We start from the raw sequence: 57,671 nt of genomic DNA, 5'->3' as shown, positions 1-57,671 counted from the left end.
CGGTGAATCCCCCTCAGCTGTCGATACCGCGGGTATTTCCGTAGTACGTACTCGTTACGCTGCCGTCGCCATTTGTGGGGTGCTAGTGGGGATTGGAGGAGTGTATCTCTCCGTTGCTCAAACGGCTCAGTTCATTCCTAACATGAGTGCCGGAAAAGGCTATATGGCACTAGCGGCGCTCATCTTTGGTAAATGGCGCCCGTTTACGGCAATGGGAGCTTGTTTGTTATTTGGTTTCTTAGATGCGTTAGCCATTCGCATGCAGGGCGTCAAAATCGGTGACTTCCCTATTCCGGTTCAAGCCATCGAAGCGATACCTTACATACTCACCGTGTTCCTGTTAGCAGGGTTTATTGGCAAGGCCGTCGCACCAAAAGCGATTGGCGTGCCTTATACAAAAGAACGCGAATAAGATGACAAAAGCGCGCGAGTAAGAGCGCGCTAGCCTATAGGCATAAAAAACAGACATAAAAAAACCGCTCAATGAGCGGTTTTTTGTATCAACAGAATCTTTAGTGTTCGCGTGTTGCACGGAAGGTCACGTCAGGGAAACGCTCTTGCGCTAAGTTCAAGTTAACCATTGTTGGGGCAACATAACTTAGGTTATCTCCACCATCGAGTGCTAAGTTTTGCTGACTCTTACGCTTAAACTCTTCCAGTTTCTTCGCATCACCACACTCAACCCAACGCGCTGTTGCAACGTTGACACTCTCATAGATAGCTTCAACATTGTACTCAGCTTTCAAGCGTGCCACGACGACATCAAACTGCAACACACCCACCGCACCAACGATCAGATCATTATTTTGCAATGGACGGAATACTTGTACAGCGCCTTCTTCAGAAAGCTGGACTAAGCCTTTTAGCAACTGCTTTTGCTTCAGAGGATCACGTAGGCGAATACGACGGAATAATTCCGGTGCAAAGTTTGGAATACCAGAGAACTTCAAATTCTCACCTTGTGTAAAGGTATCACCAATTTGAATCGTACCGTGGTTATGCAGGCCAATGATATCGCCAGCGTACGCTTTCTCTGCGCGAGAACGATCACCCGCCATAAAGGTTACCGCATCCGAAATACTCACATTTTTGCCAGTACGAACATGGTTCATCTTCATGCCTTGGTTATAAGTACCAGACACAATACGCATGAAGGCGATACGGTCGCGGTGTTTCGGATCCATGTTGGCTTGGATCTTAAACACGAAGCCAGAAAACTTCTCTTCCGTTGCTTCAACATCACGCTCATTAGCTTGACGAGTTTGCGGCCCTGGAGCCCACTCAGTTAGGCCGTCTAGCATATGGTCAACACCAAAGTTGCCCAATGCTGTACCAAAGTAAACTGGCGTTAATTCACCGGCAAGGAATAGGTCTAAATCAAACTCAGGACACGCACCAATAACAAGCTCTAGTTCTTCACGCACGCTTTCCGCTAGATCTTCACCAACTGCAACGTCAAGTTCAGGGTTATCAAGCCCCTTAATGATACGAACTTCTTGAATCTCATGACCATGGCCAGATTCGTATAAGATGGTTTCGTCACGGTGAATGTGATACACACCCTTAAACTCTTTACCGCAACCAATTGGCCATGAGATTGGAGCACAAGCCATACCCAGCTCACTTTCCACTTCATCCAAGACTTCCATCGGATCACGAACGTCACGGTCAAGTTTGTTCATAAATGTGACGATAGGCGTGTCACGTAAACGCGTTACTTCCATCAATTTACGCGTACGGTCTTCGACACCTTTTGCCGCGTCAATCACCATCAAGCAAGAATCGACAGCGGTTAATGTACGGTAGGTATCTTCCGAGAAGTCCTCGTGTCCCGGCGTATCTAGAAGGTTAACAAGGCAGTCGTTATATGGAAACTGCATCACCGATGTCGTTACCGAGATGCCACGTTCTTTTTCCATCTCCATCCAGTCAGACTTAGCGTGCTGGTTAGAGCCGCGACCTTTTACAGTACCCGCTTTTTGAATTGCGTTTCCGAACAAAAGTACTTTTTCGGTAATCGTGGTTTTACCCGCATCCGGGTGAGAAATGATCGCAAAAGTTCTGCGTTTAGAAACTTCTTGCTGAAATTGATTTGACATGAATCTCGATCTTCTAGGTTTGTAGAACAGCCCATCGCAAACCCTGCTGACAGTTCACGGCTATTCGAAGGCGTCGAAAAAATAATGGGCGCTATTTTCACCGATCTGGCAGGGTTTCTCAATGAATACTTTCTCAAAGCCTCTATTTGTAAATAAATCTCGCTGAAAAATACGCTGTAACATACCCAACAAAGTAAAGTAACAGCCAGTTATACACTTCACTCAATATTAATTTCCTCACTAATATTGACGATTAAGCGCCAATTGCAGTCGTGATAATCAAGCCACTTTTGTTCAAGTGGTTTTGCTATCACTACTTTATCATTTGAGGAAATGACTTATGAAAGCCTTTAAACCTTGGTACATCGCTCAGATGTCTAACGGGGTCGTTCAGTGGGTCGGCATTGCACTACTTTTAACACCACTCATTATTGAACGCACAGGCAGTGGCGCCTTAATGGGCAGCGTCATGTCACTGCTCGGCCTCTTTGGGATCTCAGCTCCACTTATTGGCTGGGTTGCGGATAAATATAATATTCACCGCCAAATGCAAAAAGCGGCGCTATTTTCGCACCTACTATCGCTAATTTTGCTTTACTACGCACAAGATAATGCTGTTATTTATTTGCTTGTAGGACTGACTATTGGTATCGGTACTGTGTCCCAACTCGTGCTCAATCCAACGTTTGTGCTGAACTCTCTACCAGTAGAACTGCAAACTCGTGGGTTAAGTCGCCTGTACCAATTTCAATTTTTGGGTGTCGTCATTGCGGGTGCGCTGCTCGGTACCGTAAGTTTATTTGGGTGGACAAGTGAGCAACAATTACTATTAATGATGGCCTTGGTCTGTGTGTCGCTTGTTTCCGTGTTTATTGCACCACCACCAAAGATCACGGTCGATACAGAAACACAAAGTGAACAAACCTCCAAAGATAGCAGTACTAAGAATAAAAGCAGCCGAACCGCTATTGCCTTTATTTTCTTTCTCGCTACCGTTTTTGTGTCGATGTTCACCGCCAGCAACCTTATGGAATCAGGCCCTATCATAATTAAAGAGGTGTTCAATGTTGATCTTGGGCATTCTGCCTTCGGATTAGCAGGCTCTGCTGTAGTCACTATTTTGTTGCTGGAACCTGCGGGTAGATTAGCTGAAAAAAGCAGTCCTTATCTTATCTGGATGATTTCACTCGGCTGCTATGCTGTGACCTCTATCGGTTTGTGGCTTGCGGTTGGTAACGATGTTTCCAGCCTGATACCGATTCTGCTAATAGTGCTATTGATGCAAGCCATATCTTGGTTTGATATGGTGATACCAGCAATTGCCGACGAGCTAAGTCCAAGTACCCCAGCACTAACACAAGGCATACTCATGTTCGCTATGGCGCTAGGGTTTGGTGTGGGTACGTATATCGCTGGCCAGTTGATTGATTCTAATGGTTTTGTTGCGGTGGTGGATTATTGCGCCGCAAGTATTATCGCTACGCTTGTGTTGGCTTTCGGCACGCTGATGTTTAAACGTAAGTGACACTAAAATGGGTTGGACTCAGTCCAACCCATTAACTCGATAGCTACAACTGCCAAGCATGGCCAACGGTAATATAATAAGCCCACTCCTCCGGCCCTTTTGCTACATCCACACCTGCTCGCATATTGAGCTGTCGAGCGACTAAGTAACGAAAACCACCGCCCACAACAGATTGATAATCAGCGTCTGAAAAGTCTTGCCCATCATCGATGGCTTTTCCTGTCCCTGTAAAGCCAATTAACGACCATCTTGGTGTAATGTCATAACGTGCTTCGAGTTCCATTAGCGCCATATCATCACCTTGATAGCGCATTGCTGGGATACCTCGCATATTAATAAACGGTCTTGCGTAATAAGGGGCGTCATCAGTGACCGTTTGATAATCACCACGCAAGCCAATCACGACATCATTTAGGATCGGCGCAAAATAGTTGGCCTGCAGTCTGGATTTACGATACGACACATCACCACCAAATGCTTGATCGTGAAAGTCAGTACTGAGTTTCGCTTTGAGGCCATCATTAGGAGTAAAGATAGAATCTCGACTATCGTAGGTCACCTTAAGTTCAACCGCAGCATCTTTGAGGTCAAAATTTATCGGTGGCAGTTGAATCAGATCATTGCCTAAATCGAACGTACTCTTGGAAGAAAGGAGGGAATATTTTGCACCAATAAACCAATCACTCCCCGCGATTCGATAGTCGATATCTTGCATAAAATACAAGCCATCAATATTGAAATCCAAAGGGGCGTCCAGCACATAGTATTTTAAGTTAAAGGATCCATAGAATAGCCCACCTTGGTATCGCCAAGTATCTTCTTGCCAAGACCCAAAGTGAAATGCCCCAGTTAACCATGAGCCATTCGAGGTACCAGCCGCAGCGACCGCCGTCACACTCGGTGGCAAACCTACGACTTCATCTGGGTTTTCTTTTCTTTGTCGTTCGCGCTCTTCCGATTCATGGAAGAACATTAATGCGGCGCCTCCCCCAGTGCCAACTGCTGGGTCGGTGATGATAATCGGGACAGGCATAAATCCCACCGCGTTATCTAGTACCCAAGCACTCGCATCAAACATGCCGTCCTTAGAATCAATAAACTGATCAAAGGCCAATAATGAAGAACTCATGAAAGCACAGCTGATCGCCGTTAATGCTCGTATTTTCACAGACACCTCCGTGTGAATGCTGATATGAACTCATAATAATAGTAAGGCGTATAAGCTACGCGTAAATAGCTCACTAACATCCAATAAAGTCTGTTGATTACCTTACTATAATCAACCGTCACTTATCCCGACAGCCGCGCACTATTTGCTAATTGTTACCTAAAAATGTCAATATTGACAATGAATTACTCATCATCACTCCCCTTTTACTAACGAAGAATTCGAGACTATCCACCAAACCATTCGATTTTTACATATAAAAATCGTTTCTTTTCGCCAAATGTCGACCGAAGTCAGGCTTAAGCTCTTTAAGGAAGTTTTCTCGATAACTGCTAACATTAGAAATAGATTCATTTGGGTTCAGTATTGCTCTATCCATTAGAATTTTAGTTACATTAAAGAGTGCTTTACCTAACAAAACAGTGAACTCATTACTATTTTTAGCGGTCTTATAGTGGCAAAATAGGCAACTCACAAAAGAAGAGAGTCGATACTGTGTCAGAACAAGCTCCACTAGATATTCGCATTGAAGAAAATCAAACCCGAGTGAAAGATCAGCTTAATCGAATTCTTTCAAGTAAGGCGTTTGATCAAAGCCCAAAAATGAAAGAACTGCTGACCTTTGTCGTGGAGCAGACTTTGGCGGGTAATGGCGATCGCTTAAAACAATTTACTATTGCGACTGAAGTGTTCGATCGTGATGCGGAGTTTGATCATCAAGCCGACCCTATTGTGCGTATACAAGCTGGTCGTGTAAGACGCACACTAGAAACTTATTACCTCACCGAAGGGGTGAATGATCCTCTGTTTCTAGCGATCCCTAAAGGCCGCTACAGCCCAGTATTTACGCCACAAACTCCCCAAGCCGTAAGACAAACGGCAACATTAGCTCAAATGGTACGAGACAACCAACGTGCACTAAGCCCAACTATTACAGTGCTGCCTTTTTTATCGTTGTCTGATGACGCTGAAAAACGTTTTTTTGCTGAAGGCTTTGGGGAAGAACTTGCCACCGAGCTAGCACGCTTTGACATGCTCAAAGTCGTTTCTATGCACGCTCTTGGCGATAAGAGTATCGACCCGAGAACCTCTGCCGATGTGAAAGGTTTAGGTGAAGAATTAGGTGTTTCTTTCATTACATCAGGGACCATGCAGGCTCTGGGCAATAAGATTCGCATCTACGCGAAGCTTTACCGTACCGATAGCGGTGAGCAAGTGTGGGCAGAAAAGTACACTTGCGATCTCACTACTGACGACTTATTTGCCGTTCAGGATGAAATCATTGCGGAAGTCGTGGCAGAGCTAGCCTCAAGCTTTGGTATTATTCACCGCGAAATTTATCAAAGTTGCAATCAGAAAAAAATCGAACACCTCTCCACTTATGAAGCAACACTTCGCTACCGTCACTACTTAATGACGCTATCGGAAGACACCCATCAGCAGGCCACGCAAGCCTTGCTGAGCGCCGTAGAACGCGAGCCTTATATCGCCTTGCTGCACGCTATGCTTGCTGTCCTCTATTTCGATGCCGAGATGCTAGGTATGGGGAAAGTAGAGAATGCCGTGGAAACGGGACTTAGCTACGCCAAGCGCGCTGTAGAGCTCGAACCAACAAACCAAGAATCACAGATCGCTATGCTGATGGCACATCAAGTTAAAGAAGATATCAACGGAATCATCGAAACTGTCGATAAAGTCTTAGCCATTAACCCGAATGCCGCTTACCAAATTGGCTTATGTGGGTGGGCGTTATGTATGGCGGGTGAGTTTGAACGTGGACTTAGACTCATTGCCGATTCAAAGGCGCTTAACCCGTTTAGACCACCATGGTTTTCAATCGCAACGGTTATTCATCAGATCATGCAAGATAACTATGATGATGCGGAAAAGTCCGTGAGCAAGCTTTCACTCAGGCGCCTGTTTTGGGTACCTATGCTTAAAGCGATTATTCACGTACAAAAAGGTGAATTTAAGCAGGCTCAGGCCAGCTATAAAGAAATGCTACAACTTCGCCCCGACTTTGAAGGTAACGAAGCTCGTTATTTAGGCGCCTTTATAGCCAGCCCTGAGATTAAAAATAAGCTATTAACGTCGCTAGCTCGACTGTAGCATCATCGGTTTACACTATGTGCTAACAGCACAGTAGCCAAATAAAAAAGAGAGCAGATGCTCTCTTTTTTATACATGGGATCAACTCACTCATATTGAGAGCTTACATTTAGCGCGCTCACAGAGAGGTGACCGCTATTTAATCGTAAAGTGCATCATCGTAGTCATCATACTCGTCATCCAAATACTCTTCTTCTAGGTATTCTTCCTCGATGATTTCTTCTTCTATGTACTCTTCAGCAATGTATTCTTCCGCAATATACTCTTCCGCTATTATTTCATCTTCAACAATAACGTCTGTCGCCACTTCACAAGCGCCTTCATAGTAAGCGCCATCAACAGCCCCTCCCACCGCGCCCGCACCGCCACCAATAATAGCACCAGCCTTCGCCCCTTGAGAGCCATCAACAATGCCGCCGACAACCGCGCCTGTTATTGCACCATCAACTGCACCTACTATCGCACCCTCGGCAGTTTGATCGCAGTAATACGCAAAACTTGGCGCGCTAAGCAGCGAGACTAATACTGCACACAGCATGATAATATTCAATTTTTCTTTCATTACATCTTATTCCTATTATTGGGCGAGTTGGTTATAGGCTTCAATACTCATTCCAGCACTAAACCCACCATCGACACCTACAGCTTGACCATTAACAAAGCTACTATCTTGTGACGCAAGAAAGTGGACAACAGCTGCCACCTCTTCTGGCTGACCTATACGACCAAGCGGCACGGCTCGTTGCTCCATTCGCAGCTGAGGCTCACCGCCTGCTGCGTGCGCTCTTGGCGTATCCACGGAAGTTGGACACACCGCATTGACACGTATTTGTTTGCTGCCTAATTCCAATGCCGCCGTTTTGGTGATCCCCAAAACAGCCCACTTAGATCCTGCAAGTGCGCCTAAGTAGGGAACACCCGATGTCCCCGCTACTGAGGCAACGTTAATAATGCTGGAATGCAAAGGCATATAGGGCACGGCATGTTTAATGGCCAGTGCGGTACCTAAAGCATTCACTGAATAATTCGCGTCGTATTCGGTCTTTTTAGATTCCATGATCGTGCTATAGCCATTAGTAGAACCAGCACAGTTTACCAACACATCAATGCGCCCAAAGCGCTCAAAGGTAATCGCCATTAATTCACTAAGAGAAACCTCATCAGTGACATCAACATCGATATATAACGCCTCTAGACGTTCAACTTTAGACGCTACCGCATCCAATCCAGCAATGACCAAACGTCCTCCCGCGGCATGCAATCGTTTTGCTGTCGCCTCACCAATGCCAGATGTACCACCGATGATGACAATTATTTTATCTTCCAAGTGAAATGGCATTACCATAGATACTTCCTCTCGTGAGCGTGTAGTCAGTCAAATTAAATAGTACCTAAGTAAATAGCTAAATCGCAGTTACAAACTTGGATCGATCCAGTAACACAGAATAAAATTAGAAAAGCGATGCGGAAGGGAATATAAGGCTTCCATGCCCTATTTAGACGAGAGAACATCCAGCAACGGGGCCGTTACGGAGTACTCATCATTGAGTCATTATTTATCTATCACACTTAAAAGAACCACGTCGCACCGATGCGAACTTCACGGTTACCATCTAAGTGCTTCATGCGAGATTCTCCACCCGCTTTAAAGAAATGTTCAGAATAGGTCAAGTTACCCCAAACACTGCCATCTGATGACAACGGGACACCGCCTTCCATCATCATTTCCAGTGACTGTTCATTTTGACCAAAGGAGTTTTGGTAATTAGCGTACTGAGGGTTAACCGTAATGTACGACCCTTTATCTGTCAGATAAAAAGAGTTAAACCAGTTAGCTTGCCAGCCGTCGCCAGACTTGCCGTTGTCGTACGAGTTACGCATAACCGCTACGTTAGGATAAGAAACCCAAGATTCAAATGGGGTGATGACTTTAGCAACGGCACCCACGGCAACGGTATTGTTGACACCAGCATCTTTCGCTACCCAGTTGCTAGCATAATCGATATAGTCTAGCGAGAAACCAATCTCAGGTAACAACTCAAAACCCGTCGCATGGACTTGGAAATAACGAGCACGGACACGAGACATACCGAAGTCCGAAGACTTGCCATTCTTTTTATCAGCGTCAACGTTGGTTTGAAAATCACCCTCTAACTGCGCAAGAAAACCGATCTCTTCAGTATAAGACCCAGCCATATTTAGCTGCAGGCGAGTTAAACCATCTTTGCCCTTGGCACCAGAATCTACTTTCAAATAGGTTTGCGGGCGAGTCACATCAGCAGGATCGTTGCTTTGCTCTTCTTGGGCATGGGCCGAGAAGGTAAGGGTACTTAATACACTCAGAGAGAGAATTGAAAATCGCTTCATCATTTGTTCCCATTATTGTCAATAACTAATGGGAAGTATGAAGACTAAGTAGAAAAATCGAAGTAACTCAGGGTAATGTAACCTATTGGAACCTTCGGCAATATGGCACTCTATCAATCTAGGATTAACATGGTTGGCACAGCGTCATAAGGGAGGGATAAAATAAACACCGAGCACAGTAACGCCCCTGCTCGGCTTGCAAACTAACACTACATACCAAACATGAAGTAATAGCTCATGATGATACCATCTTCACGGCCCGCTTCTGTTGGGTAATAATCCTTGCGACGATCGACTTCATTAAAGCCTTCATCTAAATACAGTTTTATCGCTGATAGATTGCTTTCTCTGACTTCAAGCCATGCACTTTCCGCTTCGCAACTCTGGCATTGGTCGAGAAAATGCCCTAATAATGCGCGGCCATAGCCTTTACGTTGGTGATTTGGACCGATAGCGATATTCAGTAACGATACTTCACCGACAATATTTTGGGCATAAAAGTAGCCGACGACTTGTCCATCAACCAGCATGACGCTATTTTGCGCGCCTCGCCCGTTTATTTCTTCAATCATGGACACTTTCCATGGATGAGAGTGCGCTTGTAACTCAATAGCGAGTACCGCCGCTACATGCTCTTGAGCAAGCGGAGCAAATTCTAAATTACGCATAAGAACGGATCTGATTCCAAAGGGCTCGTCTCTCTGCATCATTACCATCAATACTCGATAGTAAAGGAGAGACCAATTGATTACATTGAATTGAACGTTGTGCTAGCAATTGCTGATAACATTCTTTTTCGTGCTCTGCACCGGAAAACCATAACCACTTAGGCAACGATGACGTGTCTAAATAGATCAGTTGTTCAGGATATATATGCTGCGTGTTCACTACCTCAAGCTTCATTGCTTTAAGGATTTTCTGGTAAAACAGCGCCGTTTCATTTTTAGGCTGAATGGGAGAAATAAACAGCAACTCACAACCTTCTGGCAAGCTAAGCTTTTGCTCGGGTAAAATCGTGAGCCGTTCCGGGTGAGCAAGTGCCCAACTTTGGATACCCATCAATTGCAGCTTTACGTTATCTCTTAGCATGATGTCATACCATTATCTGACGCCACCGTATACACAACTTAGTCTGTCATCGGGCGATGCAAAAGGAAGGAACGAAGTTTAGCAAAGCTGCTAACAATCACCAAACGTAAATACGCGACTCACCTAACTGTGATGACTCGCGTATTTCACTTAATGGCAACACTCGTCAGATCTAATCTAGATTAACTCAATCCAACATAAAGATAGTAATCTTAACCAGCGGCAAATTATAACTCGTTAAACTCTGAGCAGTATTCCACCAGACCTTTACCAGCTGGGAAAAGATCCTTAAGCGACGCTTCTGTCAATGAACGGGCTTGAAATGCGCCTTCTGGTACTTCCCACTGGCATTCTAAATCGTATACCGCTGCTGATTGAAAACCAAATTTCCCATAGAAATCTGGATCGCCGAGTACCACACAGGCGGGGTAGCCTAGTTCAGGCAACGTTTCAAAAGCTTCTTTTAGCAGCGCTCTTGCAATTCCTTGACCTTGATAACCCTCACTCACTGCTAATGGTGCTAACCCTTGCCAAGCATAGTCTTCACCATCTACCGTGACTGGCGTAAACAAGACATGGCCGACTACTTCACCCTCATCGGTACACGCCACTAATGAAAGCGTTAACTTACTGTTCTCTCTTAGAGACATCACTAAGTTAGCTTCTGCTTCACTTTCAAAGACAGATTTTAGCAACCGATCAATAGTCAAAATATCAGATGGTGCTTCAGTTCGAATAAGCATGGGACACCTCACTACGGTTGGCTGGTGATTGTGTGCCTTTGTAAACAAAATCGGCCAGATGGTTCAATGCGCTTAGCATCGCTTTAGGTAACGCATCAAGATCGACGCTATCCATCAAATTTTTCACTTCAAGCCCTAACTCCGTATCCCCTTCGATACTGAGTCGACGTTGGAAAAATAATGTATCCGGGTCTTCTTTTCTGCCTGCGATAAGAACTAAATCATTTAGGTTGCCACTAAAACTCACATCCTCAGCCTGAGGTTGCTCTGCAACAAGCAACTTTTCATTCTCGTAGGAAATATACCAACTGAGGTTTAGATCACGAATATGAACTTTTAACCACTTTCCTTCAAGAAATTCAAAGTCACCATCTTCAAGTGATTCTTTAAAAACGGTTTTTAGTGCTTCAGACAATGCCATATTTTGAAACTTCGTTGGCAAAAAATGGACTGGAGATCGCAAAATTTGTGCTGCGTTTTTAACTAGTTGACTTCGAATCTTGTCTAACACGCGGTTTTTCCGTTAATTTATGCTTCAATTGCCTCATAATACGATATTCGAACAAAAAAAATCCTGTTATGTGTCAAATATTTCTAGCTTTGGACTCTCCCCTTTTCTAACTGATTAATCACGGTTATAGTGTGGGGGTTACTGATATATAAGCTCTTCGGAGAACTGGTAGTACATTGATGTCATCCAAATCGTTAAAGGAATACTTCGCCAAGCTCACGTCCAATAGCCCTTTCTTTTTTGCTATTTTGGATGACGAACACCAATACTGTATGGTCAATGATCGGTATTGTGATGTTGCAGGACTGACCCATAGTGATCTGGTCGGCATGAACGATCAACAAATTCTAGGGGAGCGGTTTTATTGCCAACTTAAGCCTTATTACGATCGTGCATTATCTGGTGAGTCCATCGAAGCAGAGGTTACCCTCGATGAATCTGATGTAGAGTCGAGTCTGCATTTTAGCGTTTCACCTATTTCTGTCGATGGTGTCATCGAAAATATCGTATTCCACGCCATTGATACCTCAGAAAAACAGATACTCACACGCTCACTAGAAGAATCTGAAAGCAAATTTCTCAAGCTATCGCGACTGATCCCCGATGGACTGTTGCTAGTTGAAGATGATTGCATCTTATCAGCTAACCCTGCAGCGGCGCGCTTGTTTGGCTATTCTTCTCCAACCGATTTATTAAGCGAACCCCTTAGTCGACTCCTGGTCGACGAACACAGCAAAGCACCCGTCAGTTTAAATCTAAATTCGACGATTGATAGTAAGCCACTTCATTTCAGAACGAGCGATTACTGTGGTACGCAACGCCGTTTGGTATTGCATGTGGATGACGCGAATCTCTTTGGTAACTGTGCGCATCTGATCCTCATCCAAGACATGGATGAAAAGCCAAAACCCGTTTCGAAAGATAGCCATGAAGATGTCAATATTGATGCGCTGACCAAGCTCTACAATCGACTTGGTTTTACTCGCTGTCTCGATCACTTTATCGAAAAGAAAACGCCATTGATCATGCTCTATCTTGATCTGGACAACTTTAAGAACATTAACGACTCATTGGGGCATCATATTGGTGACCGAGTGATTCAAGAGGTATCAACAAGGCTAAAGCGCCACCTTCCTCAAAAAACCGTTCTGGCTCACCTTGGCGGCGATGAATTCGGCATAATTTTACCAGAGCCCGAAGGCAGTAGTGCCGCGGATATGCTCGCAGAAAAAATCATTGAACTCATTAACCAACCTTTTGACTTACACCACTTTAGTAAACGGCTAGCCTGCTCCATTGGCAGCGTCACATACCCCAATGATGGGCATGACCCGCGAATCTTGCTGCAAAATGCCGATACCGCCATGTATGAAGCGAAAGCTCGCGGTCGAAATAGATTGATTAAATTCAACGATCAAATGAACAAAGAAGCACGCATGCGACTTTGGCTAGAGATCGAGCTGCAAAAAGCTTTAGCGCAAAACGGGTTAGAAGTCTGGTATCAACCAAAAGTTAATGCCCGTGATTTTAGTATCAATGGTGCCGAGGCGTTGGTTCGCTGGAAGCATCCTGTCGAAGGCTATATTAGCCCCGCCTCTTTTATCCCGGTAGCCGAACAAGCGGGTCTTATTGAGCACCTTGGTCGCGTGGTCATGCGCGATGTTTTCAATACCGTAAAACGCTGGAAGCTACAGGGAATCTTGCCGGGTCGAGTTGCGATTAACTTATCGCCAGAGCAATTTGGCAATCCTAAGCTCATTGACTACATGGAAAGGCTGCTGCATACCACTGGGCTCGATCCAAGCTGCATTACCTTTGAGCTGACAGAAAGCGCCGTAATGAGCAACAGTGAACATACCTTGCAGATGCTTGATGCGATCAAGCGTTTAGGGTTTGCCTTGTCAATTGATGACTTTGGCACGGGCTACTCCTCGCTTTCTTATCTTGCCCACTTCCCTATTGATGAGCTCAAAATAGACCGAGCGTTCATTATGGATATTGATACGCTGCCCAAACAACTTACCGTGATTGAGAACATCATTAACCTCGGTAAGTCATTAAACCTATCCGTTGTGGCGGAAGGGGTAGAAACTCGCCATCAAGCGACGTTGCTCTCTAATCTTAATTGCCACTCTATCCAAGGGTTCCACTTCCACCGACCGCAACCTAAACATGAAGTCGAAGCCCTGTTTGCTCAAAATCGACGTCATCGTAATTAAACCATCATTGTACTAGTGCCAAGTCGGTGAGCACTAGTACTGTCAAACTCAAATGCTGTGGCGAATGCATTGCTCACCTTATTTCGCGGCTTTAATCACCAAGCCTCACCCCATTCTGCTCAATCTATTGTTATTTGCCCTGTGAGTTTACCTCTTTGGTGTTAATTGCATGTTTATTAATGTAAACCTGCCTCACATCAAATTGGCCGTTCATCTTTCTTCATAAAATGCCCGCCTATATAGGATAAACTGGTATTGAGCTTATGGAACTCTTATGCCCAGCAGGTAACCTACCTGCGCTTAAAACGGCAATAGATTGCGGCGCAGACGCGGTGTACATTGGATTTAAAGATGACACGAACGCTCGCCACTTTGCAGGATTAAACTTCACCGGAAAAAAACTAGAACGCGCGGTGCAATATGTTCATGATCGCAATAAAAAAATCCACATCGCATTAAACACGTTTGCCCACCCTGATGGGTTTGAGCGTTGGACTAATGCCGTCGATCAAGCGGCTGAACTTGGCGTCGATGCCCTGATCGTTGCGGATATTGCGGTGCTCGATTACGCCGCTACCAAGTACCCTGATTTAGAGCTGCACCTATCAGTTCAAGCGTCAGCAACCAATACGGCGGCTGTCGACTTTTATCACCAAAACTTCAATGTTAAACGCGTGGTATTGCCACGCGTGCTATCTATCCACCAAGTTAAACAGCTGTCGAGAAACATCACTTCAGATGTAGAGCTTGAAGTGTTCGCATTTGGCAGTTTATGCATCATGGCTGAAGGCCGATGCTACTTATCTTCATACTTAACGGGTGAATCGCCAAATACGGTTGGGGCATGCTCTCCAGCAAAATATGTTCGTTGGCAAGAAACCGAGACGGGCTTAGAGTCTCGCTTAAACGATATACTCATTGATCGCTATGCCGCAGGCGAAAACGCTGGCTACCCAACCTTATGTAAGGGTCGATTTGAGGCCAATATCGATGGTGAGAGAAAGCGTTATCATGCGCTTGAAGAGCCGACCAGCTTAAACACATTATCGATGCTTCCCGATCTCTTTGCTGCCAATGTGTCTTCAGTGAAAATTGAAGGCCGACAACGTAGTCCTGCTTATGTGGAACAAGTCACTCGAACGTGGCGCGAAGCCATCGATCTTTATCAACGCGATCCACAGCAGTACCAAGTCAAACAAGCTTGGGATCAAGCCCTAGCCAATGTCTCAGAAGGGACACAAACCACTCTCGGCGCGTACCATCGCAAGTGGCAATAATCAGAGGTTAATTGATGAAATATGCACTCGGGCCACTACTCTATTTCTGGCCAAAACAAGATGTAGAAAGCTTTTATGAACAAGCAAAATCCAGTTCAGCCGATATCATTTATCTTGGGGAAACCGTCTGTTCAAAACGCCGAGAGATGAAGGCTGCACACTGGCTTGATATGGCTAAGTCACTGTCTCAATCGGGTAAGCAAGTCGTGATATCCACCATGGCACTGTTGGAAGCACCCAGTGAAGTCAACATCATGAAGAAGTACATCGACAACGGTGACTTTGCGATTGAAGCTAATGATGTATCGGCTATTCAGCTTGCCAGCCAAAATAAAGTGCCGTTTGTTGTCGGCCCGGCGGTGAATACCTACAACGCTCGTACCCTCAAGCTTTTTGTAGAGCAAGGTATGACACGCTGGTGCATGCCGGTTGAATTGTCTCGCGAATGGTTGGTGAATACCTTAAATCAGGCCGATGACATTGGTATTCGTAATCAATTTGAAGTCGAAGTATTTAGCCATGGTTATATTCCTTTGGCTTATTCAGCACGCTGTTTTACGGCGAGAGCTGAGAATCGCGCCAAAGATGATTGCGAAACCTGCTGTATAAAATACCCGACGGGGCTACAAGTAGAGAGCCAAGAAGGTCAATCTGTCTTTAACCTTAACGGCATTCAAACGCAATCGGGCTACGAGTACAACCTTATCAACGACCTTCAGTCTATGAAGGGGTTGGTCGACGTAGTTCGTCTTAGTCCCATTGGCTTGGATACGTTTTCAGAAGTTGAACGCTTCCGAGCTAATGAGAATGGCAGTAATCCAGCAAGCCACTTAGATCGTCAATGTAATGGCTACTGGCACCAGATTGCAGGACTTAACGTCCAATAAACCGCATGATGCGCTTGTCCTAATCACAAGCGCATCATATTACCTTAAGCTTGATGCCTACCTAGGCAGAACATATAGCTCACTTTTATGTGTGTTTATACCTAACGTTACGCCATTACTGGGGTTGCATGGTCTTCACGCAACAGCTTTACATCCTGCCACATCATATACACAACGACGATAGCCAGCGCCACATTAGAAATTGGATAAGCAATCCATATACCCGTCACACCCCAAATCTTAGGCAGCACATAAAGAAACGGCAGTTGTACTAACATGTTACCTAAGGTGACAAATAGCGCTTTTTTACTCTTGTTGATAGCCTGATAATACGCGGCAGCGACAACTAAGAAGCCATCTAGAAACATAGAAAACAAATGCAATCGAATCCCTAGAACCGTGTTGTCGACTAACTCTGTATCCCCGGAGTTAAAAATAGAGACGACTTCAAGAGGATACAGATTCAGCAGCGTGACAAACGCCACCCCACCTGCGACAGCACTTATCATCGCCACTTTAAATAATTTACGCATATTGTCTTTACGACCAGCGCCAAAATTGTAGCTAAGTAATGGTTGCATCGCGTTTGCTATACCTTCCACAATTAAGTAGTAAAAGGTAATGATATAGCCAAGAATTGCATACGCTCCTATCAGAACTACCGAGCCATAATCAGCAAATAACTTATTATGTATCGCTATCATAAATGAGCTATATGCGAACATAAAAAAGCTGGCGAGACCAATGGAGAGCATTGGTGGAACAACGCTATATTGAAACTTAAAGTCTTTCAGCGTTAAACGCATATTGGCACGGCTAGAGAAAAAGTAAGCCACGCCTAGAATAGTCACTACTGCCTGAGCAATCGCAGTGGCTAAAGCAGCGCCAGTGAGCTCCCACGCTAGAACCGCAATGAACAAATAGTCTAGAGCAATATTAATCACGGCACCGAGAATCATGAGCAACGTGGCAATGTTTGGACTGTCGTCATTACGTAGTAAGAAAGGAACCGCAATCGATCCCAACGAAAAGACACTACCAATGATTAGTACATCCAAATACTGGATGCCAAGCTCCAACATACGTCCCTGCGCACCTTGAATTTGCAGCGCGTAATCAGAGAAATTCCAAAGTACCACTGCAACCACAGGTCCTAAACCAAGCAATAACATCAAGCCCGTCGCCAATGTTTTCTTAGCCGACTCGATATTTCCTTCACCTTGTTTTATTGATGACAGCGCCCCCGCACCAACACCAATCATCATGCCAATACCTAAGATCACACTGATCACTGGCCACACAACATTAATTCCAGCTAATCCCTCGCTGCCCATGTACTGCCCGATAAAAATACCATCGACTACCTGATAAAGGCCATTGACCAGCATGGCTGCAATCGTTGGGATAGCATAACGCCAAAACTGGCGATAAATAGATTGTTGCATTTTTCACTCTCACTTTAGTTATTCAAGCTAACTAAATAGACAAATTTTAAGATAGCGCTTTGCTTAATAATTGATTTAGTTGATCCGACTCTGAATCATCTAACTTCGTCCTTAGCTTAGTCGCGACTATGGCATAAATATGAGCTTCACTACTTAGTGGTACTCGCGACTTCTCCGTCAGCCGTACTCGCTTCGAGCGAGCATCTTCCAAGCACGCAATCCGTTCAACTAAGCCTTTCCGTTCCAAGCGTTTCACCATATTGGTGGCAGAAGGCTTAGACACATCAAGTTCATTGGCTAAGTCAGTTAAACGAATGGGTTCAGCCGAACTCTGGATTGCTTTCAGGTAGTCATATTCATTGAAACTTAGATGACCTAATGGATCTTCTTTACTATTGGTTCGCCATACTCGTGATGTTAACCGCTCTAGTTTCTCTATACTTGCTTCAATAGACATTCATACGACCCATTAATTAGCCAGGCTAACTAGTTTAAATGAATTGAAATAAAATCTCAAGATACAAAAAAACCAGCCATATAGGCTGGTTTTTAGTATAAAAAGAAAACTACTCGGCACTGTCAGACTGAAGTTTCGCCTCTTCAGCCAGCTTTTGTTTTTCTTTTTCAACCTGTTGCGCTCTAGCAATCTCAAATATTTTCGTTAACTCCAAAAACGCATACTTGTGTTCCGCGTAATCATAAACATTTTGAGCTATCGCCAATTTATACAAAGATACTGCTGCTGGGTAATCTCCATCGATTTGATGACGCTTGGCTAAATAGAAATACACTTCAGTCAATCGTTCAGCAAGTACATTGTTATCTCTGCTGCTTGCTAGTACGGCTTTAAAGGCTTGCTCTTCCGTCACTTTATCTAGCATCAATGCAACAAGGATCCAACCCCACTCGTTATTGGCACTCTGATAGCGCTTTTCTAAGGCAATTCCCGCATCCATCGGCCCTACTTCACGGGAAATGATATACAGCCAAAGCGCACGATAAGGATCAGATGGCGCTTCATTATAATATGACGTCATTCCTTCAATCGCTAAAGGAAAACGGTCTCCATAATATAATGCAATAGAACGGTTACGTAATGCGTAAGAGTTTGCCGCATCTAACTCTAAGCTTGAATCAAAGGCTTCATAGGCGGAGTCGAAATCACCAATTTGAGTAAAGTACTGACCGACTTGGTTAAACACCACTGACTGTGCTGGGTTTAACTGCAGGGATTGATTAAAATCGAGCTGAGCAAGATCGCGTAAACCTAAGCTGTTGTAGTATGAACCTCGCTCAAAGTGCATTTTTGCACGTACATCATTCTCGAGATCACTGCGCTGTAGGAGCTGAGTTAATCGGGCCACTTGCACTTCATACTGAACATTGGCTTGTAAAGGAACGGCCATTGGCGGGTTTAACCACTGTAAGTCATCTTTCGATGAATTAGAGGCACAACCTGTCACGGCAACAACTAAACCTAATCCTAAAATTCGAAACCACTTCACTATAAATATCTCCTTGAACCTGATGCAATAAGACGATCAATTTAAATCATTGATCATTAAGTCTTAGCAGGTATTTTCCTTCGCGCATAAAAAAGAGGGGTCACTGACCCCTCTTTATAACACGCTTTCTCACATAATGTGCGAATTACGCAAATTATTCTGCGCTAGGCGCCGCATTGCCAGCTTCAGGAGCCGCTGGAGTTTCTAGCGCTTCCTTCATGCTTAGACGTACACGGCCTTGGCGGTCGATTTCAAGTACTTTAACTTGAACTTCTTGACCTTCTTTTAGGTAGTCCGTCACTTTCTCAACACGCTCGTTAGCGATTTGAGAGATGTGTACTAGACCATCTTTACCAGGAAGGATTGTCACGAATGCACCGAAGTCAGCAAGACGTGCAACTTTACCAGCGTAGATACGACCCACTTCTACTTCAGCAGTAATTTCTTCGATACGACGAATCGCTTCTTTCGCAGCAGCACCTTCAGTTGCTGCAATTTTGATAGTACCGTCGTCTTCGATTTCGATTGTAGTGCCAGTTTCTTCCGTAAGAGCACGGATAACAGCGCCACCTTTACCGATAACGTCTTTGATCTTCTCAGAGCTGATTTTCATCGTGTGAATACGAGGAGCAAACTCAGAGATATCTTCACGAGCACCAGAAATCGCTTCATCCATAACTGTTAGGATGTGCTTACGTGCACCTTGCGCTTGGTTAAGTGCAATTTGCATGATTTCTTTAGTGATACCTTCGATCTTGATGTCCATTTGAAGTGCAGTGATACCGTCGTTAGTACCTGCTACTTTAAAGTCCATGTCGCCTAGGTGATCTTCGTCGCCAAGAATGTCAGAAAGAACAACAAAGTCGTCGCCTTCTTTCACTAGACCCATTGCGATACCCGCAACAGACGCTTTAATTGGTACACCAGCATCCATAAGTGCTAGAGAAGTACCACATACAGAAGCCATTGAAGAGGAACCGTTAGATTCTGTGATTTCCGATACAACACGCACTGTGTATGGGAATTCTTCTACTGAAGGCATCACTGCTGCAATACCACGCTTCGCCAGTTTACCGTGACCAATTTCACGACGCTTAGGAGAACCAACAAAGCCAGTCTCACCTACACAGTATGGAGGGAAGTTGTAGTGTAGAAGGAAGTTGTCTTTCTTCTCACCCATTAGGCTATCGATGATTTGTGCATCACGCTGTGTACCAAGCGTTGCAGTAACAAGTGCTTGAGTCTCACCACGAGTGAATAGAGAAGAACCGTGAGTACGTGGAAGTACACCAGTACGTACATCAAGTGCACGAACCATGTCTTTTTCACGACCATCAATACGTGGGTTACCTGCAATAATGCGGCTACGTACAACGTTTTTCTCTAGAGAACCTAGCATGCCGCGAATTTCGCGCTCATCAAGTTCTTCGTTTTCAGCAAGAAGCGTTGCAACTACGTCATTCTTAATTGCGCCTACTTGATCGTAACGCGCCATTTTTTCTGTGATTTGGTAAGCATCTGAAAGACGAGTTTCAGCAAGCTCAGCCACTTTTGCTTTTAGCTCAGTGTTTACTTCAGGTGCAGTCCAATCCCAAGAAGGCGTCGCAACTTCAGCAGCAAACTCGTTGATCGCTTTGATAACAACTTGTTGTTGATCGTGACCGTAAACTACAGCAGAAAGCATTTCTTCTTCAGATAGGTTATCTGCTTCAGATTCAACCATTAGTACTGCGCCTTCTGTACCAGACACAACTAGGTCCAGTTTAGAGTTTTCAAGCTCAGCATTTGAAGGGTTAAGTACAAGCTCACCATCAATGTGGCCAACACGTGCCGCACCGATAGGGCCATTGAAAGGAACGCCAGCAATAGCAAGTGCTGCAGAAGTACCAATCATTGTGATCATGTCAGGGTTTACGTCTGGGTTGATAGAAACAACCGTTGCGATAACCTGAACTTCGTTTTTAAACGCACTTGGGAATAGTGGACGGATTGGACGGTCGATAAGACGAGCCGTTAGCGTTTCCGCTTCAGAAGGACGGCCTTCACGCTTAAAGAAACCACCTGGGATTTTACCTGCAGCGTAAGTACGCTCTTGGTAGTTAACTGTAAGTGGGAAGAAGTCTTGACCCGCTACCGCTTCTTTTTTAGCGACAACTGATACGAATACTGATGTGTCATCCATTGTTGCCATTACAGCAGCAGTTGCTTGACGAGCGATAACGCCTGTTTCTAGCGTTACAGTGTGGTTGCCGTATTGAAACGACTTAACAACTGGTTTTTCGAACATTGTATTTCCTTTTATCTAGAACCAACTAGATTGAGTGTTTATTGGCTCAAGGCATCACATATCGCGACTAGTGCAAATCGCCTAAGGGTTTCTCTTCTAGCATGTTTCACCTAGAGGATAACGCCTAAGCTAACTTGGAATAGTCGCGACCTAATGGTCGACTAATTGGACTGCAATGCAATGAGTGGAGCATTAGAACCTGTCAGTCGGCTCTAACGGGACGTAGTATAAACTACTTAATGCGGATTGTGCTAATAACAGCGAAATTTAGGCATCAAAAAAGGGGCATATAGCCCCTTTTATACAAACTGTTCTATGCAGACGCTTATTAGCGACGTAGACCTAGACGTTTGATTAGATCTTGGTAGCGAGCTAGATTTTTACCTTTAAGGTAGTCTAGAAGCTTACGACGGCTAGAAACCATACGTAGTAGACCACGACGGCTATGGTGATCGCCTTTGTGAGCTTTAAAGTGACCTTGAAGGTGGTTGATAGAAGCAGTAAGTAGTGCTACTTGTACTTCTGGTGAACCAGTGTCGCCTTCAGATTGTGCGTATTCTGCAACGATTGCTGCTTTAGTTTCTGCATTCAGAGACATAATGCTCTCCTAATAAGAGTAGGTTTATAGTTGTAGCAGCCAATCTCTGATTCAGCCGCTACGCGAAGCGCGAATTATAGGGAAGTTTATCGAAGGGTGCAATAGCTAACGTAAGTTAAAACTTTATCAATGACAGAGTTAAAAGAATATCGCCGAAGAGATAAAAGTAACAAAGCCAGCGCAAGCGAAAATAACAAAGGCGAGCGGACTCAATCCGACTCGCCTTTACTTTGACGTCTGTATTATCTTACAAACGTCGCCAAACGGTTATTCCGCCTCTTCAGAGAAAACAACCAGGCGCTTCGGTGCCACTTTTCCATTGCTATCAATCGTCGCAACACCAATAAATAACTTCTCGTCACCACTGGTCATGCGTACGGTGCCTTCTAATGGCGCGCCAGCTACTTGAACAGGCATACCGTGTTGAACTAGATCGGTCAGTTCCGCATTCATGTTCACTTCAGGCAAGTCTTCTACTGCTGTATCCATTGGCATCAATAACGGATCAAGTAGCTCTCTTGGGGCAATTTCATCACGCTCAGCTTGTGCCAAGAGCTCATTCAACTGCTCCAATGTTACCATTTTCTCATACGGATACTTTGCGACTCCAGTACGGCGTAGGTAAGTGACATGAGCACCACAACCAAGCATTTCGCCAAGATCATCAGTAATGGTTCGAATGTAAGTCCCCTTTGAACAGTGAACTTCCATTTCGATCTCATCGCCTTCAAAACGCAATAGTTCGATGGAATACACCGTGATTTTGCGAGACTCACGCGGAACCTCAACACCTTCGCGGGCATACTCATAGAGCGGGCGACCTTGATACTTCAATGCTGAGAACATAGAAGGAACCTGATCGGTTTCGCCTTTAAAGCTAGCGACACATCGTTCAAGTTGCTCTTGCGTTACATTCACTTCACGAGTTTCAACGACTTCACCGTCAGAATCGGACGTATTAGTACGCTCACCAAGCTTAGCTTTCACAACATAACGCTTATCCGAATCCAGCAAGAACTGAGAAAACTTCGTTGCTTCACCTAAACAAATTGGCAGCATGCCTGTCGCTAACGGATCAAGAGCGCCCGTATGACCGGCTTTTTGAGCGAAGTAGAGTCGCTTAACTTTTTGCAAAGCATCGTTTGACGAAATCCCGGTTGGTTTATCCAGCAAGATAACCCCATGAACTGGACGACCTTTACGACGACGAGCCATTACTCTTCGTCCTCGCGACCTGCTTCTTTTTGTTTACGCTTATCATCACTCAACACTTCACTCACGAGGTTAGACATGCGCATACCTTCAACCAATGTATTGTCGTAAGTAAAGCGAACCTCAGGCGTTAGACGGTGACGAATACGCTTACCAAGCGCCATACGTACTGGTACTTCATGCTCTTTCAGCGCCGCTAGACACGACTCTGGTGTTTGCTCACCAACACAAAGGAAAGTAACGAAAACTTTGGCATATGCTAGGTCACGTGATACTTCCACATCAGAAATCGTCACCATGCCAATGCGAGAGTCACGAACTTCGCGCTGTAGAATAAGCGCCAGTTCTTTTTGCAATTGCTGCGACACGCGTTGCGTGCGGCTAAATTCTTTTGACATTTCTTTTCTCACTATAGGAAAAATGGGGGGCTTGCGCCCCCCATGGTGTATTTAACAACCATTACTACTAATTAAAAAAGTCAGCAGCTATTTTGTCAATTAATCTAGAGTACGTTTAATCTCAACGATTTCGAATACTTCGATTTGGTCGCCTACGCGAACATCGTTGTAGTTCTTAACGCCGATACCACACTCGTAGCCGTTCTTAACTTCTTGAACGTCGTCTTTGAAGCGGCGTAGAGATTCTAGCTCACCTTCGTAGATTACAACGTTATCGCGAAGAACGCGGATTGGGTTGTTACGCTTAATTGTACCTTCAGTAACCATACAACCTGCAATAGCGCCAAGTTTAGGAGACTTAAATACGTCACGTACTTCAGCAAGACCAATGATTTCTTGCTTGAATTCAGGAGCAAGCATACCGCCCATTGCCTGTTTCACTTCGTCAATCAGTTGGTAAATGATTGAGTAGTAACGAAGATCTAGGTTTTCATTTTCAATCGCACGGCGAGCAGAAGCATCAGCACGTACGTTAAAGCCTAGGATGATCGCATTTGAAGCAGCAGCAAGTGATGCGTCAGTTTCAGTAATACCACCAACACCAGAACCTACGATGTTCACTTTCACTTCGTCAGTAGAAAGTTTCAATAGTGAGTCTGCGATAGCTTCAACAGAACCTTGTACGTCTGCTTTAAGTACTACATTTAGCTCAGCAACGTCACCAGCAGTCATGTTAGAGAACATGTTTTCTAGTTTCGCTTTCTGTTGACGAGCAAGTTTCACGTCACGGAATTTACCTTGACGGTAGTTCGCTACTTCACGAGCTTTACGCTCATCACGAACAACCGTTGCTTCATCACCAGATGACGGCACGCCAGAAAGACCTAAAATCTCAACTGGAATAGATGGACCCGCTTCAAAGACTTCTTTACCAATCTCATCACGCATCGCACGTACACGACCGTATTCTTGACCACAAAGAACGATATCGCCTTTGCGAAGTGTACCAGACTGAACAAGTACAGTTGCAACTGGACCACGACCTTTATCAAGGAAAGATTCAACCACAACACCAGAAGCCATACCATCAGCAACCGCTGTTAGCTCTAGAACTTCAGATTGAAGTAGAATTGCTTCTAGAAGACCGTCGATGTTTGTACCCTGTTTTGCAGAGATATGAACGAAGATGTTCTCACCGCCCCACTCTTCAGGAATAACGTCGTATTGAGCAAGCTCATTCTTAACGTTATCTGGGTTTGCACCCTCTTTATCAATTTTGTTTACCGCGATAATCAAAGGTACGCCAGCCGCTTTCGCGTGTTGGATAGCTTCAACAGTCTGTGGCATTACGCCATCATCTGCAGCAACAACTAGAACAACGATATCCGTCGCTTGAGCACCACGAGCACGCATAGCAGTAAATGCGGCGTGTCCAGGAGTATCAAGGAAGGTAATCATACCGTTTTCAGTTTCTACGTGGTATGCACCGATGTGCTGAGTAATACCACCCGCCTCACCTGACGCTACGTGCGTACGACGAATGTAGTCAAGTGTAGATGTCTTACCGTGGTCAACGTGACCCATGATAGTAACAACTGGAGCACGAGATACGGCTTCAGACGTTGCATCACGGTCAGATAGTACCGCTTCTTCAAGTTCGTTTTCTTTACGAAGAACCACTTTGTGACCCATTTCTTCAGCAACAAGCGCTGCTGTTTCTTGGTCAATAACTTGGTTGATTGTCGCCATTGCACCCATTTTCATCATTACTTTGATGACTTCAGTGCCTTTTACTGACATTTTTTGTGCCAGCTCAGAAACAACAATCGTTTCGCCGATAACAACATCTTGCTTAGCAACTTGTGCAGACTTGTCAAAACCATGCTGCATTGAGCTAGGTTTCGCCAACTTACCTTTACGACCACGTTGGTTACGACCACCACGGCCACCGCGAGAATCATCACGATCTTGCGTTGATTTCTTTTTACGACGACGAGGCGTTTTCTCTTCGCTACGGTCTTGAGCATCTTCTGCTTCACGAGCGTAAGTTGAAGTCGTTACGTGATAGTCACCTTTCTCGCTTTCTTTCGACTTCTTCTCTTGCTCAGACCAGCGCTCAGCATTCTCTTCAGCCAATTTCTTCGCTTCTTCGGCAAGGCGAGCAGCTTCTGCTTCGGCCTTGCGTTGTGCCTCTTGTTCTTGACGGCGCTTCAACTCGTCAGCTTCTTTTTTCGCTTCAGCATTCTTTGCGTTCATTTGTTTCTTGGCCTTTTCCGCTTCGTCGCGCTTTTGATCTGTTGAATCTGCATTGCGTTTTTCATCAGCTTTACGTTTAGCAGTTTCCTCTGCTGCACGTTTTTCTTCAGCTTCTCGCTTTGCTTTCTCTTCAGCTTCGCGCTGTGCTTTCTCTGCAGCGTCACGTTTGGCTAGCTCTTCGGCTTCACGTTGTGCACGCTCTTCCGCCTCACGTGTTGCTGCTTCCTCAGCTTCACGTTTCTCTTGCTCGTCAATAGCGCTGCGCTTTACATAAGTACGCTTTTTACGTACTTCAATTTGTACATCTTTGCTCTTACCACCACCAGAGGCAACAGATAACGTACTACGTGTTTTACGTTGTAGCGTTAGTCGCGTTGGTTCAGATTCACCAGATGTATCACCATGTTCTTTTTTCAGGTGTGTAAGAAGTGTTTGCTTCTCATCATCATTAACCTGATCACTTTCTGATTTTTTAAGACCAGCATCAGCAAGTTGTTCAATTAGGCGTTCAACTGGCGTACCAATTTCTTCGCTAAGTGCTTTAACCGTAAGTTTTGTCATGCAACTACCTCCTTGCTGATTATTATTCTTCGTCGCCGAACCAACAAATGTTACGTGCAGCCATGATAAGTTCACCAGCACGTTCTTCTGTTAATCCTTCGATACCCTCAAGCTCGTCGACACCTTGGTCTGCAAGATCTTCAAGAGTTGCTACACCTTTAGCAGCCAGTTTAAATGCCATTTCACGCTCAAGACCCTCTAATGCTAGTAAGTCTTCAGCTGGCTCAACGCCTTCAAATGATTCTTCTTGTGCAAGAGCCATTGTCGTTAGCGCGTCTTTAGCACGACCACGAAGTTCTTCAATGATTTCTTCGTTTAGGCCATCGATGTCTAGAAGCTCGTTCACTGGCACGTACGCCACTTCTTCTAGAGTCGAGAAACCTTCTTCTACTAACATCTGCGCGAAATCTTCTTCAATATCAAGATACTTCATGAAGTTTTCGATTGAAGCTGACGCTTCTTCTTGGTGTTTCTTCTGCAGGTCAGCGACTGTCATTACATTCAGTTCCCAACCAGTCAGTTGAGAAGCAAGACGAACGTTTTGACCATTACGACCAATCGCTTGCGCTAGGTTATCCGCTTCAACCGCGATATCCATTGCGTGTGCGTCTTCATCAACAATGATTGAAGCAACATCTGCCGGTGCCATCGCATTAATAACGAATTGTGCCGGGTTATCATCCCAAAGCACGATATCAATACGTTCACCACCAAGCTCACCAGAAACAGCTTGTACACGTGCACCACGCATACCAACACACGCACCAACAGGGTCGATACGACGGTCGTTAGTTTTCACAGCGATCTTAGCACGAGAACCTGGATCACGAGCTGCTGCTTTCAATTCAATCAGCTCTTCCGCGATTTCTGGCACTTCAACACGGAATAGTTCAGCTAGCATTTCAGGCTTAGAGCGAGTAATGAATAGTTGGAAACCACGCGCTTCAGGGCGAACAGCGTAAAGCAAACCACGAACTCGGTCACCTGGACGGAAGTTTTCACGTGGCAATTGGTCATCACGTAGGATAACCGCTTCCGCGTTGTTACCTAGGTCAAGAATGATCGTTTCACGAGTCACTTTCTTAACAACACCGGTAACTAGGTCACCTTCGTTATCAATGAATTGTTCAACGATTTGAGCGCGTTCAGCTTCACGAACTTTCTGTACGATAACTTGCTTCGCTGTTTGAGTCGTAATACGGTCAAACGTCACCGATTCAATTTCATCTTCAACGTAGTCGCCAATTTGAACAGATTCGTCTTCAAATTGTGCTGCTTCAATTGAGATTTCTGTTGTTGGCGTTTCTACTTCAGCAACGGCCATCCAACGACGGTAAGTCACAAACTCACCTGTTTTACGATCAATTTCAACGCGAACTTCAATTTCTAGTTCGTGCTTCTTCTTCGTTGATGTTGCTAGCGCTGTTTCTAACGCTTCGAAAATACGTTCACGAGGTACCGCTTTCTCGTTAGAAACCGCCTCAACTACCGCTAAAATTTCTTTACTCATTTATCTAGCCTCTAAGCTTTCTTTTTTAGGGACCTAAAATTTAGGAATCAGGTTAGCTTTAGAAATGTTGCTAAGCACCATTTCTTCTTCGTTACCATCAGCAAGGATTGTGATGTTTTCGCCATCAACAGATTGGATAGTGCCTTTCCACTTACGACGGTTACCCACAGCCATTTTGAGAACGATGTTGACCTCGTGACCAATGAATTGTACGTAGTGTGCTGCTTTAAACAGTGGACGTTCAAGACCTGGTGAAGACACCTCTAGGTTGTAAGCCACCGTAATTGGATCTTCGACATCCATCACTGCACTTGTTTGACGACTCACTTCTGCGCAATCATCAACGGTGATACCATTTTCATGGTCGATATACATACGAAGCGTTGAATGCTCACCAGCACGGATGAACTCTAAACCAACCAATTCGTAACCCAAAGCTTCAACCGGAGCTTCAAGTAATTCTGTAAGTTGTCTTTCTAAACCAGTCATTTAACCACTCCAGAAACAAAAAAAGGGCTTAAAGCCCAATTTAAATCCCAAGCACACATACCTGAACTTTAAAAAGCTCAGATAACAAAAAACCCCGAAAAAGTCGGGGTTTTTTGTTGCTGGACCCTGATGCATTAAGGATACGCAATAAATGGCAAACTTAAAAAGTTATTCATTTATTTCCTTAATGTGCAGTGATTTTTTCACACTGCTAAACTTGCAATCCATCAACACTTAGAAAGTATTGGTTGCGGGGGCCGGATTTGAACCGACGACCTTCGGGTTATGAGCCCGACGAGCTACCAAACTGCTCCACCCCGCGTCCGACTTGCTGTGCATTATACGCTCAACAAACTGTATTACAAGTTTATAAATAATGGTGCCGAGAGAGGGACTCGAACCCTCACACCATAAGGCACTAGCACCTCATGCTAGCGTGTCTACCAATTTCACCATCTCGGCTTAAGCTGTTCGCTTATTGAGGAATTTCGTCGCTTGATTTAGCAGGAATTTCACTCACAGTATTATCAGCTTGCTGTTCAATAACTTGACCTTGTGAAGGGTCAACCCATTGAGACTCGCCTTTGTGGGTATACATGTTACCCAACACTAAGCTAATAACAAAGAATACAATTGCAAAAATTGCAGTCATTCGGGTTAGAAAATTTCCTGAGCCGCTAGCACCAAACACTGTGTTTGACGCGCCAGCACCGAATGAGGCTCCCATGTCTGCGCCTTTACCTTGTTGAATCAACACTAGGCCAATAACACCAAGCGCAGCCAACAGGTAAATCACAAGTAGAACTTGAATCATATGTCCACCTATGTTCCTAATTGTTGAGCCAGCGCTGCTTTCTTCGTAATAGTGAAGTATTCACCATATTTAGAAAACCTGGCTATGACCTCCTAAGAGAAGGCGGTGGCAATACTAACGAATGCCGCACTGACTGACAAGATAAAAATAAGAAAAACCGTAGCTTTAGAGCCTAAACGCTCAAAAAAGGGGCAATTAGGCTCATTTCGACAAAAACTCACGATGATGAATGTCTAGGGTGACCAATAAATCAATGTTGTTCCCCTTAACTATCACAGCCATCGCTTGTGATTAGCAACTCGCTTTAACGGCATCTGCAATATATTGTGCTGATTGATTCACTAGGGCATCATCTTCACCTTCCACCATGACTCTAAGCAATGGCTCCGTACCTGATTTACGTAACAGGACTCGGCCTTTATCCGCTAATTCACTTTCTACCTTCAACACAGCTTGTTTAACCGCTTCTGCTTCAAGTGGGTTTGCGTCGCCGCTAAATCTAACGTTGATAAGCACTTGCGGATAAAGTGTCATGCCGCTTGCGAGTTCATTAAGTGACATTTTCGAGCCGACCACCGATGCCAACACTTGTAAGCCAGCAACAATCGCGTCACCTGTGGTGACTTTATCAAGCAAAATAACATGACCTGAATTTTCTGCGCCAATTTTCCAACCTTTTTCTAGCAGTTGCTCCATGACATAGCGGTCACCTACAGCTGCACGGACAAATGGAATACCCAGCTGCTTTAAACCGTTTTCCATACCAAGATTGGTCATGAGCGTCCCTACAACGCCACCTTTAAGCTCTCCTCGGCGCAGCGCATCACGAGCAATGATGTACGCAATTTGGTCACCATCAACCTTATTGCCTAAGTGATCAACCATAATGATACGGTCACCATCACCATCAAAAGCAAGACCAAGTACTGCCTGCTCTTCCAATACACGAGCTTGCAACGCGGCGACATCAGTGGCACCCACTTTGTCGTTAATATTGGTACCATCGGGTTCTGCGCCCATAACAATCAAGTCTGCACCTAGTTCACTAAAGACTGCTGGTGCAATTTTGTATGTGGCACCGTGTGCACAGTCGATAACAATTTTCACGCCCGATAAATCTAAGTCGTGCGGAAAAGTACTTTTACAAAACTCAATATAACGGCCTGCCGCATCATTCAAGCGACTTGCTTTACCTAATTGCGCAGATTCGACACATTCAATGTCTTTGTCGAGTTCAGCTTCAATCGCAAGCTCAATTGCATCAGGAAGCTTTGTTCCTTCGGAAGAAAAGAATTTAATGCCATTATCATAGTACGGGTTGTGAGAGGCAGAGATAACAATCCCCGCCTCTGCACGGAACGTTTGCGTCAAATACGCCACGGCAGGAGTCGGCAATGGTCCGGTAAAAATGGCTTTTAGCCCCGCAGCCGATAAACCAGCCTCTAATGCTGATTCCAGCATATAACCAGAAATACGGGTGTCTTTACCAATAATGACTTTTTTTGTGCCTTGCTTTGCAAGAACACGTCCAGCAGCCCAGCCAAGCTTTAGTACAAAATCAGGTGTGATCGGATATTGTCCTACCTTACCGCGCACACCATCAGTACCGAAATAACGTCGTTGTGACATGTAATTTCCTTTTTCTATTTTTATATATTGTTCTGCATCATCTCAACAATAGCCATTGCTTCGATGGTTTCTTTTGTATCGTGAACTCGAATAATCTGCGCGCCTTTTTGTGCTGCGAGTATTGCACAAGTGACACTTCCGACCATACAGTCGGCAGGTTTTTTATCGAGTAATTTAAATATCATCGACTTTCTCGACATCCCCGCCAACACGGGCAAACCGAACTGGTGAAATTTATCAAGATGGGCCAGCAAGTGATAATTGTGTTCCAGGGTCTTACCAAAACCAAAGCCTGGATCAAGAATAAGCTGCTCTCTTGCGATACCCACGCTTTCACAAGCTCTAATTCTTTCGTCCAAAAAGTCTTGAATGTCCTTAAGCAGATCATGATACGTCGGTGCCTGCTGCATTGTCCTCGGTTGACCTTGCATATGCATCAAACAAATAGGGACATTAGCCGCGGCTGCCACTTCAAGAGCACCGGGCTCTTGCAGCGCCCGAACATCATTGATGATATCAGCCCCTGCTTCAACCGCCTGTTTCATTACTTCAGCTTTACTAGTATCAATTGAAATCCAAACATCATGATGTTGACGAATAGCCTGGATAACAGGAATAACACGTGACAACTCTTCACTTAGCGCAACGTCGGGCGCGCCCGGTCGTGTGGATTCACCACCCACATCAATAATAGTCACACCGGCTCGGATCATTGCAGCCGCTTGCTCAAGCGCATTATCAATAGAGTTGAACTGGCCACCATCGGAGAAAGAGTCAGGTGTCACGTTGAGGATGCCCATAATTTGCGGGCGATCTAAATGAAGGGTTTTATTATTAGCATTTAATAACATGGCAATAAATCATGGCTGTATAAACGAAAAAAGCCCCGAGAGATCCTCGGGGCTTAATAATTAAAGACTACTCAGAATCTTTTTTTGAGGATGTAGTTGAACTGTTATCTTCAACATCTTCAGCTTTAGTTTCTGCTACTTCAGGCTCCGGCGTTGCCTCTGCTTTCGCAGGCTCGCTCTTAGCTTCTGGTTTTGAAGTGTCTTGAGCGTTGGCTTGGTCACCCCAACCAGCTGGTTCACGAATGGTCTCTTTGCGTTCCATCAAGTCATCAATTTGACCCGCATCGATGGTTTCATATTTCATGAGCGCATCTTTCATTGCGTGCATCAAATCCATGTTGTCTTCAAGGATTTGTTTCGCTCTGTCATAGTTGCGGTCAATTAATACGCGAATTTCTTCATCGATTAATCGAGTCGTTTCGTCAGAAACATGCTTTGCTTGACTCATGCCGCGACCTAGGAAAACTTCACCTTCTTCTTCCGCATAAAGAAGTGGACCAAGTTTTTCAGAGAAGCCCCACTGCGTCACCATCTTACGAGCGATATCTGTTGCACGTTCGATATCGTTTGATGCACCAGTAGAAACATTGTCTTTACCGTAAATAAGCTCTTCCGCTAGTCGACCACCATATAAACTAGAAATCATAGACTCTAGATGCTGACGAGACATGCTAACACGATCTTGTTCTGGCAAGTACATGGTCACACCCAGTGCGCGACCACGTGGAATGATAGACACTTTGTATACAGGATCGTGCTCTGGCACTAAACGTCCAACAATTGCGTGACCCGCTTCGTGATACGCTGTTGACGCTTTCGTCTCTTCCGACATCACCATAGAGCGGCGCTCAGCACCCATCATGATTTTGTCTTTCGCCAGTTCAAACTCAACCATCGAGACATTGCGCTTATTGCCACGAGCGGCAAATAGTGCAGCTTCGTTAACAAGGTTAGCAAGATCAGCACCAGAGAAGCCTGGTGTACCACGAGCAATCAATGATGGCTCGACATCGGATGCTAATGGCACTTTACGCATGTGTACTTTAAGGATCTGTTCACGACCACGTACATCTGGAAGACCAACCACAACCTGACGGTCAAAACGACCAGGACGAAGTAATGCTGGGTCTAGTACGTCTGGACGGTTAGTTGCGGCAATAACAATGATACCTTCATTACCTTCAAAACCATCCATTTCAACAAGCATTTGGTTTAGTGTTTGCTCACGTTCATCATGACCACCACCTACACCTGCGCCACGTTGGCGACCAACGGCATCGATTTCATCGATAAAGATGATACACGGTGCGGCTTTCTTTGCTTGTTCGAACATGTCACGTACACGAGATGCACCCACACCGACAAACATTTCAACAAAGTCAGAACCTGAAATCGTGAAGAACGGTACTTTTGCTTCACCCGCAATGGCTTTTGCAAGTAAGGTTTTACCCGTACCAGGAGGACCGACCAAAAGAATACCCGTTGGGATTTTACCACCGAGTTTTTGGAATCGGCTTGGATCACGTAAGTAATCCACCAGCTCTTTCACGTCTTCTTTTGCTTCGTCACAACCTGCAACGTCAGAAAACATTGTTTTGATCTGCTCTTCACTCATCATACGAGCTTTGGATTTACCAAAGGACATTGCGCCTTTGCCACCGCCGCCTTGCATTTGACGCATGAAGAAAATCCAAACACCAATAAGAAGAATCATTGGGAACCACGAAATAAAGATAGTGCCTAGCAGGCTCTGTTCTTCTGGTGGTGTACCTGAAACTTTTACGTTTTGGTTGATAAGGTCATCAAGAAGTTTTTGATCATAAACCGGCATGTAAGTCACAAAACGACTACCGCCACGGCGAGTAAAGGTTATCTCGCTGTCTTTAAACTGCGCTTCTTGAATCTGGCCATTGCCAACTTCCTGTACGAACGTGGTGTAATCTACCGCTCGACCATTGCTTTCGCCAGGTCCAAAGCTTTGGAATACCGACATCAACACAACGGCGATGACTAACCACAAAATTAAATTCTTTGCCATGTCACTCAAGGTGTCAGTCCTCGATAACTAATTGTAATTAAAGGTAGGGTACTACAGTTTTTCAGCTGTAGCTACAATGTTAATTTTCTCTTTGTAAACTAATGTTCAGCCTTTGTATCCATTAGCTACAATAAATACCTCACGAGAGCGAGCTCTAGATGAGTCCGGTTTGCGAATCTTCACCACTTTGAACATTTCGCGCACTTCTTTTACGTACTGATCAAACCCTTCGCCCTGAAAAACTTTGACGACAAAGCTGCCTCCAGGAGCTAAGGCTTGTCTACACATATCTAATGCTAGTTCAACAAGATACATTGCTCTAGGTTGATCAACAGATAAATTTCCAGCCATGTTTGGTGCCATATCTGACATCACAACATCGACCATATCTGGTTGTATTTTTTCTAGTAGTGCATCAAGTACCGCTTCATCTCTAAAGTCACCCTGTAAAAAACTGACTCCAGCAATTGAATCCATCGGTAATAAGTCACAAGCAATGACCTGTCCTTCGTCACCGACAACTTTAGCGGCATACTGTGACCAACCTCCAGGTGCTGCACCCAAATCGACCACAGTCATTCCAGGTTTCAGTAACTTATCTTTGTTTTGAATCTCTTCAATTTTAAAGATAGCACGAGATCGATACCCTTTTCTTCTGGCTTCATTCGCATATTTATCATCAAAATGCTCCTTCAACCAACGGCCTGAACTGGCCGAGTGTTTTTGCTTACTCATTCAAAATCCAACGTAACAAGGGCAAACCCTTAGAATAAAGTATAGTCTTCGTCATTAGATGGCGTTAAAATACGACTTTTCAACCCTAACACTAAATAAATTTGGCCGCGTTATGAACTTAAGCACGAAACAAAAACAGCACCTAAAAGGCCTAGCACACGCACTGAAACCCGTTGTGCTTCTAGGCGCAAATGGACTAACAGAGGCTGTTCTAGCGGAAATCGAAATCGCTCTTGACCACCACGAACTGATTAAAGTTAAAGTGGCTTCGGAAGACCGTGAAACTAAGCTATTGATTGTTGATGCGATTATCCGTGAGACAAAAGCAGAAAAAGTACAAGTTATCGGTAAAACACTTGTTCTTTATCGCCAATCAGAGCAAAAGAAAATCGAATTACCTCGTAAATAGCGAGCGTTCTATTCGTCACATTGTTGAAACATCTCGTTTCAACTTAAAAAGGTCGCGTAATGCGGCCTTTTTTGACTGTGCTAAACGTTATTACTCGCTAATAGTATGCACAAGTCGTACATACCGACGACACGAAGTACAAAAAAAGCCGCGCTACGCGACTTTTTATTATAATAAGTGAAGATTTAGATGTATGCGACTTTGTCGATATCAAAATCTTTTTGACCACCCGGTGTTGTGATCGTCACTTCATCACCTTCCATCTTACCAATCAAACCACGTGCAATTGGAGAGCTGACTGAAATACGACCCGCTTTGATATCCGCTTCATCATCACCAACGATCTGATAGGTCTTTTCTTCGTCAGTATCAACATCAATCAAGGTAACGGTAGTACCAAAAATGATTTTTCCATTGTTATCCATTTTCGTCACATCAATAACTTGTGCGACAGAAAGCTTGTATTCGATGTCACGAATCTGAGCTTCGCAGATGCCTTGCTCTTCACGCGCGGCGTGGTATTCAGCATTTTCTTTTAAATCACCAAGCTCACGAGCTTCCGCAATTGCTTGAGAAATAAGAGGACGAAGTTTAAGTAGTCGCTCTAGTTCTTCACGTAATTTAAGCTCACCGCGAGCGGTCATTGGAACCTTTTCCATTTTAACAACCTCTTTTCCAAATTTTACTTTGGACAAAAAAACCCTACTCAAACAAAGCTTGAGTACAATTTAAAAATAACTGGATTAAGCCTAGTGTAATCAATCTAAGGATACAAATCATCGAAATTCATAACTTGATACTATGTTGTATCAACATGGAGCTTCAATCTACTGGCTTCATAACTTCAATTTACTGGCTTCATAACAATGAGATCACGTCAACGTGCCTGACTAGGCACATAACAGCCAATCAATATAACGCAGAAATCTCTATTGCTGCAAGTTCAACACCAACAGAAAAGCTCAGGATCGTGCACAGTTTTTTTGTTCGACATACAACAACTCGACCATCCAAGTAAATTTAACCCAAAGTTTCCCAAATAGCGCTTTATCTCCGCAATATTGGTTGCTAGCCTACAACAACATACACTAAGACTGACTCTACGGTTATGACCATCAAGCACACGCTAGTCGCACTTACTTTGTCCATTATTTCACCGTTCATCCATGCCTCTGATGTAAGTACACTATTACCAGCAGGGAGCCGAGCCAGTATTTATCTAGACTCCATTGAGCAGACTTCTTCGCCTTTAGTCAGCCAAAACACACAAGACTACTTTCCTCCGGCTAGTACACTAAAGGTTGTTACAGCTCTTGCGGCAAAGCTCTCTCTTGGCGATGATTTCCATTTCAAAACAACCGTATCTACAGCAGGAAATGATGTCATCATTCGCTACTCTGGAGATCCGTCATTTTCAAGAAAAGATCTTCGCGCCATGCTACGCAAAGTAAAAACATTTACTGGAAATCAGGTTGATACAGTATGGCTCGATAACCGCACATTTGCTGGCTACAACCGAGCGGTTGGCTGGCCTTGGGATATATTAGGCGTCTGCTACAGCGCCCCTGCATCGGCAATCACACTAGACGGAAATTGTGTCCAAGGTGCGCTGTACACCAATAATGATGGCACAACGCGTATCCACATTCCGCCACATCAGCCCATAATCGCGATATCGACCGCCCGCAGTGTGACTAAGCAACAGCAACAAGAACAACATTGCGACCTTGAGCTAAGAACCACAGCAGATAATCGTTATTCACTTGATGGCTGTGTGGTACAGCGTCAATCCCCTCTACCACTAAATTTTGCCATGTCCTCTCCAGCAAAATTTACTCAAGCGGTGATTCGAGATGAAATGGATAAGCTTGGTGTGACCATCTCTGGCGGCATCAACATTGGTGCGCCAGAAAACACTAAGCTCACTGAACGGGTTACTCACCATTCAGCGCCTTTACCTGAACTGCTCGCCACAATGCTGCGTGATTCCAATAACCTCTACGCTGACAATATCCTGAAAACTATTGGAGCAACACACTTCAAGCAACCAGGGTCTTTCAGCAACGGTACCACTGCGGTTAAAGCTATTTTAAAGCAACAAGCCAATATTGATATCGATAGTGCGGTATTAGAAGATGGCTCAGGGCTTTCACGTAATAATCGCGTAACTGCCACGCAAATGGCCGATGTGCTCCATTATATCTATCGTCACGACGCTACTCTCGATCTGATTACTCTGTTACCGGTATCGGGCAATAATGGTACCTTGAAGTACCGCCAAAGCATGAGAAAGGCACCCATTAAAGGGGCGCTATCCGCGAAAAGTGGCTCATTATTTGGAACCTACAATATGATGGGCTACGGGCTGAACTCGAAAGGTAAAGTCGAAACGGTTTTCGTGCAATTTGTCACCGATTACCATCTCGATAAATCACAAGCAGCAAAACCCGTGATATCTCCCTTAACCAATTTTGAGCAAACCTTGTATCGACAAGTCATCGATTACAGCAGCTCACTAGAACGCTCTAACAACAAAGCACAGCCGTAGCTGTGCCTTGAGTGTTACTGAACGGTAAGTGTTACTGAGCGGGAAGTGTTAACTAGGTTGTGAGTTAAGCATACTAAATGGCCTAACTCCCCTCTTACGACAAGCCTAGGAAGTAGTTCACAACCGTGAAATAAATCCACATACCCGATATATCTACAATTGATGCTAAGACCGGGCTCACTAATACCGCAGGATCTAAGCGAAATACTCGAGCAATAATCGGCAGCACACCACCAAGGGTGGTAGAAATCGTCACCTGAATAAAGAGTGCGACGGCGATAGACAGTGCTATGGTATTTAAATCAAAGCCATTTCCGGCATCAGAATGGCTAAATAGTAGAATTCTTGCCACCATAACTAAAGCCACTGCAGACGCTAGGCAAATGGCGACGCGACTCTCTTTCCACAGCACGTCCAACCATTGCCGCTTTCTAAGCTCACCCGTTGCTAACGCGCGTATCACTAAGGTTGCAGCTTGTGTTCCAGTATTTCCACCTGCTGCTGCAATCACTGGCATGTACACCGCTAATAACACTAACTGACTAAGAATGTCTTCATACTGAGCGATAATAAGCCCCGAGACAATCCCCATTAAAGCAAGAGTAATAATCCAGCCAATACGCTGTTTAACGTGCTCTAACACTCCCGTCGTCAAATACCCTTGTGTGGTTTCTGCTTCGGAGTGAATAAAGCCTAGTTGGTGGGCAAAATGTCGTGCCCGTTTATCATGCCCTTGCAAATCTAGCTGTTGAATCAGGTGTTGGACTTGTCCAAACGCGCAGTGTTGCAACACGCCTACAGCCTCATCAATTGGCATTACTGTCAATAAATTGAGTTGCTGATCGTCATCGTACTGTAAGAACGCTTTGGTTGCCGCACTGATCTCTTCTTCTGAGAAGCGAGGGGTATTTTCAATATAAGTGTTGCTCATTACCGTCATGGCGAATCTCCCGATTAGCGTTGGTAACGACCATCAATTGTCACAAATATCCGCCGACCAAAGTCGGTTGGCATTCATTTGCACAATAGTAGAAAAGGAGAAAAATAAGAAAGGAATATAGATAAATAGCCTCCCACCTTGACGGCAGGAACGAAGATCGCAAAATACCGAAAAAGTGTTACTTTTCTCCTTTGATACTAGGAGGATGGTCGGTATTGTTCATAGGTATCTCCGAAAAAGCTATCGACTCGATAGCGGCGCTAGAATACCAAAATCACTCACTGAGTAAAGCCCCTTTTCTCTGTTGAAACTAATTTTTACCTTTCTTAACTATTTAGCGATTTATCATGCGTATTATTTCCTCTCGTGTGCTTGCAATTTCTTTGTTTAGCGTGCTGTTACTAGCTGGGTGTGACTCAAAAAAAACGTCTCCGACTGCACAACCAAAGCCACCAGTTACCGATTGTAAAGTGAACTGGCAAACCGAATTCCAACACCTCAATCGCACATGGCAACGCTCTCGCTATGATCATAATTGCAGTGAAGTGAACACTAACTTCCCCAATATAAAAGCCGATCAAACCGCGAACCAGTCACTGAACTACCAAAACATTTTTGATCGAGAACGAGAGCTCTACGGCTATAACCCACGTTTTATTCCAGGTCGCCCCTACTTTGATGCCAACAATCTTCCTTGGATGATTGTCAATAATATGAATCAATTTAACCGTGGTAACGATCAACCAGGTCATCACCAAGATCCTGTTACCTTAGAGAAAACCGGAAAGCCGCTGCACGCTCTCACTTATGATGATCGTGTCTATTCATCGCTGTACCCTAGCGGCACCGAGTGTACTGATTGCGATTCTTACTTAGTACGACTAACGGCTAATGGTGAGTGGGTTTCCATTTCACTAAGAGGGTTAGAGCAAGAGTTTGGCTTTAGGCAAAATGCCGATGGGCTTGACGGCTATCGCTACCGCTATATTGAACAGGTATATTTCCGAGACAATGGCGATGTCTTTTTTAAGCTCGATCATGGCGTTGTTCGTTACCAAGCCTCAACCAATACATGGCAAGGTTACTCACAGCACTGGATCGCGCAAACCGAAATGGTTGGCAACGGACAGGACGCCCCTTTATTTGTCCGTTCCAAAGACAGCACCTACACCATCTTACGCTTGGTCGAGCAAGGGAATGATGAGCTAGAGTGGCAGCAAGAAACCCTAACGCTACCGCTATCCCTTGGTTTATATCGAGGTAGTCATCCGATTGTATGGGAAGGTAACACGCTTCATATCGCAGCCATGAGCTTTGAAAGCGATGTGAATAACCGCCAGTCGTACAACACTGGGCAATATTATGTCCGCTACCAATTAGGCAGCGAAGCGGCAGATGTGATGTTTATGGGTTGGAGTGGCTCCACGTCACAAGCAACACCCGACTCACATAATCAACCGATAATCCTTATCGATAGTCACAAGCGCCTGCACTATATTTCTGGGGCGCATAACCATCAGATTTGGCACCGCTACTCTCTTCAACCTGTCACCAATACTGATTGGAACAGCGATCATAACCTATGGGGGAATACAGTCGAGGCAAATGATAAATTTTCCGCTGGGCCTAATGACGCATTTGGTCGATACCCAGAAGATAAACCGCTTGCCGATACTGTGAATTATGTAGGGCAACCATACGGTCGCTATACCTATATCCATGCTGTCTTAACAAACAACGATGATATCTACTTAGCGATGAGGAACACGGCACCAAATACGTTGGCACCGCAGGGTTATCGTTTAGAGTGGGTTAAAGGCACGCTAAAGAGCTCAGGGCAGTACCAATGGCAAGACCAAGGTGTTGTGGTCATGCCAAACTGGCAGCAGTATTCAAACTACACCCAGAAGCTGCATCAAGATAAGCGCGGCAATCTATTTTTGCTCTATACCTATGAGATTCAAAACTTCAAAGAAAGCACTTGGTTCAACACACAAGCGCGACGTTCATATAGCAACGCTGAAGAGTGCGCGCTGGCCACATCAAGCAAGGATTGTATCAACACCTATCAAGTACATTATCAACGTTGGCCCAATGAAGAGCTGGCAGGTAACTCAAACCGATATAGTCAAGCTTATCAACACGATCCCGTGTTGCTTGTCAGCTCTGATAACGGACAGACTTGGCAACCAGCCACCACCGCAGGATTTATAGCAAACAAAATACCATAAAATTTCGGCCTAGTTGTTACACTAATCGGTCATCAACTAGGCCATAATCCTGGTAAGTTCCTGGTCTGCTACTGCACTTTGAGAGAATGAGCTTCCATGTCAATGTTAAAGTGCTTTTTCACTTGTTCAGCGTAGCGATCATCGAAGGGGGCATCAATACTCATCACGCTATCACCTTGGGTGATTTTTAGTATGTTATCGAGCAAAGTAATCATTCCATTTTCGATAGGAAGCGCCACTATTGTAGCCGATGTAAATACCGAGTGTTGACTGGTTGACGTATAGTGATTGCCACATTCGATGTCCCCCTGACACACAAAGGAAAGATCAAGGCTATATAAATCGAACCACTCATTATCACGCTTAACTTGTAACATAAAGCCATAGCGCTCTTCTTCAATAAACCGAAACGTTTGATAATCAATATGCTGCTCTTGCCCTACTTCAAGCAACAAAGGCTTCCTGGGCGTCTGAGAGCCAAAGCCAGCATCAACAATCCAGCGTTGGTCGTTCAATGTGATTAAAGAAACCTGATGCGTTCTACCCGACGGCTCACCAGAAAGGTGAACACGTGCGAGCAATGCCCGACCATCAAAACCAACCGCTTGTAATGCATGGAGCAATAAACCGTTCACTTCAAAGCAATAGCCGCCCCTTTCACTTAAAACTAACTTCTCGAAAAGGTTATCTAGACCCAAACGAATCGCACGTCCAGCGGCAACATCAAAGTTCTCAAACGGTATCCTACGATGTTGACACTTGTGCAGCTTACGCAAACCGTCTAGATCGACAGTGATGGGACAAGCAACACCTAGCTTAGAGAGATATTGATTAAGTTGGATTGACGTCATCATTGTTGGCTTCCCTAACCAGTAAAATGCGAATAGCTCATTGGTGATTTATACTACGCGGATACAAAAAAACGCTCAAATATGAAATCACTCTCCCTTGCTAACTCACTTAGCGGTAAGAGTGATTCATACTCAAGCGTTTACGTTCACCGTTCTAAATTCAGATAGGCTAAACGCCCTATTGAACGCGTCGTAGCACCACTTTTAGCGCTTCAAAATCATTATTCAGATCTTCTGATAACAATTCCATCGCAGCGTGTTTTGCAAGCGGTGCTGGAAGCTCGATATCTGTATCTAGAATATCATCGACAACTTCTTTAAATTTCGCCGGATGCGCGGTACACAAGAATAGGCCGGTCTCACCCTCTTGCAGTTGCTCATCTAAGACGCGATACGCGATCGCACCATGTGGCTCACATAGATAACCTAGTGAATTGAGTTCGCGTACCGACTGTGCACTTTGCTCATCAGTAACCGCCCCTTTGCCTAGCGTATCAAGCCCCCAGCCTTTCAGCTGACATAGCTCTTCAATACGTGGCCAGTTATTCGGCTGACTCACATCCATTGCATTAGACGTTGTCGCAACGGTCGGTTTAGGATCCCACTGCCCCGTTTCTAGGTAACGGGGTACGGTATCATTCGCATTTGTTGCCGCAATGAAGCGTTTAATCGGCAACCCAAGTGCTTTAGCAAGCAACCCTGCGGTTAAATTACCGAAGTTACCACTTGGCACTGAGATAACCAGGTTTTCACGCTGTGCTTTGCTTAGCTGTGACGCAGCTTCAAAGTAGTAACAAATCTGCGCCATTAAACGACTAATGTTGATTGAGTTTGCCGAGTTAAGACCAATTTCTTTTCGCAACTCCGCATCATCAAAAGCTTGTTTCACTAACGCCTGACAGGCATCAAAATCGCCATCAATCGCCACGGTGTGGATGTTGTTACCTAGCGTGCAAAATAGCTTCTCTTGCAGTGGGCTGATTTTCCCTTTTGGATACAAAATGACGACATTAATGTCTTCCATACCATAAAAAGCATGAGCAACAGCAGCGCCAGTATCACCAGACGTTGCCGTTAAGATCGTGATTTTTCCACCATCCGATACCGCAGCAAGGGAGTTAGCCATAAAGCGGCCACCAAAATCTTTAAACGCTAGCGTCGGGCCGTGAAAAAGCTCTAACGCATACACGCCCTCTTTCACTTCTTTGATTGGCGCAGAGAATTGGAACGCGGCATCCACCATTTCCGTCACTTTCTCTTTTGGAAGCTCATCACCAATCAGTGCCGAGAGAATTTTTGCGCTGCGAGATACAAAATCTTCCGCTAATAGCGCATCGACATCCTCAAACTTTGGTAGTTCAGAGGGAAAGAATAGCCCTTGGTTACGGCCTAGCCCTTGACGGACGGCCTGACCAAAAGAGACTTGTTCATCGTTTTCTTTGATATTGTAAAGCTTCATTGCTCACTTCCTGTTACTTTCGAGCCTTGCTTGTCCAAACGACAAACATGCACGAATCCTTCGTTATTCTGTACGTAATTTTCTTCTAACCATCGAGCAACGCGCTCTGCCACGTCTTTTTCTTTACAGATACTAAACAGCGTTGGTCCACTACCAGAGATGCCCGTTGCTAACGCACCGGCCGCCTTTGCATACTCTCTTGCTTGACTAAAGCCTGGTAGCAATTTGGCACGATATGGTTCAGCAATCACATCTTTGATCATCTTCGCGGCTAATTCAGGCTGGCCAGAATGGCACGCATGAATGAAGCCAGCAAGATGACGACCGTGTGCGATGATATCTTGTCTGCGATATTGAGAAGGTAAAATCTCTCGCGCTTCTGCCGTCGAGACTTTAATCCCTGGGTACGCCATGACCCAATACCAATCATCAAAGCAAGGGACTTCTTGGCTAATAATACCAAGCTCTTCAAGCATCAGTTGCACGCCACCTAGATAGCAAGGTGCCACATTGTCATAATGGATGCCACCAGAAATTTGTCCTTCCATTTCGCCCATCAAGGCCAACAGCGCCATTTCATCCAGTGGATTACCATGATATTGATTAAGCGCGTCTAATGCTGCCACAATAGAGCAAGCACTCGAACCTAACCCCGAACCAATTGGCATGTTCTTTTCAAGCGTCATGTGAATCGGCTGAAGCGGGATACCTTTTTTATCCAACTCTCTCGCAAACACTTTCCAGCAATCATAAACTATGTTTTCTTGTGGATTGGATGGCAGCTTGTCAACAAAGCGCCCTTTCGTTGTAAGCTCGAAGGCCACATCACTGGCTTTAATTTCAACGCAATCACCCAGCAAGGTGCCATCAATTGGCGATACTGCAGCCCCTAACACATCAAAACCAACGCTTACATTACCGATAGACGCAGGAGCATAAACCACGACATTCTGACTCATTTTATACTCCTAATTTCCATCCAAGTGTACGCATCACATCAGAGAAGACACCAGCAGCGGTCACTTCCGTACCTGCGCCATAGCCACGTAGTACAAGAGGGATTGGTTGATAATAACGGCTGTAGAAAGCCAGAGCATTTTCACCATCTTTGATCTTAAACATAGGATCATTTTCATCAACAGACGCGATGCGAACTCGGCACTTGCCATCAGCAATTTCACCAACATAACGTAGCACTTTACCTTCTTCTGCTGCGTCAGCAACAAGTTTAGAGAAGTGCGCGTCGGCTTCAGGTAAGCGAGCCATAAAGTCTTCAATTGAACCTGAATCATCAAAGCCTGGTGGTAATGCTTGATCCACTTCCACATCTTCAAGCTCCAGTGCCATGCCAGCTTCTCGAGCCAAAATTAACAATTTACGGGCAACATCCATTCCTGATAAATCATCGCGTGGATCTGGTTCAGTAAACCCTTTATCTTTCGCAACATTCGTTGCCTGGCTTAGGGTCAGTCCTTCATCCAACTTACCAAAAATAAATGACAATGAACCCGATAGAATACCGTTGAATTTTTCTAATTCGTCACCAGCAGAAATTAAGTTCTGTAGGTTTTCAATAACCGGAAGACCTGCGCCTACCGTTGTTTCATACATCAGTTTACGGCGAGAGCTACGCGCCACATCACGAAGCTGATGATAATAAGCCATGCTTGAGGTATTCGCCTTTTTGTTCGGGGTAACCACGTGGAAACCGGCGGCTAAAAATTCTGCGTACTGATTAGCGATCGTTTCACTTGATGTACAGTCAACCAATACCGGGTTAATGATGTGATTACGTTGAACTAATGCAGCTAATCCAGCCACACTAAAGCGTTCCGTAACATCATTCATACGGTCTCGCCATTGTTCAAGTGGTAAACCCTTACCGTCGAGTAGTACACCTTTACTATTCGCTAGACCACAAACACGAATGATAATGCCTTTTTCCGCCAACTTAACTTGCTGACGTTGAATTTGATCAACCAGCTCGCCACCGACACCACCGACACCAACCACAAACACATCCAAGAAGTGTTTAGAATTGAATAGGTTTTCATGACAAGCCTTGATGGCTTCTGAGATTTTATCTTCTGGGATCACGGCAGAAATCGCACGCTCTGATGATCCTTGAGCAATAGCAACAATATTGACATTCACTTCAGCCAGCGATGAGAAAAACTGCGATGCCACGCCGCGTGAAGTTCTCATTCCATCACCCACTAGCGTCACGATCGCCACATCATCCATAAACTCTACTGGCTCAAGTAAGCCATTTTTCAATTCTAGATCGAAGGTTTCTTCTAGGATTAGCGACGCTTTCACTCGGTCTTCTTCTTCAATACAGAAACTGATGCTGTATTCCGAAGACGACTGAGTGATTAAAACAATGGAGACCCCGGCAGAAGACATGGCACCAAAGACACGGCTCGCCATACCCACCATGCCCTTCATACCAGGACCGGATACGTTAACCATAATTAAGTTAGATAACGTAGTAATCCCTTTAATTGGTAAGTTATCCTCACCGGTATCTTGGCCTATCAAAGTACCCGCACCCTGAGGGTTAAATGAGTTTTTGATAAGGCATGGGATATGGAATTGAGCAATAGGAGCGATCGTTTTAGGGTGAAGTACTGAAGCGCCGAAATACGATAGCTCCATTGCTTCTTGATAACTAAGTGATTTAAGCAAACGAGCATCATCAACTAAACGCGGGTCGCAGTTGTAAACACCATCTACGTCTGTCCAAATTTCGCAGCAGTCCGCTCGCAAACAGGCGGCGAGTACTGCAGCAGAGTAATCTGAGCCATTACGACCTAATGTGACCAACTCACCTTTTGCATTGCCTGCCGTAAAGCCTGGCATGATATGAACAACGCCTTCCTCTAATGGGCTAGCTTGAAAGTTTTGAGTAGACACACCTACATCAACCATCGCTTCAAGATAGTCGCCATTCGCGTAAAGATACTTTACCGGGTCAATTAATGCCGCAGCTTGGCCTTTGGCTTCAAGTACCGCCTTCATCAATTGAATAGAGATACGCTCACCTTTCGAGATGATGCGAGCATTCACATGATCAGGGCAGGTACCAAGTAAACGGATGCCGTGTACAAATTGATGTAATTGAAACAGGGAAGTTTTCACCTGATTGTCAAAGTCTGTACTTTGAATATTGGGAAGAACCGATTGGATGTTGGCAAACAACGCTTTAAATGACGCCTCCAGCTCCGAAATCTGGAGTTCGACTTCACTATTCTTAAGTGCCGCCTCAATGACCGCGACTAGTTTGTTGGTTGTTTTTCCTGGTGCTGATAGCACCACAGCTAAATTTTCTTGCTGGGCGTTGTTGGCAATGATATCTGCCGCTCGTAAAAAGCGGTCAGCATCGGCTAACGATGAGCCGCCAAATTTTAGTACTCGCATCCTTTCCTCCCGAAATACTCAAAACAGGTAAAAAAAAGGCCCGTATCTTGGTGATACAGGCCTTGTTTTTGAATTTCTTCCGTCTACCAGCCTGCTCCAACATTGGTCATGTCGGTAATAATAATCGTGGTGGTCATTACTACTAGCTGGCTTCTATACATAGGTTTATCTACAAACTTTCTTATGTGCTTACCCATACGTTTACCGCACTTTCCGTAGGCTAGTCAATCAAAATCTGTACTTTTCTTAAATCAAGGGCGTTATTAGGGTCAATCACTAAAAAAAGACATTTATTGCAGATATATGTCATTAGGTTATGAGCAAATCGTTAAATGCTATATAGATTTACAACTTTTTGCTTAGATATTGTGCTTTAATTAGTGGACAAATAAAAAACAATAATAATGAACAAGGAGTGGTGCTATGAAAGCAATAATTGTGTCTGCTTTGTTCGTATTATTGTCATTAAACACCGCACGATCGGCTGATCTACCTTCATTGCCCTCTCAACATGACGCCTCTCCCCATAACTTTTTCCTGCTGTCTGACAGTAAGTCATCTGGCAATAACTTAGATCAATGGAATGTCGACAGTGGATACGCCTACTCAGCCTTCGACTCTGTTGATGTCTATATCGGGGCTCGCCTTAATAATTCTCTAGAATCAAGCGATAGAGGATTCCTCAGTGGTATGAGCTATCAAGTTTCGGAACGAATTTCGGTAAAAAGTATGCTACGCGGCTACCAGTATGAAGAAAATAACGTGAAGCAAGCAGGGATGGCGGCTGAGATATCAAGCCGAATGCGATTAACGGAAAACCTAGACGTACACGCCACCTTTGACTTTGAGAAAGTTCAACAAGGCGTAGAAGTCGGCCTAGGCTTTCGCTTTTAGCGCGTAATTAAAACGACAGTGCTTCCTTGGCAATTAAGATACCATTCCAATCTGAGTAGATGTAATGCCCCGGCTGAACTATCTGGTTATTCATCGTAAGTGTGACATTCACTTCCCCAGCACCACGCTTTTCAGTCTTAAACGGGCACGACCCTAACGCCTTAACGCCTAAATCCATCTCAGACATCGCAGCAACATCTCGAATGGCGCCGTTGACAATAACGCCCTCCCAACCATTCTCTATTGCCATGATTGCAAGCTGGTCACCAAGTAATGCTTTTTGGCAAGAACCATTTCCGTCGACGAAAAGGACCTTTCCTGCGCCATTGGTCGCCAGTATTTCACGTACTTTTGAGTTATCGTGATAGCAACGAATAGTCACTATCTCTCCCCAAAAAGCCGCTCTTTGACCAAAGTTTTGCAGCGGTACGTTCAGCAGCATCACTTTATCTTCGTGTTGGTCGCAAATATCAGGTGTGATATCTCTCATCTTTCCTCCATGAATTCTACTCAATAGGCTTACCTTTAGAGAGCATTAAATTAAAAATCCTTTTCATTTATCCAGCAGTTTGTAGCTAATCAGCCACACGCTCACTCAATAAACCTAAATTTTGGGGTTGGCGCTTGCCATCACACTGAACCAAAAACAGTACACCATTGTCGACAAAATAAATGGCATTTTGATGATATTTTTGTCCTAAGTCACACGCTTCAGCAAGCGTCATTTCAACAGCATAACTTTCTTCATACCAATCAAAAGTTGCATCACCAACCATTACTTTCAATCTTGACTTATGGCCAAAATCAAATGACAACTCATTGTTTTTAATGTAATTACACTCATTAGACAAACGAACGCTTCTCGGGTTCCATGCTGTGATTATCGCATACTGATTAACTAACCATGCTCGTTCAAATCTAAAGCAAGCATTTGCATAAGAAGCCCATAACTGCGCATTAACACACATATTGATTACCGCACCCGATTTACCTATTACTATTAATATTTGTTACAAGTCAGCTATTGATTTAAATCAACAAACTGCAAGGAATTAACATTTGACCATTGTTAGCATGCTGTTAACATATTAGAATTCGCCTCAATGACTAGCGGAATAATAAGAGATTTAAGGGATTTCTCGTTAGCTGGCAGCTTCATGGATGGCGACGCATATCGTAACTGTTTCTCTGATTGTAAGCAGAACATCCAAGAAACATTACCTATATGTTAACTTATTGCCTAGAATTTATTCTACTACAGCCCGATTTATCACAAGTTTAATTTAGGTACAGCCAATGCAAAGCCCGCAAATTCTTATTGTTGAAGATGAGCAAGTAACACGTAACACTCTTAAGAGCATTTTTGAAGCAGAAGGATATGCTGTATTTGAGGCCAGCGATGGTCAAGAAATGCATCAGGTCTTGTCTGACAACTCAGTAAACCTTGTTATCATGGATATCAACCTTCCAGGTAAGAACGGTCTACTTCTCGCTCGTGAACTTAGAGAGCAGGCAAATGTTGCCCTTATGTTCTTGACTGGACGCGACAATGAAGTAGATAAGATTCTTGGTTTAGAGATCGGCGCAGATGATTACATCACTAAGCCATTTAACCCACGTGAACTGACTATTCGTGCACGCAACCTTCTCACTCGCTCTATGAGCAGCAATGTGTCTCAAGAAGAGAAACGTAGTGTTGAGAAATACGAGTTCAATGGTTGGATACTTGATATCAACAGCCGTTCACTCGTTAGCCCTAGCGGTGAAGGTTACAAGCTACCACGCTCTGAGTTCCGTGCCCTGCTTCACTTCTGTGAAAATCCAGGCAAGATTCAAACTCGTGCCGACCTTTTGAAGAAAATGACAGGCCGTGAACTTAAGCCTCACGATCGTACTGTTGATGTGACCATTCGTCGTATCCGTAAGCACTTTGAGTCTGTCTCTGGTACGCCAGAGATCATTGCGACTATTCACGGTGAAGGCTACCGCTTCTGCGGCGACCTAGAAGAATAATCACTACATGATTGTAAAAAAGGGACGCATCAGCGTCCCTATTTATTGCGTATAATTTTTATTGCTTCAGCTCGCTTAGTAGACGGTATCAACCGAAACCTGCTTATTGAGCAACCATGTTTCTTTACCTTGATTCACCAGCAATAGCGCCACATCCATCGGCTGTGAGTTATTGAACTCTAGTTGCCACTGAAAGGCCACTTCCCACTGCTGTTCACTATGGTTACGTAGCTCAAAGTCATCAGCACTTAGCTCCCATACCTCATCACCTTGCTTTAAGACCACTTTCAATGCGTCCATATCCGCCGGTAGCTGACCCTTGCTGCTAAGATTCAGCGCCCCATGGATCGTTTGTTCCTTCATCAATGGCAACGTTTCACCCACCTTTGGCATCATATCGATCCATAAATTTGATGCCAATGAAATTGATTGCTGCTCAACCATAGCGGTATCACTCGCTGCCCACACCTCTGGGTTGCTAGTCGATGATGATACGCACCCACCAAGCGCAATGGCCAACGCCATCGCTGTGATCATTCTTTTCATTATGAACCCTTACTTTCTAACCAAGATTTTAACACTTGGATATCGTTACGATACTCGTTCTCTATTTCTTCAATCCAGTCTTCTATATTTTCCCACCACGCGGGTAAGTCTGGCGACTGTGCTTGTTGTGCCACAGATTGAATTCGCTTCAATCCTATAGACCCTGCAGCGCCTTTAATTTTATGCGCTTCAGAAGTAATTCCCGGCTGATCCCGTGCCGTCATATTGGATTGAAGGATCTCCATATAACCCGGCATCATATCCTCAAACATGGTGATACTATCGAGTACTGGCTTCGTTCCCACGATATCAACGTACGAGTCTAGCATCCCAATATCAAGTAAGCGTTCGTATAAATCACGATTAGCATTCATCAACTCTTCATCCTTTTCATTAGGTATCATGACTGATTTGGGTTCCATCGAAGATGAGAAGTCATTGATCACTTCGGTCAGAGCCTTCACATTTAGTGGCTTGCTGAGCGCGTCATCCATTCCTTGCTCAAGGTAATCTTGCTTGTTCTTAACCACATTAGCCGTCAATGCAACAAGCGGAGGCAGTTGTTCGTAATGGTTTCGATAATATTGGGCGACGTCAAAACCCGTCATATCGGGTAACTGAATATCCAATAATGCTAAATCGTAGTCTTGTGGCTGAAAGACACTTATCGCTTCTTTACCTGTCATTGCCACCGTCACGGTATGCCCTAGGCTCTCCAGTAGACTACGTGCCACGGTAATATTTAATTCAATATCCTCAAGCATGAATATTCGTAGCCCCTGTGGGGAACGTACTGGCTCGACAACCAATTGTCCTTCGTCAGCGCAAGGCACATTGATCGAGATAGTAAAGGTGCTACCGAACCCTTCTTCACTATCAACGGTGATCTCTCCATCCATCATGTGAATTAACTGTTGAGACACCGCTAACCCAATACCAGTACCGACAGCATGCAAATTGTCCGTTTTCGATTTTACCTGGTAATACATGGCAAAAATCTTATCGACCTCAGTTTGTGGGATACCCACACCAGTATCTTCCACCTCAATAACGATGTGAGCAATACCATCGATGACATCAGCACTGACCGTCATCACTACGCCACCTTGCTTAGTAAATTTCATCGCATTACTAACAAGGTTCCATATCACCTGCCGTAATCGCGTCGCATCCACGCAGATCCCTTCAGGCAGTTCCGTTAATCTTTCTAAATCAAAGCGTAAGCCTTTTTGCTCTGCCATTAATGCTGAAATGCTCTCAATTTCAACAATAAAATCATCAAATTTAAGTGGCTCTGGATAGAGCTCCAGTTTACGTCGGTCAAATTTATCCATATCGATAATGTCATTAAAGATATGACCCAGCGTTATTGCACTCACATTGATCGTTTGCATGTGACTACGCTGTTCTTTATCGAGTGGACTCTCAAGTAGCATGCGACTCAAACCCACAATACCATTAAGCGGTGTTCTTAATTCATGGCTAATTGTCGAGATAAACGTTGTTTTGTCTCGACTGGCTTTTTCTAGTGACTCTTGATGGCGTTTTCGTTCGGTGATGTCGCGTCCAAAACCAACGAGGCCGAGATGGCGTCCATCTTTACTATAGAAGGGGACTTTACGCAGCTCGTAGTAACATTTCTTACCGTCGGGGTACTCTAACCATTGTTCATACGTCAGTGCTTGGTTGTTACTCATGACTTTATGGTCGGTTTCAACCACTTGCTCAGCAATTTCTTCCGAGTACACATCCCACGGTGTCAACCCCACCAACTCTTTTTCTTTTTTACCGGTTAGGTCTTCCATTGCTTTATTACAGCCAGAGAAGACGCCTTCTGCGTTTCGGTAATAGATCAAATCCGGAGAAGCATCAATAAACGACCGTAACAGTGCAGTTCGTTCAGCAAGTTCTAGCTGAGTTCGCTCACGCTGATATACCTCATTTTCAAGATCCTTCATTGCCTCTTTACGTGCATCTTCAGCTTTTTCCCGTTCTTCAATTTCTAGGTTCAGCTTACTGATGTTTTGCTGCAGCTTGACGTTCATCTCTTGGTCACGAGAACGCATATCCTTAAGTTTGGAGACCATTTTAGCTAATCGTTGTCGCGACTCTTCCAACTGATCGACGACCACTGACAAGAAATAGACCGCCCAAGGGGTGATGATGAGACCAAAGAATACCGAGCGAACGATATCGATATCATCCACTCGACCATTTAATACTAAGGTAATACCAACCTGCACAACCACGGCTAGAGCCACGAGCGCAAGAGCGAGTAAGATAGAGAAACGAACAATGCCAAGTCTCACTAAGAGATCGACATAATATTGAGCGAGGTTTTTGATGGGTTTCATTCAGCACTCCGTGCATGGTTACTTAGCCAAGTGTATCACTTCGCCTAGTTGCCATGCACGAATGCTCGATTATTTGAGTATAGGTTTGTGATAAACGAAAGGATTATTAAGAAGTGAACCTTGTGGCCCCTCAAGACACAGCTTTCTACCTAATTCCGTCATCGCTAACCAGCGATTTTCACACCATAACGGCGCTAGCAGTGTTGGTCTTCGCGCAGAAGATGCCACACGGTGAAAAACAATGTCTGATGGCGTGCGGCGAATCATTTCACCAGCGACATCGAGATAAAAGTCTAATGTTGGCGCTTCTAACCTACCAGCATGCCATGCCTTAGCCATGGTACTGCCTTCAACAATATGCAAACCGTGCAGTTTTATCCCATCCGTCCCCGTTAGCAATACTTTATCCAACGTATCGAGGTTATCTTGCTTACTTTCTTTCGGCAGCCCAACAATAAGATGAGTACAAACCTTAATACCTAACGCACGTGCGCGCTTGGTAATAGCATCATACACCTCAAAGTCATGACCACGATTAATACGCTTTAGCGTCTGATTGTTTGCTGTTTGCAGACCCAGCTCTAACCATATTTCATAGCCTTGCTTAACATAATCGGCTAATAAATCTAGCACGGCATCAGGGACACAATCTGGACGAGTACCCACACATAGCCCTACGATGTCGGCATATTTTAATGCCTCTTCATACATACTTTTAAGGACTTGAACTTCGGCGTAGGTATTTGTATAGGCTTGGAAGTAAGCGAGATATTTTTTTGCTCGTTTGACTTCGCCAGCTCGATCGGTCAATTGCTCATGGATAGATTGTATTCTGGTATTTTCATTGGCAAACGAGGCAACATTACAAAAAGTGCACCCACCACGCCCAATGGTACCGTCTCTATTTGGGCAGCTAAATCCACCATGTAACGTCAGCTTATGGACTTTTTCGCCATAGCGACGCTGAAGATCTTGACCAATGGTATTAACTAATTCGTGTAACTGCATATCAAACAAACTCGATTAAATAAGAATGACTATCACTCTAATTTTTGAAACTAAATTACATCCCTGCAAAATAAAACCAGGCACAGTAGCAATACCCGCCTACTTTCAACTTAATCAAAATCAATAAATATGCACAAAAACAAGAAAAAAGCGCCGAATGTTAGCGTTATGTTACCAATTGTATTCAATTTCAAATAAAAAAAATGGGTTACAGAAGAAACTTTAGTTGGAATTACCGAGAACAAAATTGTAGGATACTTACACAATTCTTCTAATTCTGCTGTTAGGATTACAGCTCAGATTAGTAGAATAAAGGCGATATTCCTTTCCCACCAAAATAATTCACTAGAAAGTGAGTAGACGTTGCGGAATATCACCACGGATTGTTTTTCTCGCAATACTTTTCCTGCGAGATGCAGAATGGAATCGACACTGCCCCCTCTGGCAGTCAAGAATCAAAATTACAAAGGACAAGGCACAACCACACACTTTTGTTGTGCCTGGATTTAACTGGAAGGAAGTATCTATGGTAGATAGAGAGCAGAATACACAAGGTCTGTATACTCCAGAACTGGAGCATGACGCTTGTGGTATCGGTTTTGTTGCTCACCTTAAAAACCGTAAATCGCATGATGTAGTAACGCAAGCCCTAGATATGCTTGCGCGTATGGAACACCGTGGCGGTCAAGGCTGCGATCCATGCAGTGGCGACGGCGCCGGCATCTTACTGCAAAAGCCCCATGAATTTCTTTTAGAAGAGGCGGTAAAACTTGGTATCAAGTTGCCTTCTTTTGAAAAGTACGGTGTTGGTGTTGTTCTATTCCCTAAGGACGAGCACAAACGCGCACAATGTCGCGATATCTTAGAGCGTAATGCTCAACGCCTTGACCTTGAGGTCATTGGCTACCGCGTATTGCCAACAGATAACTCCATGATTGGTGCAGACCCTCTAAGCACAGAACCGCAATTTGAGCATGTATTTGTATCAGGCGGTCCAGGTTGCACACCTGAAGAATTAGAGCGTAAGCTATATGTACTGCGTAACTACACGGTACGCGTATGTTTAGAAAGTATTTCTAACATCGGTGATGACTTTTACATCAACTCAATGTCATACAAGACATTAGTCTATAAAGGTCAACTGACCACCGAGCAAGTCCCTCAGTACTTCTTAGATCTACAAAACCCAACCATGGTAACTGCGCTTGCACTCGTGCACTCTCGCTTCTCTACCAATACTTTCCCACGCTGGCGTTTAGCACAGCCTTTCCGTTACATCGCCCACAATGGTGAAATCAATACGGTACGAGGCAACCTAAACTGGATGAAAGCACGTGAAGCGATCCTTGAATCGGATCTGTTTACACAAGCTGAAATCGACATGCTGTTGCCTATCTGTCAGGAAGGTAGCTCAGATTCATCAAACTTTGATATGGCGTTAGAGCTGCTGGTTCTGTCTGGTCGCACTTTGCCACATGCATTAATGATGATGATTCCTGAAGCATGGCAAGAAAACAAAAACATGGATCCAACACGTCGCGCATTTTATCAATATCATGCCAACGTCATGGAACCATGGGATGGTCCGGCTTCTGTGTGTTTCACTGATGGCGTTCAAGTAGGTGCGACACTAGACCGTAACGGTCTGCGCCCATCTCGCTACACCGTGACTAAAGATGACTTCCTAGTCATGGCATCTGAATCTGGCGTTGTTGAAATCGCGCCAGAAAACGTAGAGTACCGTGGTCGTCTACAACCTGGTCGTATCTTCGTTGCTGATCTTGAGCAAGGCCGCATCATTTCGGATGAAGAAGTGAAAGATGGTATCGCTAAAGCACAGCCTTACGAAAAGTGGGTTGAAGAAAACCTACTGAGCTTGAAAAAGCTACCCGATGCGAGCAACGAATTTAGCCAACCTTCTCCAGAAAAACTGCTACACAAACAACAATCGTTTGGTGTCAGCTCTGAAGAAGTGAACGAAATCATTCTCCCTCTGGCGAAAACAGGCTACGAGCCACTTTCTGCCATGGGTGCTGACTGGCCGCTAGCGATTCTTTCTCATCAATCGCAGCACCTTTCAAACTACTTCAAGCAACTTTTTGCTCAGGTAACAAACCCGCCAATCGACCCGATTCGTGAACGCATGGTCATGTCTCTGAACACTTACCTAGGTAAAGATCAGAACCTCCTTGCTGAAACCCCTGAACACTGTCAAAAAGTAGAGCTTGAGTCACCGGTTCTTTCTAACTCCGAGCTCGAAAAACTGCGTGCTATTGATAATGAGCACCTGCAAGCGAAGACGCTGGATATCGTATTCCAAGCAAACGAAGAGCCAGGTAAGCTAGAACGTGCACTGAAACGTATTTGCCAGTATGCCGAAGACGCAGTGATTGATGGTTACTCCATTATTCTACTGACAGACCGTGCGGTGAACTCTAACCACGCCGCTATTCCAGCTATGCTGGCTGTTGGTGCTGTTCACCACCACCTAATCCGTAAAGGCTTACGTGCTAAGTGTGACATCGTGGTTGAAACGGGCGATGCTCGTGAAACGCACCACTTTGCGACATTAATTGGCTACGGTGCGAATGCCGTCAACCCATACTTGGTTATTGAAACCATCGTTGAGTTGCAGCGCACTAAAAAGCTAGACCCAAGCCTTCACCCTCGCGAGTTGTTCGACAACTACCGTAAAGGGGTCAATGGCGGTCTACTGAAAATTTTCTCTAAGATGGGCATCTCTACGCTGCAGTCTTACCACGGTGCACAAATCTTTGAAGCACTTGGTATCAGCAAATCAGTGGTTGAGAAATACTTCACTGGTACTGTATCTCGTATCCAAGGTCTAACGATTGACGATATCGCACGTGAAGTTCTAGTTCGTCACCGCGTTGGTTACCCTGCTCGTGAAATCCCAGCTCAAATCCTTGATGTTGGCGGTGTTTACCAGTGGAAACAACGTGGTGAGAAGCACCTCTTCAATCCAGAAACAATTTCTCTACTTCAAGAGTCGACGCGTAACAAAGATTACGGTCAGTTCAAGAAGTACGCTAAAGCCGTTGATGACCAAGGCGACAACGCAGCAACGCTACGTAGTCAACTAGATTTCATTAAAAATCCAGCAGGCTCTATTCCTCTGGAAGAAGTTGAACCGATCGAGAACATCCTTAAGCGTTTTGCCACTGGCGCAATGAGCTTTGGTTCCATCTCGCACGAAGCTCACTCAACACTGGCTGTTGCCATGAACCGCATTGGCGCGAAATCAAACTCGGGTGAAGGTGGTGAAGATCCAGCTCGATTCGAACGCAAAGAAAACGGTGACTGGGAACGCTCGGCTATCAAACAAGTGGCTTCTGGTCGCTTTGGTGTCACGTCTTACTACCTATCTAACGCTGATGAGCTACAAATTAAGATGGCTCAAGGTGCGAAACCTGGTGAAGGTGGTCAATTACCTGGTGATAAGGTCGATGATTGGATTGGCGCAACACGTCACTCAACTCCGGGCGTCGGTCTTATTTCGCCACCGCCACACCACGATATCTACTCAATCGAAGATTTGGCTCAGCTAATCTACGATCTGAAAAACGCCAACCGTAATGGTCGCGTAAACGTGAAGCTCGTTTCGGAAGCAGGCGTCGGTACGATTGCATCAGGTGTAGCGAAAGCGAAAGCTGACGTGGTACTCATCGCAGGTTTTGATGGCGGTACTGGTGCATCTCCGATGTCTTCGATTCGACATACAGGTTTGCCGTGGGAACTCGGTCTAGCAGAAACTCACCAAACACTACTGAAAAACGGCCTACGTAACCGTATCGTTGTTCAGTCTGATGGTCAGATGAAAACACCACGTGACCTTGCGGTAGCAACGCTACTTGGCGCTGAAGAATGGGGCGTAGCAACCGCAGCACTGGTTGTTGAAGGCTGTATCATGATGCGTAAGTGTCACAAGAACACTTGTCCTGTTGGTATCGCAACACAGAACAAAACACTGCGTGAGCGCTTCGATGGCCGCGTAGAAGACGTTGTGACTTTCTTCCAGTACATGGCGGAAGGTCTACGTGAAGTCATGGCTGAACTAGGTTACCGTTCTATTAACGAAATGGTAGGTCAGTCGCACAAACTTAAAGTTCGTGATGACATCGGTCACTGGAAATACAAGAACCTGGATCTCACACCAGTTCTGCATATTGAACAGGCTCGTGCAGAAGACGGTATCTATAACCAGACACAACAAAACCATAATCTAGAAGATGTTCTAGACCGTAAGTTGATTCAAGCCGCTATTCCAGCGCTTGAGAAAGGCGAAGCCGTTAACGCGACCTTCCCTATCATCAACACTGACCGCTCTGCGGGTACCATGCTGTCGAACGAAATCTCGAAGGTTTACAAAGACCAAGGTTTACCACAACCAATGAACGTCAAGTTCCACGGTAGTGCTGGCCAATCTTTCGGTGCGTTCCTTGCGAAAGGCGTTAAATTTGAAGTAGAAGGCGACGCGAACGATTACTGGGGTAAAGGCCTATCTGGCGGTACGCTAGTGCTGTACCCAGATGCTAAATCTTCGATTATTGCTGAAGATAACATCGTGGTTGGTAACGTCTGTTTCTACGGTGCCACCTCAGGCGAATCTTTCATTCGCGGTATGGCTGGCGAACGTTTCTGTGTTCGTAACTCAG

At 44.7% G+C, this 57,671-nt stretch carries 47 protein-coding genes, 2 tRNA genes and 1 other annotated feature (2 of these 50 only partly in view); of the genes, 12 read left to right on the top strand and 37 right to left on the bottom strand.

From position 1 onward, the window contains the following. Window positions 1–412: the 3' portion of an ABC transporter permease gene (locus tag L4D74_RS01900; protein ID WP_265673735.1), read on the top strand. It extends 554 nt beyond the left edge of the window; only the last 412 of its 966 coding nucleotides appear in the window; the start codon falls outside the window, past its left edge; its stop codon occupies window positions 410–412. A gap of 100 nt (window positions 413–512) precedes the next feature. On the opposite strand, the gene prfC is transcribed toward L4D74_RS01900, so the two are convergent. Then, window positions 513–2,099 carry a peptide chain release factor 3 gene (gene prfC / locus L4D74_RS01895; RefSeq protein WP_428750451.1) on the bottom strand — a complete coding sequence of 529 codons (1,587 nt, stop codon included), beginning with the start codon at window positions 2,097–2,099 and terminating at the stop codon, window positions 513–515. Window positions 2,100–2,439: 340 nt separating this feature from the next. Here prfC and L4D74_RS01890 point away from each other — a divergent pair, with 340 nt between their 5' ends. Continuing rightward, window positions 2,440–3,624, top strand: a complete 1,185-nt coding sequence (locus L4D74_RS01890) for an MFS transporter (RefSeq protein WP_428750450.1) — start codon at window positions 2,440–2,442, stop codon at window positions 3,622–3,624. A 43-nt stretch (window positions 3,625–3,667) separates the two neighbouring features. Here the strand turns inward: L4D74_RS01890 and L4D74_RS01885 are convergent, their stop codons facing one another. Next, entirely contained in the window at window positions 3,668–4,792 is a 1,125-nt protein-coding gene (locus L4D74_RS01885) for a BamA/TamA family outer membrane protein (protein WP_428750449.1), read from the bottom strand. A gap of 495 nt (window positions 4,793–5,287) precedes the next feature. On the opposite strand from L4D74_RS01885, the gene L4D74_RS01880 reads away from it, so the two are divergent. Further along, on the top strand, window positions 5,288–6,901 hold the full coding sequence (locus L4D74_RS01880; RefSeq protein WP_428750448.1) for a transmembrane adenylate cyclase: 1,614 nt from the start codon (window positions 5,288–5,290) through the stop codon (window positions 6,899–6,901). A 139-nt stretch (window positions 6,902–7,040) separates the two neighbouring features. Here L4D74_RS01880 and L4D74_RS01875 read toward each other — a convergent pair whose 3' ends face one another. From L4D74_RS01875 to ubiT, 7 genes are all read right to left on the bottom strand, one after another. Beyond that, window positions 7,041–7,463: a YMGG-like glycine zipper-containing protein gene (locus tag L4D74_RS01875; RefSeq protein WP_428750447.1), complete on the bottom strand. Its 423-nt coding sequence runs from the start codon at window positions 7,461–7,463 to the stop codon at window positions 7,041–7,043. Window positions 7,464–7,478: 15 nt separating this feature from the next. Further along, window positions 7,479–8,246 carry an SDR family NAD(P)-dependent oxidoreductase gene (locus tag L4D74_RS01870; protein ID WP_428750446.1) on the bottom strand — a complete coding sequence of 256 codons (768 nt, stop codon included), beginning with the start codon at window positions 8,244–8,246 and terminating at the stop codon, window positions 7,479–7,481. 224 nt (window positions 8,247–8,470) lie between these two features. Beyond that, the gene (locus L4D74_RS01865; protein WP_428750445.1) at window positions 8,471–9,271 is read right to left on the bottom strand and encodes a hypothetical protein; all 801 of its coding nucleotides are present in this window, start codon (window positions 9,269–9,271) and stop codon (window positions 8,471–8,473) included. A 206-nt stretch (window positions 9,272–9,477) separates the two neighbouring features. Further along, on the bottom strand, window positions 9,478–9,936 hold the full coding sequence (gene rimI, locus L4D74_RS01860) for a ribosomal protein S18-alanine N-acetyltransferase (RefSeq protein WP_428750444.1): 459 nt from the start codon (window positions 9,934–9,936) through the stop codon (window positions 9,478–9,480). Beyond that, window positions 9,929–10,357 (bottom strand): DNA polymerase III subunit psi, encoded by a 429-nt coding sequence (locus L4D74_RS01855; RefSeq protein ID WP_428750443.1) that lies wholly within the window; start codon window positions 10,355–10,357, stop codon window positions 9,929–9,931. Before L4D74_RS01855 ends, rimI begins: the two co-directional genes overlap by 8 nt. A 227-nt stretch (window positions 10,358–10,584) precedes the next feature. After that, entirely contained in the window at window positions 10,585–11,100 is a 516-nt protein-coding gene (locus L4D74_RS01850; protein ID WP_428750442.1) for a GNAT family N-acetyltransferase, read from the bottom strand. Beyond that, window positions 11,084–11,611 carry a ubiquinone anaerobic biosynthesis accessory factor UbiT gene (ubiT, locus tag L4D74_RS01845; RefSeq protein ID WP_428750441.1) on the bottom strand — a complete coding sequence of 176 codons (528 nt, stop codon included), beginning with the start codon at window positions 11,609–11,611 and terminating at the stop codon, window positions 11,084–11,086. Before ubiT ends, L4D74_RS01850 begins: the two co-directional genes overlap by 17 nt. A 179-nt stretch (window positions 11,612–11,790) precedes the next feature. Here ubiT and L4D74_RS01840 point away from each other — a divergent pair, with 179 nt between their 5' ends. From L4D74_RS01840 to L4D74_RS01830, 3 genes are all read left to right on the top strand, one after another. After that, window positions 11,791–13,830, top strand: coding sequence for a sensor domain-containing protein (locus tag L4D74_RS01840; protein ID WP_428750440.1), 2,040 nt, complete (start codon window positions 11,791–11,793; stop codon window positions 13,828–13,830). Window positions 13,831–14,093: 263 nt separating this feature from the next. Then, window positions 14,094–15,107 (top strand): ubiquinone anaerobic biosynthesis protein UbiU, encoded by a 1,014-nt coding sequence (gene ubiU, locus L4D74_RS01835; protein WP_428750439.1) that lies wholly within the window; start codon window positions 14,094–14,096, stop codon window positions 15,105–15,107. 14 nt (window positions 15,108–15,121) lie between these two features. Beyond that, window positions 15,122–15,994, top strand: a complete 873-nt coding sequence (locus tag L4D74_RS01830; protein WP_428750438.1) for a U32 family peptidase — start codon at window positions 15,122–15,124, stop codon at window positions 15,992–15,994. 107 nt (window positions 15,995–16,101) lie between these two features. Here L4D74_RS01830 and L4D74_RS01825 read toward each other — a convergent pair whose 3' ends face one another. The 17 genes from L4D74_RS01825 to rlmE all read right to left on the bottom strand — a co-directional run bounded on the left by L4D74_RS01825 (window position 16,102) and on the right by rlmE (window position 34,322). Further along, complete coding sequence (locus L4D74_RS01825) at window positions 16,102–17,439, bottom strand: MATE family efflux transporter (protein ID WP_428750437.1); 1,338 nt, start codon at window positions 17,437–17,439, stop codon at window positions 16,102–16,104. A 46-nt stretch (window positions 17,440–17,485) separates the two neighbouring features. Beyond that, on the bottom strand, window positions 17,486–17,896 hold the full coding sequence (locus tag L4D74_RS01820) for a MarR family winged helix-turn-helix transcriptional regulator (protein ID WP_428750436.1): 411 nt from the start codon (window positions 17,894–17,896) through the stop codon (window positions 17,486–17,488). A gap of 109 nt (window positions 17,897–18,005) precedes the next feature. Continuing rightward, window positions 18,006–18,944: a lipoprotein NlpI gene (gene nlpI / locus L4D74_RS01815; RefSeq protein ID WP_265673719.1), complete on the bottom strand. Its 939-nt coding sequence runs from the start codon at window positions 18,942–18,944 to the stop codon at window positions 18,006–18,008. 154 nt (window positions 18,945–19,098) lie between these two features. Beyond that, on the bottom strand, window positions 19,099–21,231 hold the full coding sequence (gene pnp, locus L4D74_RS01810; RefSeq protein WP_428750435.1) for a polyribonucleotide nucleotidyltransferase: 2,133 nt from the start codon (window positions 21,229–21,231) through the stop codon (window positions 19,099–19,101). 328 nt (window positions 21,232–21,559) lie between these two features. Further along, complete coding sequence (gene rpsO, locus L4D74_RS01805) at window positions 21,560–21,829, bottom strand: 30S ribosomal protein S15 (protein ID WP_005598021.1); 270 nt, start codon at window positions 21,827–21,829, stop codon at window positions 21,560–21,562. 267 nt (window positions 21,830–22,096) lie between these two features. After that, on the bottom strand, window positions 22,097–23,044 hold the full coding sequence (gene truB / locus L4D74_RS01800) for a tRNA pseudouridine(55) synthase TruB (protein ID WP_428750434.1): 948 nt from the start codon (window positions 23,042–23,044) through the stop codon (window positions 22,097–22,099). After that, window positions 23,044–23,439, bottom strand: a complete 396-nt coding sequence (gene rbfA / locus L4D74_RS01795; protein WP_265673716.1) for a 30S ribosome-binding factor RbfA — start codon at window positions 23,437–23,439, stop codon at window positions 23,044–23,046. Before rbfA ends, truB begins: the two co-directional genes overlap by 1 nt. 99 nt (window positions 23,440–23,538) lie before the next feature. Beyond that, window positions 23,539–26,256, bottom strand: coding sequence for a translation initiation factor IF-2 (infB, locus tag L4D74_RS01790; RefSeq protein WP_428750433.1), 2,718 nt, complete (start codon window positions 26,254–26,256; stop codon window positions 23,539–23,541). A gap of 22 nt (window positions 26,257–26,278) precedes the next feature. Beyond that, window positions 26,279–27,766 carry a transcription termination factor NusA gene (gene nusA, locus L4D74_RS01785; RefSeq protein WP_265673714.1) on the bottom strand — a complete coding sequence of 496 codons (1,488 nt, stop codon included), beginning with the start codon at window positions 27,764–27,766 and terminating at the stop codon, window positions 26,279–26,281. A gap of 33 nt (window positions 27,767–27,799) precedes the next feature. Beyond that, window positions 27,800–28,255, bottom strand: coding sequence for a ribosome maturation factor RimP (gene rimP, locus L4D74_RS01780; RefSeq protein WP_250615706.1), 456 nt, complete (start codon window positions 28,253–28,255; stop codon window positions 27,800–27,802). A gap of 245 nt (window positions 28,256–28,500) precedes the next feature. Continuing rightward, window positions 28,501–28,577: transfer RNA gene (locus L4D74_RS01775), tRNA-Met, on the bottom strand. Between the two features lie 55 nt (window positions 28,578–28,632). Further along, a tRNA-Leu gene (locus L4D74_RS01770) sits at window positions 28,633–28,717 on the bottom strand. 13 nt (window positions 28,718–28,730) lie between these two features. Beyond that, the gene (secG, locus tag L4D74_RS01765; RefSeq protein WP_250615707.1) at window positions 28,731–29,069 is read right to left on the bottom strand and encodes a preprotein translocase subunit SecG; all 339 of its coding nucleotides are present in this window, start codon (window positions 29,067–29,069) and stop codon (window positions 28,731–28,733) included. Window positions 29,070–29,360: 291 nt separating this feature from the next. Further along, a complete protein-coding gene (gene glmM / locus L4D74_RS01760) occupies window positions 29,361–30,698 on the bottom strand; it encodes a phosphoglucosamine mutase (RefSeq protein WP_428750432.1) in 1,338 nt (445 codons plus the stop codon). A 20-nt stretch (window positions 30,699–30,718) separates the two neighbouring features. Further along, window positions 30,719–31,549, bottom strand: coding sequence for a dihydropteroate synthase (gene folP / locus L4D74_RS01755; RefSeq protein WP_428750431.1), 831 nt, complete (start codon window positions 31,547–31,549; stop codon window positions 30,719–30,721). Window positions 31,550–31,616: 67 nt separating this feature from the next. Continuing rightward, complete coding sequence (gene ftsH, locus L4D74_RS01750) at window positions 31,617–33,587, bottom strand: ATP-dependent zinc metalloprotease FtsH (protein WP_428750430.1); 1,971 nt, start codon at window positions 33,585–33,587, stop codon at window positions 31,617–31,619. Window positions 33,588–33,692: 105 nt separating this feature from the next. After that, window positions 33,693–34,322, bottom strand: coding sequence for a 23S rRNA (uridine(2552)-2'-O)-methyltransferase RlmE (gene rlmE / locus L4D74_RS01745; protein ID WP_265673710.1), 630 nt, complete (start codon window positions 34,320–34,322; stop codon window positions 33,693–33,695). 112 nt (window positions 34,323–34,434) lie between these two features. Here rlmE and yhbY point away from each other — a divergent pair, with 112 nt between their 5' ends. Further along, window positions 34,435–34,731: a ribosome assembly RNA-binding protein YhbY gene (yhbY, locus tag L4D74_RS01740; protein WP_250615712.1), complete on the top strand. Its 297-nt coding sequence runs from the start codon at window positions 34,435–34,437 to the stop codon at window positions 34,729–34,731. Window positions 34,732–34,916: 185 nt separating this feature from the next. Here the strand turns inward: yhbY and greA are convergent, their stop codons facing one another. Next, window positions 34,917–35,390, bottom strand: a complete 474-nt coding sequence (greA, locus tag L4D74_RS01735) for a transcription elongation factor GreA (protein WP_265673709.1) — start codon at window positions 35,388–35,390, stop codon at window positions 34,917–34,919. A gap of 449 nt (window positions 35,391–35,839) precedes the next feature. Between greA and dacB the strand changes: the two genes are divergently transcribed. Beyond that, a complete protein-coding gene (gene dacB / locus L4D74_RS01730; RefSeq protein WP_428750429.1) occupies window positions 35,840–37,279 on the top strand; it encodes a serine-type D-Ala-D-Ala carboxypeptidase in 1,440 nt (479 codons plus the stop codon). 94 nt (window positions 37,280–37,373) lie between these two features. Here the strand turns inward: dacB and L4D74_RS01725 are convergent, their stop codons facing one another. Next, on the bottom strand, window positions 37,374–38,219 hold the full coding sequence (locus L4D74_RS01725; RefSeq protein WP_428750428.1) for a magnesium transporter: 846 nt from the start codon (window positions 38,217–38,219) through the stop codon (window positions 37,374–37,376). A 347-nt stretch (window positions 38,220–38,566) separates the two neighbouring features. On the opposite strand from L4D74_RS01725, the gene L4D74_RS01720 reads away from it, so the two are divergent. Further along, the gene (locus L4D74_RS01720) at window positions 38,567–40,450 is read left to right on the top strand and encodes a BNR-4 repeat-containing protein (protein WP_428750427.1); all 1,884 of its coding nucleotides are present in this window, start codon (window positions 38,567–38,569) and stop codon (window positions 40,448–40,450) included. Window positions 40,451–40,518: 68 nt separating this feature from the next. Here L4D74_RS01720 and L4D74_RS01715 read toward each other — a convergent pair whose 3' ends face one another. From L4D74_RS01715 to thrA, 4 genes are all read right to left on the bottom strand, one after another. Further along, window positions 40,519–41,304: an arylamine N-acetyltransferase family protein gene (locus L4D74_RS01715; protein WP_428750426.1), complete on the bottom strand. Its 786-nt coding sequence runs from the start codon at window positions 41,302–41,304 to the stop codon at window positions 40,519–40,521. A gap of 175 nt (window positions 41,305–41,479) precedes the next feature. Further along, window positions 41,480–42,760, bottom strand: a complete 1,281-nt coding sequence (thrC, locus tag L4D74_RS01710) for a threonine synthase (protein WP_428750425.1) — start codon at window positions 42,758–42,760, stop codon at window positions 41,480–41,482. Further along, a complete protein-coding gene (gene thrB, locus L4D74_RS01705) occupies window positions 42,757–43,719 on the bottom strand; it encodes a homoserine kinase (protein ID WP_428750424.1) in 963 nt (320 codons plus the stop codon). The genes thrC and thrB overlap by 4 nt, the downstream gene beginning before the upstream one ends. Window position 43,720: 1 nt before the next feature. Then, entirely contained in the window at window positions 43,721–46,180 is a 2,460-nt protein-coding gene (gene thrA, locus L4D74_RS01700; RefSeq protein WP_428750423.1) for a bifunctional aspartate kinase/homoserine dehydrogenase I, read from the bottom strand. A gap of 29 nt (window positions 46,181–46,209) precedes the next feature. Further along, window positions 46,210–46,328: a sequence feature (Thr leader region), on the bottom strand. A 275-nt stretch (window positions 46,329–46,603) separates the two neighbouring features. Here thrA and L4D74_RS01695 point away from each other — a divergent pair. Further along, a complete protein-coding gene (locus L4D74_RS01695) occupies window positions 46,604–47,074 on the top strand; it encodes a ribonuclease regulator (protein ID WP_428750422.1) in 471 nt (156 codons plus the stop codon). Between the two features lie 7 nt (window positions 47,075–47,081). On the opposite strand, the gene L4D74_RS01690 is transcribed toward L4D74_RS01695, so the two are convergent. Both L4D74_RS01690 and L4D74_RS01685 read right to left on the bottom strand, forming a co-directional pair. Further along, entirely contained in the window at window positions 47,082–47,564 is a 483-nt protein-coding gene (locus L4D74_RS01690; protein WP_428750421.1) for a putative 4-hydroxy-4-methyl-2-oxoglutarate aldolase, read from the bottom strand. 85 nt (window positions 47,565–47,649) lie between these two features. Then, on the bottom strand, window positions 47,650–48,042 hold the full coding sequence (locus L4D74_RS01685) for a DUF3293 domain-containing protein (protein WP_428750420.1): 393 nt from the start codon (window positions 48,040–48,042) through the stop codon (window positions 47,650–47,652). Window positions 48,043–48,370: 328 nt separating this feature from the next. On the opposite strand from L4D74_RS01685, the gene arcA reads away from it, so the two are divergent. Continuing rightward, window positions 48,371–49,087: a two-component system response regulator ArcA gene (gene arcA / locus L4D74_RS01680; RefSeq protein WP_428750419.1), complete on the top strand. Its 717-nt coding sequence runs from the start codon at window positions 48,371–48,373 to the stop codon at window positions 49,085–49,087. A 75-nt stretch (window positions 49,088–49,162) separates the two neighbouring features. Here the strand turns inward: arcA and L4D74_RS01675 are convergent, their stop codons facing one another. The 3 genes from L4D74_RS01675 to mnmL all read right to left on the bottom strand — a co-directional run bounded on the left by L4D74_RS01675 (window position 49,163) and on the right by mnmL (window position 52,995). Then, complete coding sequence (locus tag L4D74_RS01675) at window positions 49,163–49,633, bottom strand: hypothetical protein (RefSeq protein ID WP_428750418.1); 471 nt, start codon at window positions 49,631–49,633, stop codon at window positions 49,163–49,165. Then, window positions 49,633–51,987: an aerobic respiration two-component sensor histidine kinase ArcB gene (gene arcB, locus L4D74_RS01670; protein WP_428750417.1), complete on the bottom strand. Its 2,355-nt coding sequence runs from the start codon at window positions 51,985–51,987 to the stop codon at window positions 49,633–49,635. The genes L4D74_RS01675 and arcB overlap by 1 nt, the downstream gene beginning before the upstream one ends. Window positions 51,988–52,056: 69 nt before the next feature. Next, complete coding sequence (gene mnmL / locus L4D74_RS01665) at window positions 52,057–52,995, bottom strand: tRNA modification radical SAM protein MnmL/YtqA (RefSeq protein ID WP_428750416.1); 939 nt, start codon at window positions 52,993–52,995, stop codon at window positions 52,057–52,059. A gap of 526 nt (window positions 52,996–53,521) precedes the next feature. Here mnmL and gltB point away from each other — a divergent pair. Next, window positions 53,522–57,671, top strand: the 5' portion of a protein-coding gene (gltB, locus tag L4D74_RS01660) for a glutamate synthase large subunit (RefSeq protein WP_428750415.1). The gene runs 398 nt beyond the window's last position; the window shows 4,150 of its 4,548 coding nt (coding positions 1–4,150); the start codon lies at window positions 53,522–53,524; its stop codon lies off the right edge, out of view.

This window comes from Vibrio cionasavignyae (assembly GCF_050337155.1).
Lineage (GTDB): Bacteria > Pseudomonadota > Gammaproteobacteria > Enterobacterales > Vibrionaceae > Vibrio > Vibrio nomapromontoriensis.
This window is presented reverse-complemented; position numbering and strand designations above follow the sequence as displayed.

Excerpts from the sequence above, each read along its gene's own strand:
- dacB (WP_428750429.1), top strand. The coding sequence starts at position 35,840 with ATGACCATCAAGCACACGCTAGTCGCACTTACTTTGTCCATTATTTCA.
- L4D74_RS01890 (WP_428750450.1), top strand. The coding sequence starts at position 2,440 with ATGAAAGCCTTTAAACCTTGGTACATCGCTCAGATGTCTAACGGGGTC.
- ftsH (WP_428750430.1), bottom strand. The coding sequence starts at position 33,587 with ATGGCAAAGAATTTAATTTTGTGGTTAGTCATCGCCGTTGTGTTGATG.
- L4D74_RS01675 (WP_428750418.1), bottom strand. The coding sequence starts at position 49,633 with ATGAAAAGAATGATCACAGCGATGGCGTTGGCCATTGCGCTTGGTGGG.
- L4D74_RS01870 (WP_428750446.1), bottom strand. The coding sequence starts at position 8,246 with ATGGTAATGCCATTTCACTTGGAAGATAAAATAATTGTCATCATCGGT.
- folP (WP_428750431.1), bottom strand. The coding sequence starts at position 31,549 with ATGTTATTAAATGCTAATAATAAAACCCTTCATTTAGATCGCCCGCAA.
- rbfA (WP_265673716.1), bottom strand. The coding sequence starts at position 23,439 with ATGTCAAAAGAATTTAGCCGCACGCAACGCGTGTCGCAGCAATTGCAA.
- pnp (WP_428750435.1), bottom strand. The coding sequence starts at position 21,231 with ATGTTCGAAAAACCAGTTGTTAAGTCGTTTCAATACGGCAACCACACT.
- thrC (WP_428750425.1), bottom strand. The coding sequence starts at position 42,760 with ATGAAGCTTTACAATATCAAAGAAAACGATGAACAAGTCTCTTTTGGT.
- L4D74_RS01725 (WP_428750428.1), bottom strand. The coding sequence starts at position 38,219 with ATGACGGTAATGAGCAACACTTATATTGAAAATACCCCTCGCTTCTCA.
- arcA (WP_428750419.1), top strand. The coding sequence starts at position 48,371 with ATGCAAAGCCCGCAAATTCTTATTGTTGAAGATGAGCAAGTAACACGT.
- L4D74_RS01720 (WP_428750427.1), top strand. The coding sequence starts at position 38,567 with ATGCGTATTATTTCCTCTCGTGTGCTTGCAATTTCTTTGTTTAGCGTG.
- L4D74_RS01685 (WP_428750420.1), bottom strand. The coding sequence starts at position 48,042 with ATGTGTGTTAATGCGCAGTTATGGGCTTCTTATGCAAATGCTTGCTTT.
- greA (WP_265673709.1), bottom strand. The coding sequence starts at position 35,390 with ATGGAAAAGGTTCCAATGACCGCTCGCGGTGAGCTTAAATTACGTGAA.
- L4D74_RS01865 (WP_428750445.1), bottom strand. The coding sequence starts at position 9,271 with ATGATGAAGCGATTTTCAATTCTCTCTCTGAGTGTATTAAGTACCCTT.
- L4D74_RS01820 (WP_428750436.1), bottom strand. The coding sequence starts at position 17,896 with ATGTCTATTGAAGCAAGTATAGAGAAACTAGAGCGGTTAACATCACGA.
- thrA (WP_428750423.1), bottom strand. The coding sequence starts at position 46,180 with ATGCGAGTACTAAAATTTGGCGGCTCATCGTTAGCCGATGCTGACCGC.
- rimP (WP_250615706.1), bottom strand. The coding sequence starts at position 28,255 with ATGACTGGTTTAGAAAGACAACTTACAGAATTACTTGAAGCTCCGGTT.
- rpsO (WP_005598021.1), bottom strand. The coding sequence starts at position 21,829 with ATGTCTCTGAATGCAGAAACTAAAGCAGCAATCGTTGCAGAATACGCA.
- L4D74_RS01695 (WP_428750422.1), top strand. The coding sequence starts at position 46,604 with ATGAAAGCAATAATTGTGTCTGCTTTGTTCGTATTATTGTCATTAAAC.
- L4D74_RS01855 (WP_428750443.1), bottom strand. The coding sequence starts at position 10,357 with ATGCTAAGAGATAACGTAAAGCTGCAATTGATGGGTATCCAAAGTTGG.
- L4D74_RS01875 (WP_428750447.1), bottom strand. The coding sequence starts at position 7,463 with ATGAAAGAAAAATTGAATATTATCATGCTGTGTGCAGTATTAGTCTCG.
- L4D74_RS01840 (WP_428750440.1), top strand. The coding sequence starts at position 11,791 with ATGTCATCCAAATCGTTAAAGGAATACTTCGCCAAGCTCACGTCCAAT.
- thrB (WP_428750424.1), bottom strand. The coding sequence starts at position 43,719 with ATGAGTCAGAATGTCGTGGTTTATGCTCCTGCGTCTATCGGTAATGTA.
- glmM (WP_428750432.1), bottom strand. The coding sequence starts at position 30,698 with ATGTCACAACGACGTTATTTCGGTACTGATGGTGTGCGCGGTAAGGTA.
- rimI (WP_428750444.1), bottom strand. The coding sequence starts at position 9,936 with ATGCGTAATTTAGAATTTGCTCCGCTTGCTCAAGAGCATGTAGCGGCG.
- mnmL (WP_428750416.1), bottom strand. The coding sequence starts at position 52,995 with ATGCAGTTACACGAATTAGTTAATACCATTGGTCAAGATCTTCAGCGT.
- yhbY (WP_250615712.1), top strand. The coding sequence starts at position 34,435 with ATGAACTTAAGCACGAAACAAAAACAGCACCTAAAAGGCCTAGCACAC.
- prfC (WP_428750451.1), bottom strand. The coding sequence starts at position 2,099 with ATGTCAAATCAATTTCAGCAAGAAGTTTCTAAACGCAGAACTTTTGCG.
- L4D74_RS01850 (WP_428750442.1), bottom strand. The coding sequence starts at position 11,100 with ATGCTTATTCGAACTGAAGCACCATCTGATATTTTGACTATTGATCGG.
- ubiU (WP_428750439.1), top strand. The coding sequence starts at position 14,094 with ATGGAACTCTTATGCCCAGCAGGTAACCTACCTGCGCTTAAAACGGCA.
- rlmE (WP_265673710.1), bottom strand. The coding sequence starts at position 34,322 with ATGAGTAAGCAAAAACACTCGGCCAGTTCAGGCCGTTGGTTGAAGGAG.
- infB (WP_428750433.1), bottom strand. The coding sequence starts at position 26,256 with ATGACAAAACTTACGGTTAAAGCACTTAGCGAAGAAATTGGTACGCCA.
- L4D74_RS01715 (WP_428750426.1), bottom strand. The coding sequence starts at position 41,304 with ATGATGACGTCAATCCAACTTAATCAATATCTCTCTAAGCTAGGTGTT.
- truB (WP_428750434.1), bottom strand. The coding sequence starts at position 23,044 with ATGGCTCGTCGTCGTAAAGGTCGTCCAGTTCATGGGGTTATCTTGCTG.
- L4D74_RS01690 (WP_428750421.1), bottom strand. The coding sequence starts at position 47,564 with ATGAGAGATATCACACCTGATATTTGCGACCAACACGAAGATAAAGTG.
- L4D74_RS01830 (WP_428750438.1), top strand. The coding sequence starts at position 15,122 with ATGAAATATGCACTCGGGCCACTACTCTATTTCTGGCCAAAACAAGAT.
- nusA (WP_265673714.1), bottom strand. The coding sequence starts at position 27,766 with ATGAGTAAAGAAATTTTAGCGGTAGTTGAGGCGGTTTCTAACGAGAAA.
- L4D74_RS01825 (WP_428750437.1), bottom strand. The coding sequence starts at position 17,439 with ATGCAACAATCTATTTATCGCCAGTTTTGGCGTTATGCTATCCCAACG.
- secG (WP_250615707.1), bottom strand. The coding sequence starts at position 29,069 with ATGATTCAAGTTCTACTTGTGATTTACCTGTTGGCTGCGCTTGGTGTT.
- arcB (WP_428750417.1), bottom strand. The coding sequence starts at position 51,987 with ATGAAACCCATCAAAAACCTCGCTCAATATTATGTCGATCTCTTAGTG.